Source organism: Metabacillus crassostreae (genome assembly GCF_016908395.1).
Classification (GTDB): Bacteria; Bacillota; Bacilli; order Bacillales; family Bacillaceae; genus Metabacillus; species Metabacillus crassostreae.
On record NZ_JAFBDU010000001.1, the window covers coordinates 1,037,552 to 1,095,222 of the forward strand.

The 57,671-nt window shown below is 32.8% G+C and carries 55 protein-coding genes (2 of these 55 running past the window's edge); 15 read left to right on the forward strand and 40 right to left on the reverse strand.

Annotated features, from left to right (window positions below; genetic code table 11):
• The 8 genes from JOC75_RS05565 to JOC75_RS05600 all read right to left on the reverse strand — a co-directional run.
• Positions 1–672 carry the 5' portion of a hypothetical protein gene (locus JOC75_RS05565; protein ID WP_204953079.1) on the reverse strand. The gene continues 468 nt to the left of window position 1, outside the view, so the window shows 672 of its 1,140 coding nt (coding positions 1–672); its start codon is at positions 670–672; its stop codon lies off the left edge, out of view.
• A complete protein-coding gene (locus JOC75_RS05570; RefSeq protein WP_204953080.1) occupies positions 656–1,996 on the reverse strand; it encodes a F390 synthetase-related protein in 1,341 nt (446 codons plus the stop codon). The genes JOC75_RS05565 and JOC75_RS05570 overlap by 17 nt, the downstream gene beginning before the upstream one ends.
• On the reverse strand, positions 1,989–2,840 hold the full coding sequence (locus JOC75_RS05575; RefSeq protein ID WP_204953081.1) for an MBL fold metallo-hydrolase: 852 nt from the start codon (positions 2,838–2,840) through the stop codon (positions 1,989–1,991). Before JOC75_RS05575 ends, JOC75_RS05570 begins: the two co-directional genes overlap by 8 nt.
• Positions 2,830–3,822, reverse strand: a complete 993-nt coding sequence (locus JOC75_RS05580) for an NAD-dependent epimerase/dehydratase family protein (protein WP_204953082.1) — start codon at positions 3,820–3,822, stop codon at positions 2,830–2,832. Before JOC75_RS05580 ends, JOC75_RS05575 begins: the two co-directional genes overlap by 11 nt.
• Positions 3,819–4,985: an ATP-grasp domain-containing protein gene (locus JOC75_RS05585; RefSeq protein WP_239589293.1), complete on the reverse strand. Its 1,167-nt coding sequence runs from the start codon at positions 4,983–4,985 to the stop codon at positions 3,819–3,821. Before JOC75_RS05585 ends, JOC75_RS05580 begins: the two co-directional genes overlap by 4 nt.
• Positions 4,975–5,964, reverse strand: a complete 990-nt coding sequence (locus JOC75_RS05590; protein ID WP_204953083.1) for a beta-ketoacyl-ACP synthase III — start codon at positions 5,962–5,964, stop codon at positions 4,975–4,977. The genes JOC75_RS05585 and JOC75_RS05590 overlap by 11 nt, the downstream gene beginning before the upstream one ends.
• A gap of 227 nt (positions 5,965–6,191) precedes the next feature.
• Positions 6,192–7,388, reverse strand: a complete 1,197-nt coding sequence (locus JOC75_RS05595) for an EAL-associated domain-containing protein (RefSeq protein ID WP_204953084.1) — start codon at positions 7,386–7,388, stop codon at positions 6,192–6,194.
• An 87-nt stretch (positions 7,389–7,475) separates the two neighbouring features.
• A complete protein-coding gene (locus JOC75_RS05600) occupies positions 7,476–8,720 on the reverse strand; it encodes an MFS transporter (RefSeq protein ID WP_204953085.1) in 1,245 nt (414 codons plus the stop codon).
• Positions 8,721–8,943: 223 nt separating this feature from the next.
• On the opposite strand from JOC75_RS05600, the gene JOC75_RS05605 reads away from it, so the two are divergent.
• The gene (locus tag JOC75_RS05605; RefSeq protein WP_204953086.1) at positions 8,944–10,713 is read left to right on the forward strand and encodes an ABC transporter substrate-binding protein; all 1,770 of its coding nucleotides are present in this window, start codon (positions 8,944–8,946) and stop codon (positions 10,711–10,713) included.
• 516 nt (positions 10,714–11,229) lie between these two features.
• Here JOC75_RS05605 and JOC75_RS05610 read toward each other — a convergent pair.
• Together JOC75_RS05610 and JOC75_RS05615 are read right to left on the reverse strand one after the other, a co-directional pair.
• Entirely contained in the window at positions 11,230–11,400 is a 171-nt protein-coding gene (locus JOC75_RS05610; protein WP_204953087.1) for a hypothetical protein, read from the reverse strand.
• Positions 11,401–11,414: 14 nt separating this feature from the next.
• Entirely contained in the window at positions 11,415–12,596 is a 1,182-nt protein-coding gene (locus tag JOC75_RS05615; RefSeq protein WP_204953088.1) for a DUF418 domain-containing protein, read from the reverse strand.
• Between the two features lie 149 nt (positions 12,597–12,745).
• On the opposite strand from JOC75_RS05615, the gene JOC75_RS05620 reads away from it, so the two are divergent.
• Positions 12,746–13,450, forward strand: a complete 705-nt coding sequence (locus JOC75_RS05620) for a response regulator transcription factor (protein WP_204953089.1) — start codon at positions 12,746–12,748, stop codon at positions 13,448–13,450.
• On the forward strand, positions 13,450–15,195 hold the full coding sequence (locus tag JOC75_RS05625) for a sensor histidine kinase (RefSeq protein ID WP_204953090.1): 1,746 nt from the start codon (positions 13,450–13,452) through the stop codon (positions 15,193–15,195). The genes JOC75_RS05620 and JOC75_RS05625 overlap by 1 nt, the downstream gene beginning before the upstream one ends.
• A 72-nt stretch (positions 15,196–15,267) precedes the next feature.
• Here JOC75_RS05625 and JOC75_RS05630 read toward each other — a convergent pair whose 3' ends face one another.
• Positions 15,268–16,032: a DUF3891 family protein gene (locus tag JOC75_RS05630; protein ID WP_204953091.1), complete on the reverse strand. Its 765-nt coding sequence runs from the start codon at positions 16,030–16,032 to the stop codon at positions 15,268–15,270.
• Positions 16,033–16,217: 185 nt separating this feature from the next.
• On the opposite strand from JOC75_RS05630, the gene JOC75_RS05635 reads away from it, so the two are divergent.
• The 3 genes from JOC75_RS05635 to JOC75_RS05645 all read left to right on the forward strand — a co-directional run bounded on the left by JOC75_RS05635 (position 16,218) and on the right by JOC75_RS05645 (position 17,953).
• Complete coding sequence (locus tag JOC75_RS05635; protein WP_204953092.1) at positions 16,218–16,868, forward strand: spore coat protein; 651 nt, start codon at positions 16,218–16,220, stop codon at positions 16,866–16,868.
• 333 nt (positions 16,869–17,201) lie between these two features.
• Positions 17,202–17,408 (forward strand): hypothetical protein, encoded by a 207-nt coding sequence (locus JOC75_RS05640; RefSeq protein WP_146946590.1) that lies wholly within the window; start codon positions 17,202–17,204, stop codon positions 17,406–17,408.
• Positions 17,409–17,527: 119 nt separating this feature from the next.
• Entirely contained in the window at positions 17,528–17,953 is a 426-nt protein-coding gene (locus JOC75_RS05645) for a DUF2621 domain-containing protein (RefSeq protein ID WP_146946591.1), read from the forward strand.
• 77 nt (positions 17,954–18,030) lie between these two features.
• Here the strand turns inward: JOC75_RS05645 and JOC75_RS05650 are convergent, their stop codons facing one another.
• From JOC75_RS05650 to JOC75_RS05660, 3 genes are all read right to left on the reverse strand, one after another.
• Positions 18,031–18,516 (reverse strand): CcdC family protein, encoded by a 486-nt coding sequence (locus JOC75_RS05650; RefSeq protein ID WP_204953093.1) that lies wholly within the window; start codon positions 18,514–18,516, stop codon positions 18,031–18,033.
• Between the two features lie 212 nt (positions 18,517–18,728).
• Entirely contained in the window at positions 18,729–19,088 is a 360-nt protein-coding gene (locus JOC75_RS05655; RefSeq protein ID WP_204953094.1) for a response regulator, read from the reverse strand.
• 201 nt (positions 19,089–19,289) lie between these two features.
• Positions 19,290–19,997, reverse strand: coding sequence for a cytochrome c biogenesis protein CcdA (locus JOC75_RS05660; RefSeq protein ID WP_204953095.1), 708 nt, complete (start codon positions 19,995–19,997; stop codon positions 19,290–19,292).
• Positions 19,998–20,234: 237 nt separating this feature from the next.
• On the opposite strand from JOC75_RS05660, the gene JOC75_RS05665 reads away from it, so the two are divergent.
• Complete coding sequence (locus JOC75_RS05665) at positions 20,235–20,417, forward strand: Spo0E family sporulation regulatory protein-aspartic acid phosphatase (RefSeq protein ID WP_204953096.1); 183 nt, start codon at positions 20,235–20,237, stop codon at positions 20,415–20,417.
• A 103-nt stretch (positions 20,418–20,520) separates the two neighbouring features.
• Here JOC75_RS05665 and JOC75_RS05670 read toward each other — a convergent pair whose 3' ends face one another.
• The 5 genes from JOC75_RS05670 to yneA form a co-directional block, all read right to left on the reverse strand.
• The gene (locus JOC75_RS05670; protein ID WP_146946596.1) at positions 20,521–20,739 is read right to left on the reverse strand and encodes a YneF family protein; all 219 of its coding nucleotides are present in this window, start codon (positions 20,737–20,739) and stop codon (positions 20,521–20,523) included.
• Between the two features lie 85 nt (positions 20,740–20,824).
• Positions 20,825–21,274 carry a sporulation inhibitor of replication protein SirA gene (sirA, locus tag JOC75_RS05675; RefSeq protein WP_204953097.1) on the reverse strand — a complete coding sequence of 150 codons (450 nt, stop codon included), beginning with the start codon at positions 21,272–21,274 and terminating at the stop codon, positions 20,825–20,827.
• 349 nt (positions 21,275–21,623) lie between these two features.
• Positions 21,624–21,854, reverse strand: coding sequence for a DUF896 domain-containing protein (locus JOC75_RS05680; RefSeq protein ID WP_204953098.1), 231 nt, complete (start codon positions 21,852–21,854; stop codon positions 21,624–21,626).
• A gap of 312 nt (positions 21,855–22,166) precedes the next feature.
• Positions 22,167–22,832: a YneB family resolvase-like protein gene (locus JOC75_RS05685; RefSeq protein ID WP_204953099.1), complete on the reverse strand. Its 666-nt coding sequence runs from the start codon at positions 22,830–22,832 to the stop codon at positions 22,167–22,169.
• A gap of 52 nt (positions 22,833–22,884) precedes the next feature.
• Positions 22,885–23,196: a cell division suppressor protein YneA gene (gene yneA, locus JOC75_RS05690; protein WP_204953100.1), complete on the reverse strand. Its 312-nt coding sequence runs from the start codon at positions 23,194–23,196 to the stop codon at positions 22,885–22,887.
• Between the two features lie 157 nt (positions 23,197–23,353).
• Here yneA and lexA point away from each other — a divergent pair, with 157 nt between their 5' ends.
• Positions 23,354–23,974 carry a transcriptional repressor LexA gene (gene lexA, locus JOC75_RS05695; RefSeq protein WP_146946601.1) on the forward strand — a complete coding sequence of 207 codons (621 nt, stop codon included), beginning with the start codon at positions 23,354–23,356 and terminating at the stop codon, positions 23,972–23,974.
• A 193-nt stretch (positions 23,975–24,167) separates the two neighbouring features.
• Here lexA and glnA read toward each other — a convergent pair whose 3' ends face one another.
• From glnA to hflX, 4 genes are all read right to left on the reverse strand, one after another.
• Complete coding sequence (gene glnA / locus JOC75_RS05700) at positions 24,168–25,502, reverse strand: type I glutamate--ammonia ligase (protein ID WP_204953101.1); 1,335 nt, start codon at positions 25,500–25,502, stop codon at positions 24,168–24,170.
• A 57-nt stretch (positions 25,503–25,559) separates the two neighbouring features.
• Positions 25,560–25,964, reverse strand: coding sequence for a MerR family transcriptional regulator (locus JOC75_RS05705; RefSeq protein ID WP_204953102.1), 405 nt, complete (start codon positions 25,962–25,964; stop codon positions 25,560–25,562).
• 106 nt (positions 25,965–26,070) lie between these two features.
• Entirely contained in the window at positions 26,071–27,345 is a 1,275-nt protein-coding gene (locus JOC75_RS05710) for a methionine gamma-lyase family protein (protein WP_204953103.1), read from the reverse strand.
• The gene (gene hflX, locus JOC75_RS05715; RefSeq protein ID WP_275580253.1) at positions 27,338–28,621 is read right to left on the reverse strand and encodes a GTPase HflX; all 1,284 of its coding nucleotides are present in this window, start codon (positions 28,619–28,621) and stop codon (positions 27,338–27,340) included. Before hflX ends, JOC75_RS05710 begins: the two co-directional genes overlap by 8 nt.
• A 210-nt stretch (positions 28,622–28,831) precedes the next feature.
• On the opposite strand from hflX, the gene JOC75_RS05720 reads away from it, so the two are divergent.
• Entirely contained in the window at positions 28,832–29,470 is a 639-nt protein-coding gene (locus JOC75_RS05720; protein ID WP_204953104.1) for a trimeric intracellular cation channel family protein, read from the forward strand.
• Positions 29,471–29,507: 37 nt separating this feature from the next.
• Here the strand turns inward: JOC75_RS05720 and JOC75_RS05725 are convergent, their stop codons facing one another.
• Complete coding sequence (locus tag JOC75_RS05725; RefSeq protein WP_146946607.1) at positions 29,508–29,846, reverse strand: hypothetical protein; 339 nt, start codon at positions 29,844–29,846, stop codon at positions 29,508–29,510.
• A gap of 400 nt (positions 29,847–30,246) precedes the next feature.
• Here JOC75_RS05725 and JOC75_RS05730 point away from each other — a divergent pair, with 400 nt between their 5' ends.
• The gene (locus tag JOC75_RS05730; protein ID WP_204953105.1) at positions 30,247–30,630 is read left to right on the forward strand and encodes a hypothetical protein; all 384 of its coding nucleotides are present in this window, start codon (positions 30,247–30,249) and stop codon (positions 30,628–30,630) included.
• 284 nt (positions 30,631–30,914) lie between these two features.
• On the opposite strand, the gene JOC75_RS05735 is transcribed toward JOC75_RS05730, so the two are convergent.
• The 5 genes from JOC75_RS05735 to JOC75_RS05755 all read right to left on the reverse strand — a co-directional run bounded on the left by JOC75_RS05735 (position 30,915) and on the right by JOC75_RS05755 (position 34,658).
• On the reverse strand, positions 30,915–31,247 hold the full coding sequence (locus JOC75_RS05735) for a hypothetical protein (RefSeq protein ID WP_204953106.1): 333 nt from the start codon (positions 31,245–31,247) through the stop codon (positions 30,915–30,917).
• 225 nt (positions 31,248–31,472) lie between these two features.
• Positions 31,473–32,435, reverse strand: coding sequence for a stage V sporulation protein K (spoVK, locus tag JOC75_RS05740; protein WP_146946609.1), 963 nt, complete (start codon positions 32,433–32,435; stop codon positions 31,473–31,475).
• Positions 32,436–32,857: 422 nt separating this feature from the next.
• On the reverse strand, positions 32,858–33,082 hold the full coding sequence (hfq, locus tag JOC75_RS05745; RefSeq protein ID WP_146946610.1) for an RNA chaperone Hfq: 225 nt from the start codon (positions 33,080–33,082) through the stop codon (positions 32,858–32,860).
• A 38-nt stretch (positions 33,083–33,120) separates the two neighbouring features.
• Complete coding sequence (miaA, locus tag JOC75_RS05750; RefSeq protein ID WP_204953107.1) at positions 33,121–34,059, reverse strand: tRNA (adenosine(37)-N6)-dimethylallyltransferase MiaA; 939 nt, start codon at positions 34,057–34,059, stop codon at positions 33,121–33,123.
• A 227-nt stretch (positions 34,060–34,286) separates the two neighbouring features.
• The gene (locus tag JOC75_RS05755; protein WP_204953108.1) at positions 34,287–34,658 is read right to left on the reverse strand and encodes a Na-translocating system protein MpsC family protein; all 372 of its coding nucleotides are present in this window, start codon (positions 34,656–34,658) and stop codon (positions 34,287–34,289) included.
• 206 nt (positions 34,659–34,864) lie between these two features.
• On the opposite strand from JOC75_RS05755, the gene JOC75_RS05760 reads away from it, so the two are divergent.
• From JOC75_RS05760 to JOC75_RS05770, 3 genes are all read left to right on the forward strand, one after another.
• On the forward strand, positions 34,865–35,635 hold the full coding sequence (locus tag JOC75_RS05760; protein ID WP_204953109.1) for a TerC family protein: 771 nt from the start codon (positions 34,865–34,867) through the stop codon (positions 35,633–35,635).
• A 1,697-nt stretch (positions 35,636–37,332) separates the two neighbouring features.
• Positions 37,333–37,500: a site-specific integrase gene (locus JOC75_RS24475; RefSeq protein ID WP_204953110.1), complete on the forward strand. Its 168-nt coding sequence runs from the start codon at positions 37,333–37,335 to the stop codon at positions 37,498–37,500.
• A gap of 56 nt (positions 37,501–37,556) precedes the next feature.
• Entirely contained in the window at positions 37,557–37,862 is a 306-nt protein-coding gene (locus JOC75_RS05770; protein WP_204953111.1) for a tyrosine-type recombinase/integrase, read from the forward strand.
• Positions 37,863–37,938: 76 nt separating this feature from the next.
• Here the strand turns inward: JOC75_RS05770 and mutL are convergent, their stop codons facing one another.
• Entirely contained in the window at positions 37,939–39,882 is a 1,944-nt protein-coding gene (gene mutL / locus JOC75_RS05775; RefSeq protein ID WP_204953112.1) for a DNA mismatch repair endonuclease MutL, read from the reverse strand.
• A 46-nt stretch (positions 39,883–39,928) separates the two neighbouring features.
• Positions 39,929–42,523 carry a DNA mismatch repair protein MutS gene (gene mutS / locus JOC75_RS05780; RefSeq protein ID WP_204953113.1) on the reverse strand — a complete coding sequence of 865 codons (2,595 nt, stop codon included), beginning with the start codon at positions 42,521–42,523 and terminating at the stop codon, positions 39,929–39,931.
• A gap of 196 nt (positions 42,524–42,719) precedes the next feature.
• On the opposite strand from mutS, the gene JOC75_RS05785 reads away from it, so the two are divergent.
• Positions 42,720–43,478: a MerR family transcriptional regulator gene (locus JOC75_RS05785; RefSeq protein WP_204953114.1), complete on the forward strand. Its 759-nt coding sequence runs from the start codon at positions 42,720–42,722 to the stop codon at positions 43,476–43,478.
• On the forward strand, positions 43,468–45,207 hold the full coding sequence (locus JOC75_RS05790) for an ABC transporter ATP-binding protein (protein ID WP_204953115.1): 1,740 nt from the start codon (positions 43,468–43,470) through the stop codon (positions 45,205–45,207). The genes JOC75_RS05785 and JOC75_RS05790 overlap by 11 nt, the downstream gene beginning before the upstream one ends.
• 115 nt (positions 45,208–45,322) lie before the next feature.
• On the opposite strand, the gene cotE is transcribed toward JOC75_RS05790, so the two are convergent.
• The 9 genes from cotE to JOC75_RS05835 all read right to left on the reverse strand — a co-directional run.
• Positions 45,323–45,865 (reverse strand): outer spore coat protein CotE, encoded by a 543-nt coding sequence (cotE, locus tag JOC75_RS05795; protein WP_204953116.1) that lies wholly within the window; start codon positions 45,863–45,865, stop codon positions 45,323–45,325.
• A gap of 491 nt (positions 45,866–46,356) precedes the next feature.
• Positions 46,357–46,791, reverse strand: coding sequence for a regulatory iron-sulfur-containing complex subunit RicA (gene ricA, locus JOC75_RS05800; RefSeq protein ID WP_204953117.1), 435 nt, complete (start codon positions 46,789–46,791; stop codon positions 46,357–46,359).
• 1 nt (position 46,792) lies between these two features.
• Positions 46,793–48,319, reverse strand: coding sequence for a tRNA (N6-isopentenyl adenosine(37)-C2)-methylthiotransferase MiaB (gene miaB / locus JOC75_RS05805; protein ID WP_204953118.1), 1,527 nt, complete (start codon positions 48,317–48,319; stop codon positions 46,793–46,795).
• A gap of 213 nt (positions 48,320–48,532) precedes the next feature.
• Positions 48,533–50,692: a DNA topoisomerase III gene (locus JOC75_RS05810; RefSeq protein WP_204953119.1), complete on the reverse strand. Its 2,160-nt coding sequence runs from the start codon at positions 50,690–50,692 to the stop codon at positions 48,533–48,535.
• A gap of 192 nt (positions 50,693–50,884) precedes the next feature.
• Positions 50,885–52,018 carry a zinc-dependent alcohol dehydrogenase gene (locus tag JOC75_RS05815; protein ID WP_204953120.1) on the reverse strand — a complete coding sequence of 378 codons (1,134 nt, stop codon included), beginning with the start codon at positions 52,016–52,018 and terminating at the stop codon, positions 50,885–50,887.
• 522 nt (positions 52,019–52,540) lie between these two features.
• Positions 52,541–53,716: a glycine C-acetyltransferase gene (locus tag JOC75_RS05820; RefSeq protein ID WP_204953121.1), complete on the reverse strand. Its 1,176-nt coding sequence runs from the start codon at positions 53,714–53,716 to the stop codon at positions 52,541–52,543.
• Between the two features lie 22 nt (positions 53,717–53,738).
• Entirely contained in the window at positions 53,739–54,779 is a 1,041-nt protein-coding gene (gene tdh, locus JOC75_RS05825) for an L-threonine 3-dehydrogenase (protein WP_204953122.1), read from the reverse strand.
• 324 nt (positions 54,780–55,103) lie between these two features.
• On the reverse strand, positions 55,104–55,973 hold the full coding sequence (locus tag JOC75_RS05830) for a 2-oxoacid:ferredoxin oxidoreductase subunit beta (protein WP_204953123.1): 870 nt from the start codon (positions 55,971–55,973) through the stop codon (positions 55,104–55,106).
• Position 55,974: 1 nt separating this feature from the next.
• A protein-coding gene (locus tag JOC75_RS05835) for a 2-oxoacid:acceptor oxidoreductase subunit alpha (protein ID WP_204953124.1) crosses the window boundary here: on the reverse strand, positions 55,975–57,671 show its 3' portion. 40 nt of this gene lie beyond the right edge of the window; only the last 1,697 of its 1,737 coding nucleotides appear in the window; the start codon falls outside the window, past its right edge; it ends in the stop codon at positions 55,975–55,977.

A 57,671-nucleotide genomic window follows, 5' to 3' on the forward strand; every position in this document is an offset into this window, starting at 1 on the left:
CACTTCTGCTACTTGTTTCACTTGATAGTCTTTATTTAAAATTAACTTTTCATCTTGTTTGAGTAGTTTTTTTTGTTTAGCAGAAAGCTGGTTTTCTTGATTTTGATTAAATAAATAGATGGAGCGTGACATTACATTTTGATAACCTATTTCTTGCAGAAACTTACTTATGTTTTGGTGTAAGCTATTGTTTATAGAACGAAAAAGAATTGTATGTTGTTTAAATTTCTCCGTTAAAAAGAGCGTTAACCTCTGCAATTGATCAAAGGAAAGAGAAGGTTCTAATAAATTTGTTGATAAAAACCAATTATTCACAACAACTACTTTATTGATATTACTTTTTTGTAAAACAAAACCCAAAATATCAATAATAGCTCCTAAGAGTCTTTCGAGGGGTTTATTATAAAGCTCCCATAACTCTTCCTTTGCATAGCTTATATAATGAGTAAAAGGTGACGCTACATATGAATTGGTAAACTCAGTGTCATTAACTGAAAGTGGAAGGATAAAATCATCTATCTCAACTAAGTAAAGATCAGCTTTAACATTTTCAATGAATTTAGATATCCCATTTTTCATTAACGGCTCGAAATATTGTTTGATCAAGCTACCATCTTTTTTACTTTCCCAATCAATTTCATCCATTGTGAGCTCATCATACATTTTGATCATGATGATTTTCCTTTATAAGACTTTCAATCCGCTTTAATTTCTTATCTGAAGGTTTTAGATCATATGTAAGAAAAGAAAAAGAGGGTATAATTAATTCATATGATTTCCAAAGCTTGACCATTTCTGCCCTCACATCCTCTTTCACTTCCTCTAGTTGTCCATTCACTTTTAATTGAATATTGATGTTCAGCATATCAACTTGTATTACTTTATATTCAACAATCTTATCTGAAGCAAACATTATAGCTCTTCTAATAAAATCTGGAAAAAGAGTACATATATCAGAACTTGTATTTTTTAACCCCCAAAAAAGATCATCACAACGACCATCAATTCTTTCCAAAGCCAGATAAGGAGATCCGCATGGACATGATGTTTTGCTTTCAATTAAAATATCATTTAAGCGATATCTAATAATAGGCTGTGTCGTTCTGGTAAAATCAGATATTATCGGTACAAATATTCCTTTTGCTTCATCTAAATATTCTTTATGTATCATGACAATATCTTCATTCATATGAAGAGTTCCATGTGAACAAGTAGCCGCTAAAAATCCTTCTGTACTTTGATAAACTTGATGAAGCTTTTGATTATATATATTTTCAATATAATATTTATCTAAATCCTCTAACACTTCTGCAACTGAAACAATTTTACTAGGAGTTACATTAATTATTTTTTGCTCCTGCCACTCTGCGAGTAATCTTAAAAAAGAAGGAGGACCTATGATTATTGTAGGTTGAAGATCATTTAGCTTTTCTTGATGTGATGCAAATTCATCTAGTAAATCAAAATAGTGAAATGTTATTCTTCCATTCTCTGTTGATGAGTACAAATTATTATTTGCTCTTAAAAAAAAGGCTATTTTATGCCGCTCAAATAAATGTCCTGGAAGTAATTTTGCTAATACCGTTCCAACCCACTTTGCTGATTCTTTATCACTGATAAGAAATATCCCCCTGTTTCCACTAGTACCTGATGAAAGACCAATTGAAATTCCGTTAAGCTTTGGCGAAAAATCCCTTGTCTTTTCAGCTTCTAATGCAAGCTGATAGGCTTGATCTTTATTCATATTAGCTGTATTTAATGTATTGAAATTTTCCATCATTTCACGTTTGGAAATAATCGGAAGATGCTCCAGGTTACCATCAAAATGCGTTATTTTAGCTTGATAAAACTCCCTATAAAAAGCTGAATGCTTAAAAACAAACTCCATATGCTTTTTCATTTGTATTTTTTGGTAATGCTCTAATTGTTTACGCGTCTTAAATTTTCTAAGATATTTTGTTTTAAAATAATGCTTCATTATTTCTATTTTATTCATAAATATATCCTTCTTTTGCAAGATTCGCAGTTTTTTTGCAATGAGTAGGTAAGATATCAATTTCTGGTGCTTGTTTTGACAATTCATGAAGCTTCAATACATTATTTTTATAAGAATTTACATCTTCAATTAATAAATGTGCAATTCTATGAGGAAAAATAGCATTTTCATATGCTTCACTTACCCAAATAGCATCAGCACAAAGTAATACTCTTTTACCACTATGAAGCTGAACAAAAAGTCCACATTGTCCAATTGCATGTCCAGTTAAATCAATTGCAATCACAGAGCAGTCACCAAAAAGATCTCTTCCCTCATAAAAAGGTCCATAGCTATGGTCTAACTTAATTAAATCACAATCATTAATGTACTTTATTCGTTTTTCAATATCCTTTGGTAATGTCTCTAATAAACAGCCCTTCATCAGAGCCTGTAGGTTTGTTAATCCGCTGATATTTGTATACGCTTCTTTAAATGTTAGGATATTTGCCTTAGGAAAATCCTTTAAGCCAGCTGTATGATCGCCATGAAAATGCGACAAGATAACCGTTGAAATTTCGTCAGCACTTATCCCATCTGACTCCAATTGGTTTTTTAACGACTGTTGCTCCCCAAAGTATACAGGTGTTAATTTCGAATATATGGAATAAGGAAATTTTTTTGTTTCTTGAAAAAAATATGAAGCATATCCTGTATCAAACAATATATATCCTTTTTCTGGATGTTTTAATAATGCAGCAGTAGCTGAAAATGTGATTGTTTTGAGAGATTTTTTCGGATTTACGACTTTCTCTGGATGAGTACAATATCCGCACTCATATATTTTCAATGAATTAATTGGCATATTGTTTCCACCATTCGGTAAATTCCTGTGTGCCTTCTTCTATTGTTACTGCTGGTTTATAGCCTAATTCTTCTTTTGCTTTTTGAATGTCTAGTGTTTGCGATTGGGAAAGCACACTAACTGTATATCTTGTGAGAATTGGTTCTTTTCCACCTAGGAAAATCTTTGAGCTATATTCTAGCAATTGCGCAATAAGAAGCGCCTTTTTGTAGGAAATCTCTTTATATGTAAATTCCTTATCTAGTTGTTTCATTACATCTTCTAAAATTGTATATAAATTGACTCGTTCTCCATTTGTTATATTGTATTTTTGTCCTATTGTTTCATTACTCGAATTCATACATAAAAGTAATGCATCGACAACATTTTCAACATACGTTAAATCAATCTCTACATTGCCACTACCGATCCTTGGAAACATACCTTTTTCGCAAACCTTAATTAACCTTGGTAATATTGCGTTATCACCAGGTCCAAAGATTGCCCGAGGTCGAATGATAATTGTTGGAAGTCCTTCTTGAAATGCTTTGTCAATTTCAATTTCTGCAAGATATTTTGTTTTTGCATAATGATTCACAAACCTCTCTGGCAAGGAATCAGTTTCCTTCACATTTACTCTTTCATCATAATAAAATGAAATACTTGGTGTTGAGACATGAATAAGTCGTTTTACATTTGCCTGTTTACAACCTTCAATCACATTTTTGGTTCCCTCAACATTCGCTAAATAAAAATCTCTATATCTTCCCCAAGGTGATGAAAGAGCACCACAGTGGAAAACAATTTGTTGGTTCTGGCATAGCTGAAGAATCTGTTCTTTATTTTCTAAGGCTGCCTTTTTAAAATGTATGCCCTTAGTTGATAGAAATCTACCAATATCAGAATTACGACCAACTCCTGTAACATGATAGCCTAATGATACAAGTCGAAGTGCTAATTTTTGACCTAGAAAACCGGTAGCACCTGTTACTAAAACGTTCAAAGAATTTCACCATCCCAGTTCATATCACTTGTTGATTGTGTAAGCATGTTTTGTTTATTTCTTCTACTTTCTGTCCACAGTCGGAAAATACTAACGAATTGATAAAAAAAAGGAATTTTATCATAACTTCGAAACGTGATATCTTTGTAGAAAATCAAAATATACATCCAGCGTTTAAATGTTTTTAGAGATTTTATTTGTTTTGTTCCGTATAGAAGTAAGCCCAGTTTTATTGCTTCCTTACTATCCTTTTTGGGATATATCAATTGTTTGTTTTCGTTTGTAATAACATCAGTTAATTCATAATCTAATAAGTGTAAACCACTAGTTGCTCTTGGATTACATTCTATTGGAATTGCACGGTTAAATTCATCAATAATAAAATCAAATGATATCTGCCCAGTAAAATGGAGCTTTTTTACAATAGAAGCAACTAACAATTCAATATCATTTCTATCATGGTGTTCAAAAGAAAGTGTTGCACCTATACCAGCAGAAAATTCAGTTTTATAAACTGTATGTGCTACAAGTGTCCCTTGCTTTGCTATTGAATAAGAACAATATTGCTCTCCCTTTATCTTTTCTTGAAGAAGCCATGTTGAATGAAAAGAAACATCGTCTGGTAATTCGTTAATAGAATTTATAAATAAAACAGAATCACCAAACCTTGAAAAAACCCTTTTTGCAACTAATTCTCCATTTACTTTATTTTCCAAATCTTTCAATTTCGTTTTATTTGTTAGTAACCATGTTTCAGGAACCTTGTATCCTAGGTTCTTGAGCAAACTGATACACTTATATTTATTATGTAGCACTAGTAGCTTTTGAATATCATCAACAAAAACTTCACAATATTTACTTAGCTCCTTTCGATATTGCGCTATATAAAAAATTTCCTCACATGTTGGTAGCAGTAGATCAATATTGTTTTGTTTAATAATTTTCTTCAATGCTTTAATAAATTCTAACGTTTTATATTTAGGTGACGGTAAAAGGTAGAATTCAAAAATACTATTCGACTTTTTCGATATTGCATATGAAACACTATCTGCTGCATATACTTCATATCCTGCTTTCTTGAACATTCTGCATAAATGAAGACTTACTGGAGCTCTCACACCTGTAATTAATACCTTTTTTGTCTTTGATAATTCAATACTCAAGAATTATTCCTCCAATAGATAAACCAGCAGACGTTCCTAGTAATAAGATATAATCTCCTCTTTTAATTTTATCTTGCTTTACCGCTTCATATAAAGCCATCGGAATTGACGCTGCAATCATGTTCCCATAGTTCTTAATAATATTCATAAATCGATCTTCTGGAACTTCTAGTTTTTTTCGAATGATCTTCATTGCGGATGCACTCGCTTGATGAGGAATAACAAGGTTTATATCAGACATTGATAAACTTGTATTTTTAAATAAACGCTCTAAAAAAGCTGGTAAATATTTATATGACAATTTAAAGATCTCTCTGCCATTCATATCAAAAAGAAAATCCCCAGCTGTATTTTCATCATAAAGTCTCGGATGGATTTTAGTTCCTCCTCCTCTTATTTCTGACAAATGTGCTCCTTCACTATACGTTTCCATATGTGAACTAATTATTCCAGATTGAGTAGTGGATTTCGTTAATACAACAGCAACTGCACCATCCCCAAACAAAATACTACTTTCCTGTTGTGACCAATCCAAACCAACAGAAGATATTTCAGAAGAGATTAGTAATACATTTTTATATTGTTCTGCTTCAATTGGGAATGAGATTAAATCCATGGCAGTTACAAAGCTTAAGCAAGTGGAGTTTACATCAAAACAAGGAATACCAGATTGCTCAAGACCTAGCTGTTTTTGTATTAATGATGCAGTACAAGGAATTGCCTGTTCAACCGTCCCACTCGCACTGATTATACAATCAATATCAGATAATGTTAGACCTGCCTGATCTAATGCATTAATTGCTGCATGAGCCCCCATATATGAAGCTGTTTCTTCTTCTATAAAATACCGTTTCTTTACACCTGACTTTTTTTCGGACCAACCATTAGGAGCAGATATTTTGCGATCTATCTCGTCGGAATGGACTGTTCTCTTTGGTACATACGTACCAATACCAATTATTTTTATATGACGTTTCATTACTAGCACCTCAGAAATATTTCTTATTCTATTATTAAATTAGCTTTTTTGAACCTGTAAGATAAATCCTTTAATAACCCCTGATCTTAAGCTATCTAACAGTGAAAAGGTAATAGGAAGATATTCATATGTTATTTTACCTCTTATTTCTTATTTGGAAAATACTATCTTTTAGCTATAATAAAATAAAAATCCTAGAGTTAACTAAAACCCTAGGATGAAGAAATTTATTCATTTACAAGAATATCAATAAAAAGATAGGCATTTTCAGTTATTGGGTAAGAAAAGGTCTGAACAGCCTCACCTGATTCAATATCACTATACGTATCAGATAGAATACCTTTTGATTCTTCGTCCATTCGCACTAAGTTTTCAATAAAGAATGGTCTCCAACTCCAATTTCTTCCTTTATAATCATTGTTTAGAATCCAAACGTCATTATTTTTCGTTACATTTGAAGAAATTTGATAGCCATGATCATCTGTAATATATATTCTTAAACAAAAGGAATCTAATTTTCTAGCAACATTTATAGTCCAACTATCCAAATCAAATACATCTTCCATTGGTAATTCCTCAATTATTTTCTCTACTTCAAAGTTTAAATGATAAGCAAGACGATACTCAGATTGATATTTCTTCCTTTCTAACTGGATGAAGTTATAAATATCCTTTTTAAAGCGATCTTTAAAGGTTTTTTTCTCTAAAAACGAAGAATCTGGTTTTGCTAAGAAATATCCCTGGTAATAACGACCATTATTTTTCCAAGAATAGTGAAACTGCTCACGATCTTCTACTGCTTCAAACAGCAATTCAGCACCAATTTTACGGGATAATAATGCTAATGAATATAAAACACCATCATATGAGGTTGAATGTTCATGATTTTTAAGTGCCTGAATGTCAACTTTAAGAATATCTGGTTCAAGCAAAGCTATTCGATCGAGATTGCTAGCCCCAATCCCTACATCATCAATCGCAATTTTCACACCCAGCGATTTAAGCTTTTTACAAAGAGTTACAACCTTGTGCATAACCCCTTTAACATTATGCTCAGTCACTTCTATGACAATTTGAGAAAGATCTAAACCCTTTTTTTGATATGTGATCAATCTAGATAGGAGACTCTCATCTTGATCTATTAAAATATGATTAACATTAACATTAATAAATAATAGTGTTTTCTCATTGTGCTTTAAAAGATATTCTAACGCTACTGTTTGTATATATCCATCCACTTGCAAACTAAATTCTATAGGTACAGTTGGATCATGGAAAAATGCTCCAAGACTCTTTATTCCATTATTTGTTTCAATTCTTCCCAAAACTTCATAGCCTATAACCATATGACTGTCTGCACTAAAAATGGCCTGATAATAAGGCTTTACTTTACTCAAATCTGTTATGATATCTAATGCATTCACCTAATCATCTCCGACAAAATAATAAACTTATTCACATGTTAGTAATTATAACATAGAATGTCAACGTTAATGAATAGAATGCTATTTTCACCTATTATATGCAGGTTTTGCTTGGATCTTTTTCATAAAAGTACTTCTTGTGAACAACGGATACGTTATAGCTGTCAAAAGTAATATAGCACCAGATGCTTCCATTGTTAAAATGATATTTAATTTAGTACCAACTAACCCACCTATTAGTGTTCCTGTTAATAAATATAAATTAAAAAAGGAATAAAAGATTGCCGTTCCTCTCCCCCTAATCATCTCAGGTATATTCTGCAAGAAGATCGTGCTAGTCGGAATTATTAATAGTGCATTGGTAAGTCCAAGGAACAAGCACCAAACTATCAATATTCCAAAATATATTTGCAAATCTAAAAAGAAGACTTTCTCAACAACGAACACGAACATATTACATAGACCTAAAGCACCAATTGAAGCATATAAAAATTTATAATGAGTGTATTTTTTTATTAAAACAGAACTAACTATTGCCCCTACTACAGTTCCAAAAGCATATACACCCTCCATTAATCCAAACTCAATATTTGTAAGTTGAAATACTTGTAAAAGTACTGCTTTATAATTCGTTAAAAACATTCCTACTGAAATTAAAACTGGTAATAATAAAATCATCAAAAAGAGCAAAATTGGTACTCTGAACATTTCAGAAACACCTATGAGTAACTGTTTTCCATAAGAATGTTTATGAGTGGAAACTTCTTTCTTTCTAATAACAGTTAGGCTCAAGATTAATGTTGCTGAAACAATATAAGAGATAGCATCAAGAAATAAGACGATTGTTATAGATTGAAAAGCTAGTAGGACACCAGCAATAATTGGTCCTGCTAGCTTTATAACAGCTAATGTTGTTTGAAACAATGCAATGCCCTCAGGTATACGGTGAAATCCTACGATGGTAGGGATAGAAGCCATCCTTGCAGGTTCAAAGATAGCTGTACCGACTCCCTGCAGAAACACAAGAATAATCAATAAAGTTGGACTTTCAATAAAACCCATCATACAAAATACAATAAAACACCTGAAAATATCCGCATAGACCATCACCGATCCTCTTGAAAATTTATCAATGATCGGTCCAACAAAAGGTCCAAGAATAACACCGGGTAACAATTGCGCTACGAACACTAAGCTGATTAAAAATGGACTAGCTGTAGTTGTTCCAATTAAAAATAACACAGCAGTTAAAGTCATAGCATCTCCTAAGAAAGAAACGACAACCGCTAACCAATAGCGTATATAAACTTTATCCTTTAAAAGTGTTAGCATGAATTCACCTCCTTATTAGGAATTTATTAGCAAATAAACGTTCTGTTCCAATCATATTTCAGATATCACTCCTTCTTAGCAATGGGATCAACACCCTAATTAAAGATCTATAAAATCGTTTTAATACCAAAGAGCCGTTGTATTAAATGTAATACTGAAATAAAATGAGTAAAAGCGAAAAAAATTTATAGTTTTTGCACCTTTTATTTGAATGGAGAAAACCATGAAAAAAATAGAGTATTTATTGTTATTAAGAAATGAGTTTTTCTTGAAGGATAATAACGAAGAAATTAAGGTTACTTCTAAAGAACTATCAAGTATTTTATCTACTTCAGATAGAAATACAATTTACTTGATAAAACATTTTGTTTCCATGCATTATCTTGAATGGATTCCCGGAAAAGGTAGAGGAAATCGGTCTTCACTTACATTTTTTCTTGCCTTTACAGATATTGCTAGCTTGTATGTAAAGGAAATGGTAACAGAAAATAAAGTAATCGATGTCATTAATTTTGCCAATTCATATTTATCAGAAAACGGACTACATGAGATTTACCGTCTCCTACATCAATCACTAGGACCACAAATAGAAAGAAATGATTCAGAGCTTACTACCAGAATAAAACTATTGATTCCACAAGAAATATCAACGTTGGATCCCATAAATGTGCAATTGTACTCAGAGGCACATCTAATAAGTCAAATATACAATACCCTTGTTATATTCGATGAAAAGCAAGAAAAACTGTTGCCTTCACTGGCTTATGATTGGCAACCAAAGGAAGGTGGAAGGAAGTGGACTTTCCTTTTAAGAAAGTCAGTGCAGTTTCATAGTGGTGATTTTCTTACATCAAAGGATATAGCTTTTACTTTTAATAAACTACTTAATGCTCCCTGTTCAACTATTCATTCCTTAATAAAAGATATAAAGGAAGTAGAAATCGTAACTGACCATATTATTAGTTTTCATCTAACAGAAGTAAATCACTTTTTCCCAAGAGTCATTTCGTCTTTTCAATGTTCTATTTTACACCACCTTTATGATGATAAAGATAATCCAAATGGCACAGGTCCTTTTTTTGTAAAAAAGCATGATCAGCTATTTATTCAATTAGAAGCGTTTCAGCATTATTTCCAAGAAAGAGCACTCATTGATCAAGTAGACATTTGGATGGATAAATTTTCACAACAGATACCTAATAATATCTCACAATTACAAACATCAGCTATTGAATCTAAGATAGAAGACATAACACATCACCAACAACTATTAGGTAGTAGATTTTTGATTTTTAATTCTGTGAAGAAAGGTCCAGTTCTAGATAAAAATCTTCGTCTATCACTCATAAACTTAGTCAATCCTACAACAATGATACAAGAACTAGGTGGCAATCGTATCTCAATAGCGAATAGTTTTCTACCAAGGATTAGTGAAAATAGTAAAACGAAGAACTTCTCTATAGAAAGAGCTAAGAATTTTTTAAAGGAAAGTCATTATTCTGGTGAAACCCTACAACTATTTTATTTTCATTTAAACGAAGGTCATGAAACAGCTTCATGGATAAAAAAACAAGCAAATTACATTGGTTTATCAATCAATATTAATCCCATTTCACCTAAAGCAATTCCTAAGCTTCAGTTAAATAGTCATGCTGATATTATCCTTTTTTCATCTATATTAAGTAAAGACACTGAGTTAAGCTTATTAATGCTTTTCGAAAGTGAGTTCTCTTTTATCAGACCTTTTTTACCAAAAGAAATAAAGAAATATATTGACAACCAATTAGTATTTTTTAAGCTAAGTGAAGATACAAACGAAAGATATCGAGCATTACTGAAAATCGAAGGTTATTTAAAGGAAAACTTAGTTCTTCATTTTTTGTACCATTCAACTAATACACTAAATTATCAATCTCATGTAAAAGGAATGGAATTTAATTCATATGGTTTAATAGATTTCAAAAAAATTTGGATTCAACCTGATTTTTTGTGATATATATTTTTGCGAAACATTTAGATATTAAACTTCATTGATTCGAAGAAGGATTAGATTAAAAGCAAAAATGTATTTTAAGACACAACGCGTAGAACAATATTATTTGATTTTTAGAAAAGAAGAGGCTGGGTCATAGTAGACAAAATCAAAAAATCTATTGAAGATGACAAATAAAAACCCGAACTATTAGGCGAATGAAATTGCACCTAATAATTCGGGTTTATTATTAGCTTAAATACCTATTTTTAAGAACTAGTGGAATGGAGCGGAAGACACTAGGGCCCTACTTAGAATAGAGGAAGTGCTAAGACCTAGGCAGGAGGTGTAGCTGAAGGAGGCTTAGCTTTCTCCCCGGCGAAAGCGAGTGTCTGCAGTGCAATGGAACGAACTTGTTTCTTTCAGCTTAACTGGATTTAGATTTATTCGTCTTTTTGTATGACTTCTTTAATTATGTACCTGCCTCCTCTTTTCATTTATTACTGGCAATTTACCTAATCATAACGAAGAAAAATGTTATTTTCTTGATTTATAATCAGGAGCAATTAATATTCCAATCAGCACAAGTCCATAGCCACTCATACGATAGATCCGATTATCATCTAAATCAGATGTTATATACAAACCCAAAATAGTGATAAACATCCCAATTAATGCGACCATGATGCCTACTATCATTCTTTTCATTTAATACCATCCCTTTATAATTGAACAGAATTTTCGTGATTATGATTTTTTTTTCGATTTAAGGTAATATTAGTACCAAACCTTAACACTTTTTCCACAGGACCCATTTGAAAGTGTTTAAGATACCATGAACTGACATACAGTTGGAGCGCAAATACCCCTAGAGCTATCAAACTAGCATTTATTAGTCCAAGCTTTCCAAATTGTCCAAGTCCATAGCCATAGAAAATAAATGTACAGATTATTGTTTGAAGTAGATAATTACTTAGTGAGAGTACCCCAATATCTTCAAACTTCTTAACTAACTTGTAGTTTTGAGTAATGGTATATAATAATGCAAACAAACAGATATATCCTAAAGCTAAGAGATTTCCTCCAAGCATCCCCATTACCCCACTCCATGAACCGTCTGGAACAAACAAATAAACACTTTTGAAAATAATGCCAATAGGCAACAAAACAGAGGCTCCAACACAATAATAGATCTTCTCCCTTTCTAAATTCATGAACCAGTTTCTTTTAGCAGCATACATACCAATTAGAAATAATGATGCGGAGAATATAGGCATAAGTAAAACAATAATGAAAAATAACTCATCTGAAAGATCAAGTGGCATTTCAGTTATTCGATGATGCTTAATCTCTGAATAGCTGCCGTTTCCATAAACATCAATTGTTTGAAGAACATACTCTTTCATTTGATTTTTTTCTGAAGGAGTTTCTTCAATAACACCTCCATAACCTATTAATGAAGTGAGAAAAAGTAATAACATCCCCCAAATTAATAAGGTTTTCGGCTTTCTATTTAAAAACATTAAAAGAAAGATCATCATACAGCCATAAAAAAGTAATATATCACCTTCCCATAAAAACTCTGAATGAAGGAAACCAAGAACCACTAAAATGATTGCTCTTTTTATAAAGGTCCTTTTTATTTTCATTCCTTTCATTTGTAAGCTCTCATACATCTTTATCATGGAATAACCAAAAAGAAATGTGAAAATTGGCATAAAGCTACTTTCAACAAAAATTTTTATAACATAATAAAACACTTTATCGTTGGGTGAAACAGAATAATATTGAAGCTCATCTTTTCCCCATATTCCATATTGAAAGATCAGCATATTTGCCAGCAAAATACCTAATAAACTAAAACCTCTCATAGCATCTATTGCTTTAACTCTTGAAGTTTTCATTTTCAACCCTCTCCTCACATTGATACATTTACTTTACTTTCTCAAGCTTTCGTAAAAGAAACCACTATATTACGAACGGTTAAATTTTTACAATTTTGTTTAACTTCTGGTAAGGTTCGTATGCTAGGATTGTTGTGAGGTGACACAAGATGGAAGATAAAAGAATACTAATTGTTGATGATGAAAAAGCCATCGTAAAAATGTTGGAAACAGTATTGCGAAAGGAAGGTTTTCAACTAATAAATAAAGCTTTTTGTATAAAAGATGCATTACAAATTTTACAGAATCATTCTGTTGACATTATTATTTTAGATGTCATGCTACCAGATCAAAGCGGATTCGATGCTTTACCAAAAATAAGACAACTATCACAAGCTTATGTGTTGTTTTTAACTGCAAAAACCTCTGATTTAGATGTATTAACTGGTTTCGCGATCGGTGGTGATGATTATGTAACAAAGCCATTTAATCCGTTAGAAATTGTAGCTAGATTAAAAGCTTTCTTAAGAAGAACAACAAAAACGACTCAGTTACAAGAATATGCTACTACTAAATATGATTTTGGTCGTTTCATTCTTTATTCCGAATCAGGAGAATTATTTGTTAAGAATCAACCTGTCTCTTGTCCTGCACAAGTGTATATGTTGTTATTATATTTTTGTAAACATCCTAATAAAATCTTATCAAAATCAGAATTACTAGAAGCTGTTTGGGGATTTGATCATTATGGTGATGATAATACAGTGGCCGTGCACATTCGCAGAATTAGAGAAAGAATTGAGGAAGATCCTAGTAACCCAAAACTCCTCATCACAGTAAGGGGATTAGGTTATAAGTTAGTGAGGACTTCCTGATGAAATCACTTAGAAATAGATTAATCTTTCACTTTTCATTACAATTCATTTGTATTTCTATTGCTATTGCGTTAATTGTCGTTATTTTATTTATGTTACTTTTGACACATATTGTAAATGAAGAGTTAAAAATGAATCTTACTGAAGGCTCACTCGAAGGAATCATAACTGAGACAGAAATTAAAAATGATCAAGCTAATATTCCTGAAAATTGGAGAGGATTGCTTAAGAAGAAAAAGATGTGGGTTCAAATTATTAATAAAAACGGCCGTGTCATTGAAAGTTATAATACCCCCTCTGACATTCCAAAATATTATTCAATTAGTGAAATTCATACAATCAATCAAACAAAAATGGTAAATGAATATAGTACTGTTTCTGATCTTGATACTACATATGAGGAGCCTTATTACTTTATACTCGGTTTTGATGATTTACAAACAAAAAAACTAAAAAATCTTTTCTCTACCTATAGTGTTAATGGCAAAATTCCACAAAAGGATCTGCAAGAGATAGATAAAACATTACTAAAAAATAATGAAACAATTCATGTTATAAATGGTAATGGTGATATTATCCAATCTGTCGGGAACAAGGATGATCATATTGATCAATACCTACCTTTAGATTTATTAGTTAGAGAAAAAGTCCCTGGTCTTTATTTATCAGGAACTTCTTTTTATCACGATCCTATTTCAGATTTAATTTGGTTACACATAACTCCAAAAGAAAAAGAAGAACCGTCTAAGTTAACTACCTTAGAACAATTTGTTATTGCAACTGTTATAGTTGGCGCTACAGTTTTTATCCTTACAATCTCACTTTCTATATGGAACGGGTTTCGTTATGGACAGCCTTTATTAATTTTCACAAGCTGGCTAGAACGAATGGGTAACAGACAGTATGACGAAGTATTAACTGAAAAGGAACGCAAAAAAATATTCCGTAGAAATGGTAAAGTACGTGTAAGGTACCGTTTATATCGAGAAGTTATAAACGCATTTTATGAAATGACAGAAAGACTAACAGCTTCAGAAAAAGAAAAACAACAATTAGAAAAAACGAGAGAAGAATGGATAACCGGAATTTCACATGATTTAAGAACTCCTCTTTCTTCAATGAAAGGTTATGGACATATACTAGAAAGTGGCCATTATGATTGGTCCAGAGAGGAATTAATTGAGATCGGAAATACCATTATTGAAAAAAGTGACTATATGCATACTCTTGTAGAAGATTTTATGCTAACATTTCAGTTGAAAAATAAAGCACTTCCCCTCACAATCGAGCTTACTAACATAAATTGTATAACAAATAATATTGTAACTAAATTTCAGAAAGATAGAACTATTACCAATACATCTTTTCTTTTTCAGCAAAGCTGTGAAGCATCCTATGTAGCAATTGATAAGAAATGGTTTGAAAGAATGGTGGATAACTTAATATTTAATAGTATTAAACACAACCCTCCAGGAGTTCTTATTACAGTAGCCGTAAAATATGAACCTACTACAAACTATACAATTTTATCTATAGAGGATAATGGAATAGGAATGGATAATAACACACGTGAACAATTATTTAGTCGCTATCATAGAGGAACTAGTACAGAAGAAAAAGTCGATGGTACTGGCTTGGGAATGAACATCGCTAAAGGAATTGCTGAATTACATCAAGCCACAATTGATGTGGAAACAGAATTAAATAAAGGAACAATTGTTAAAATCAGTTTCCCTCCTTCTTAAATAAAGGACATTTGATTACATACGTGTTGGAACTAGTTATTTACCTTGTTCCAACACGTAAATACATCAAAACTATTGCTGATCAAGAACTCGAACTTGGCGAATGCTTAAAGGTGTTTTAGCAAAGGCTTCAATAATTCCGAGGTCTTGTATATGTTTTTTAAGTACAAATCTCATTGGAATTCCAACAAGGAAATTCTTTTTAAACGGAAAAGGTTTTACACTTACTTCATTTTGATTATTCCAAACAACCTGAAATTTATTCTCTGGTAAAAAAGAAAATGGTTGTGAGATCCCCTGCTGAAACCACTTATGAACTTTATTTCCTGTTGCACCAGCTTCCTGCAAACATACAAATAACGAAAGAGAATCACATAATTTTAATAAATCATAATGAAATTTTATTCCTTTATCATCACATTGAATTGTTGATTTAATATTCTTCTGTCTTTTGTGTTCATGATTAAGAAAGTTCGTTATCCTCATATCTGATTCTAAGTCATTGAAAAAATTCACGTAATGTATACTACAAATTAACGCAGCATATAAACTGCTATTTTGAATTTCATTCAAACCTTTTGTATAAAATGATAATTTTATTGATTCAGGAAAATCAATAAAGCTATATGGTTGTGAAGATTTGTCATTCCATACTGGTGACTCATCCAAATCAATCCATGACCTATCATGTTGTGCAATAGCAAAAAGTGCATCTTCTTTTCTCTCGTTGTTAATAAATAAATCACCTTTCCAATGCTTTGCAAATGTTTCAGATAAAAGTGCATGCTCATGTTGCTCAGTCATTACAAAAGTTGTTGCTGTTTCATATACGATCATCTCTTTAAAGCTCCCTCTTTTATATTTGTAAAATAAAGATTTAGATCTCTAATCAATAAAATTTGTGAAACTAACTTTCAATAAATGGTAATTTCTCCTTTTTATATTCATTTGAAGTGTACATGATTTTATTATATAAGGCGCACTATATTTATGTACCAAATAACCCAATGGAGGGATTTTTAATGGAAAATCAAATGAACCAACAAAATATGCAACAAGGAATGAAGGAATCACCTACTATGCAACCACAAATGAATCATGGTGGTCATGAAATGTTTGAAGCACATGAAGTGCTTTCAGGTATGATTGGTTTTTTAGATCAATATAAAATGTATGATCAAAATATTCAAGATCAAGAATTAAAAGGAATTTTACAACGTCAGCATACGTTTATGAATGACTGTTACAATGTGATGGTAGAAGCATTTACTACTGGAAATGATCCTTCACATCCAACCCAAAGCTATAAAATGCAACAAAGCAATGATATTATCTATGGCTTAAAGCCTTCACAAGCAAAAAAACCGGTCCAAGCTGTTAATGAACTTACAGAACAATGTATTTCAGGTTTTATGCTTTGTCAATGTAAGTCAATGTCAGGATCATTAACTATGGCAGCATGTGAAATTACTAACCCTGTATTACGTCGTGTAGTTGCTGATAGTGTACCTAACTTTATTGAAATGGCTTACGAAATATTCTTATATCAAAACAAACACAACTACTACCAAGTTCCACAATTACAACAACAAGATATGAACCAAATGTTAAATGCATATACAACATCATCAACTAGTGGTGCAATGAATCAACAACCTAAATATATGCAATAGACTAAAACATTAAAAATTCCATTATTTAGTCTTGACTATTACTTTACAAAGAGATTTCTACATGTTAAGATTTAAAAAATTATCCTCTTCGAAACATTCGCTTGTTGCGGGACACTTAACCATGTACGGGTCGAAGGGGATAATAAGTGACTACACGTTAAGTGTAGTCACTTTTTTATTTGAATATTTTTTAAGATACGATGATAGATTTAGTTTTTTCTCCTAAAATAATAGTGATATTACACTTTTTCTGATATTATAAAATTATGTATGAATTATATTATTGAGTTTTGAAATGACGACGATTAATGGTGTATTCTAGGAGGAGCTACTATGTTACATACAAATGAATTTTTGTATTTACCAACAGACGTCGGTACCATTCGTGTAGATATTTATTACAAGCACGCTATTTTCCATGTTCAGGCCGAGTTGAATGGTTTAATGTCGTCTTCATACGATCGAAAGAAAGTTGAAGCTGTAAAGAAATCCTTACTCCTTTTAGCTAAAGAACATCATGCTTTCGGGCATCACGAATAAACATTAATTAGATTTAAAACATTTACTCATTACAACAGTAATCATTATGCTATTAATATAAATATGTTTTACTGTCCATAACGATTTATTAAACTGTTTTTGTTTGAGGTGATATAAAAATGTTAGATGGTTGGTTTATGTGGTTTATATTATTTTGGGTTGTATTCCTAATTTCAATGTTTGCTATAGGTGGGTTTTTCATGTTCCGAAAATTTTTACAAAGACTACCTAAAGAAGATGGGAAATCAGATCTAGACTGGCAAGACTATTATCTAGAAAAAACGAAACATTTATGGAAGCAACAAGAGAAAGATTTATTAGAGGATTTAGTAGAACCAGTTCCAGAGTTATTCCGAGATGTGGCTCGTGCAAAAATAGCAGGCAGAATTGGACAGCTTGCATTGAAAGAAAACTCATCAACAATTACATTAGACTTAATTATCCGCGGATATATAATGGCTACCCCTAAGAGAGATCATAAATTCTTAATGAAAAGATTAAAGGAAAAACAAATTGATTACTCTCCTTACAAAGCCCTATTTTGATTACGGCTATAGTATCTATTCTAGTTAAACGATAATAAAAATCCGAAACATTAAATATGTTTCGGATTTTTATTATTTCATGTAAGAACATTATTATTTGATCCATTCAGCTTATGTTGAACCTTCTGAAATGAGCGATACATGGAAATTCGCCATGGAACAATCATACCAAAAGCTAGAATCCAAAACATCCCACTCAATTCTCCAATATCAATATGACTACTTAAAAATGATTTCATAATAATACGAACAATTAATAATCCTATTAAAATAAATACGAACGCTTTAGAACGTTTTAGATAAATTTTATCATCCCTAACTTCGAAGGAAGATGTTTTAATTAAAAATATTGAAAAAAACATACCAACTAGCAAAGCTTCAATAATTTGAAAGCCTGAAACTCGAAAAAATGGATGAATAAACATAAGTGCGCCAGTACTCATAAAAATAGGAGGAAGTATAATTTTTTTTGCGGTCGCAGGCTTTTTAGCTGACCTCATTCTAATAAATAAGACAAACAAGGCCATCAAAACTGCAAAAATAGATGTAATAACTGTGATCAAATATATCAATCCTTTACTAGACAGCTAATAGTCTTAGTATAAACGAAAATTACTAAATTACCTATAATCTTTTTAAGCATTTTCACTATGTAGTTCAATAATATTAAGTAAAACGTCAACTAAAAGAATTTACTAATCTCAATCAACATAGCTTCAAAACTAATAAAAATAAAAAACCATTTAAGGTATGACTTAAATGGTTTGCTCTATTATTAACCTAGAACACGAGTAATAGCTTCTATTACACGATTCTCATCAAAAGGTTTTACAATAAAATCCTTTGCACCTGACTCAATCGCTTCAACAACCATTTTTTGCTGACCCATTGCTGAACACATTATAATTTTCGCATCTGGGTATTGACTTTTTATTTCCCTCAGTGCTTCGATACCATTCTGCTCAGGCATCGTAATATCCATAGTAACTAAGTCAGGTTTCTCTTTTTCAAACAGCTCAACAGCTTGCAAACCGTTTTCTGCCTCTCCGACGACCTCATGATTCGCCTTTATTAATATATTTGATAAAGTCATTCTCATAAACTTGGCATCATCAACAATTAATATTCTAGCCACGCCTAGTTCCTCCTCAAACATGATAAAGGAAGCCTGATGATAATAGTCAAACTTCTTCTTGTGAAAGCGATTGATCGTTGCAAGTTAAGCAAAAGCCTAACAAGCAATATCTATCACGTATACTTATATTATAACAAATATATTCCCTTGGTATAGTAAATATGGCATAAAATTGTTTTTTATAATATTTTTATCTAAGGACTAAAATCCTGTAAAACCACCAAAAATTCGGGTTAAGAATATGATGATCGAGGTCATTATATCGAAAAATAGGAGAATTCCCATAATGATCATAATGTATCCTCCAACTTTCATTATTTTTAAATTATGCTTTTTAATCCACCCAAGTTTGCCAATAAAAAACGATAAGACAAGGAATGGAACAGCAAAACCTAAAATATAAGCAATCATATAAATCATTGCAGAATTTGGATTTGAAGCTGCCATCCAAATAACAGCAGATAATATCGGTCCAGTACATGGTGTCCAACCAGCAGCAAATGCCATTCCAATTAATGATGAACCAAGATATCCAGCTGGACGATTCTTAAATTCAAATCGACGTTCTTTCATTAAAAAACTTGGTGTGAAAATTCCAATAGTCATTAAACCAAAAACGACAATTAGTATTGCTCCTATTTGTCTTATAAGGTCCTGATAATTTTGAAAAATCTCCCCAATGAATGATGTACCAAAACCTAAGGCGATAAAAATTGCAGAAAAACCTATCAAGAAAAAGATAGTATGTAGCAAACTCCTTTTTTGCAAGAGAGCATTTTCTGATTTTATTTCAGTAACAGAAACTCCTGTTATATACGATAGGAAAGCAGGATATAGTGGTAAGCAACACGGAGAAATAAAAGATAAAAATCCAGCTCCGAAAGCTAAAAAAATATTTACATCAGCCATGGTATTCCTCCTATAGAGAATGTCTTCTCTATTCTAGCAAATTAACCGTTAAATCAATAATTAAAAGTTGTGACACTTTTATGTCAATTTAATAACAACTTATATATTCTCTTTTCATTCATACTAAATAGGCATTATAATAGATTCATTGTTGTTACATTATCTTCCTTTGAACCAATTCCAAATAAAGGGTATAATTAATGTACAATAAATTATTTACAGAAAGGACAAGTTCTCGTGTCTAAACAAGAATTACTTCAAATAATTGAAAAGAAACGAGCTGAGCTAATTGACATTGTCCTAAAAAATGGGCTAAATTCAACTATATCATTAAAATATAGTCAAGAACTTGATAAACTATTAACACAATACATTAGAGATGACCATGACTCGAAAAATAACAAACAAGCTTGTTCCTAAAAAGTAAAAGCACGCAATAATCGCGTGCTTTTACTATGCATTTATTTTTCGATACCCGATCTATCTCTCGTATATCAAAAATAAAAGCCCGTAAAACGGGATTTTATTTCATTTGACCATTCATAGATTTTAGCATTTGATTGATCTTCTTTTGAGATGGCTTCATACCCATTTGCATCATCATCATTTTTAACATTTGCTCGTTAATTGGTGGATTTTTCTTTAGATAAGTCATCATATATTTACGCGCGATGAAAAATCCTAGTGCAACACCAGCAAGTAATGCTAGGATGCCTACTAGAATAACAACCCATAATTCCATTATATTTCCTCCTTCATGTTGTCTATCTTACAGTGTACTAAACCCTATGACATTATACAACATTTGCAGTATAATTTCCTCATTTTTAAACAAAATTTCTTTCTTTAATAGGATTTAACCATCCATACCGTTCACCTTGTAAATCCATCGCTAAAAAACAAGGATCAAATTTTCTTAATACTTCAAAGAAAATAGTTTCTGCCTCATAACTACCATCAGAAGAAAGCTCTAAATGCGAGTCTTTAACAATTAATGTTGCATTACCTCTATTACCACGAATTTCAATTTTATGTATATGATGTAAATTCTGATAGTCTAGCCTAGCCGATAAATGTGTACTAAGTAATTGATGAATAAATAATGTTGGTATTGGTTTTGTTATATAATTTACTTGTTTTTCAAGTGTATCTACATGATTAGATCGAACTGTTGTCCAGTGAAAGTCCTGAAACAGATGGTAGATTTTTGATTCTCGACCAAAGTAGTGACTTGCAAATTCTTCTTCTATTAGATAAATATAATAGTGCCTCACCATTTCTCTCACCTCATCCATTCTATTACAATTATTATAAAAGAAAGTGAAAGCAATAATTGTCTGAAAGCGGAGAAAGAAGCCACTAGTTTTGTCGAAATAATATAACTAGTAAACTAGTATCAAAATATTATATTATTTTGGTTTAACATAGAATTTTTGTTTGTGTTTTTCGATATAGTCTTTTGGTCTTCAGTATAAGCTTTTCCGAAGTATCAATAGTATGCAAAAATTAAGAAATATTGAAGACAGCAAATAAAGACCCGAACTGTTAGGAGAAGAATTAATAGAACGATTACCTAATAATTAATTCGAGTCTATCATTAGCCCTAATACTTAAATTCCATCCTCTTTAATGTAAGTTTTGATTTCTCTCATTTTTCAACTTCTGAGGAGTCACATCATTTCCATTCGGATCTACAACAGTTACACCTTTTAATGTGTTTTTCATAGAAGAGCGAAATACTTGTAAATATTCTTCTCGAAGTGATTTCTGCTCTACCTTTTCCTCTTCAGATAATCCACTTGCTTTTGCCTTTTTGGATAACTCATTTATACGATCAATTTTTAATTTAGGTAACATCAATTTGTCTCTCCCTTCTTACTTTGGCTCTGTTAAACTATTCTGTTGATTTGACACACTTCTCTAAGCAGGAGTCTCATGCCTTTCACTCCAAACAAAAAAGTGCTAAAAAATCAACATTATGCTTTAACATAGCCATAACTTTTAAATTAAAAGTATAAAGTAATACTTTCTTGTATTATCACTTCTGCTAGTAGATGGAACCTTAAAGATTATTAAAGTTAGCTTATTACTAGAACATACAAGTCATAATACTAAATGAAGAGAAAAAAAACAACTTATTGATATAAGCTAAACTGCAATCATATAATTTCAATTAAATTCTTCATTACTCAAGACCTGACTTTCAGTATACTCCTTATACCTTCTATGTACCGTGGCTTTACTAACATCATAGCCTACACCTCTTAATGTTGCTGCAATCTCATGAAATGTAAGCTTTTTATTACGAAGGTTTATAATTTCTTCAATTGGTACTTGTATCTTCTCTTTTCCGCCACCATGTCCCAAATTACCTAAATTTCTTTGTGGTTTATATCCATTCTTAATTGCACGATTCATTCCACGACTAATTTTATAGTTAACTAATTTACGTTGAAATTCCTCAACAGTAGAAAGGATACTTAATATCATAACATCAGTTTCAGAAAGCTCAGGTTCACCCTTTTCGTTAAGAGTTAATACTTTTGCATTAAGCTTCCTGATTTCATGTAATAATGCAATTTTAGCATGACCACGACCTAATCTTGTATCATCTTGAACAAGAAGGATTTCTGCTTTCTTGTCTTTAAGTATTGATAGTGCTTCTATTATTCCGTCTCGATCGACATCATACCCGCTATGATATTCCTCTATTATTTTAATAACCTCAATATTATGTAATAATGCTAGATTCTTTAATTCTTCTTTTTGTCTTTCTATTGAGGATTCTTGAGCTTCTTTATTAGTACTTACTCTGCAATACACAACAGCTTTCATTATCTTCACTTCCAAACTATTCAAACTTTATTTCTAAGTTATTGCTTTACATTTATTCACTTGCAATTTGCTCAATATGATATAAATCAGTTTTTTCAATTGGAACAACAACCAAATCTCCTGGTTTAATTAATGTAGAATGAATATTATTTTTTTCCTGTACCCATTTTACAAAATCCTGTTTTGAAATTTCCGTCTTTTTCTGAAATTCATCTGCTATACTCCATAGACTATCGCCTTCTTTAATTTCAACTTTATGATAGTTTTCCAGACTGTCTGCTTTTCCCGTATATGAAACAATTAAAGTAATTGCTAGGATTGATACAATAAAAGTTAGGATATAACATATTGATAATTTATTCATTATAATCACCTCATAGAATATTTGTTCGCCTTTTGATACTTTCAGTATAATAGGAACAAACGTTCTAGTCAAGACTTTTCTCGAACTTATGTTTGTACTCATAGGTAAATGATGCTATAATACACATATATTACATGGATCCGAGGTGTCACAAAGGATGACGAAACTATCAAAAAGACAACAAGATATATTAACATTTATAAAAGATGAAGTTCAGAAAAAAGGCTATCCACCATCCGTTCGTGAAATTGGGGAAGCAGTAGGACTAGCTTCAAGTTCAACTGTTCATGGTCATTTAGCTAGACTAGAGTCCAAGGGTCTAATTAGAAGAGATCCAACAAAACCGCGTGCAATTGAAATACTAGAAGAAGATAAACATATAATTCCTAAGAGCAATGTTATTAACGTTCCGATAATTGGAAAAGTAACAGCTGGTTTACCTATAACAGCTATCGAAAATGTTGAAGAATATTTCCCTCTCCCAGATCGATATGTAACACCAGAAGAACAGATATTTATGCTCGAGATCATGGGTGAAAGTATGATTGAAGCAGGTATTCTTGATGGAGATCTAGTAATTGTTAAACAACAACAAACAGCTAATAATGGAGATATTGTTGTAGCAATGACAGAGGATGATGAAGCAACCTGCAAACGATTTTTTAAAGAAAAGGATTATATTCGACTTCAACCTGAAAACTCTACAATGGAACCTATTATTCTACGTAATATAAGCATACTAGGTAAAGTTATTGGAGTTTATCGCTCAATACACTAAAAAGCTTACCCAAAAGGGTAAGCTTTTTTAGTGGCTAAATTATAAACATTTTGAACTCTATATTATCCATCTTTTTATTGTCTATCGACCATTTAAAGATATAATATTTATGCTATTTTACAACTATTAAAGCTTGTAACAACTTTACTGACAAAAAAAGACCTTCCGTTGATAAACGAAAGGTCTTTTCTTTTTAATACATTGATAAATATTGTTCTCTTTCCCATGGGTGAACTTGAGTACGGAACATATCCCACTCAATTTCTTTAGCTTCAATGAAATGCTCAAATAAATGTTCTCCAAGTGCATTCTTCATTGTGCTATCAGCTTTTAATAAATCTAATGCTTGAGCAAGTGTTGCTGGTAAATCAACAATACCATTTTCAACGCGCTCTTCTTTAGACATTACATAAATGTTGCGATCTATTGGTTTAGGTGCTTCTAGATTATTTTTAATTCCATCAAGACCAGCTGCTAAAAGAACACTCATTGCTAAGTATGGGTTCGCTGCAGGATCAACACTACGTACTTCAACACGTGTACTTAACCCACGAGATGCCGGAATACGAATAAGCGGACTTCTGTTTTGTGCAGACCAAGCAACATAACATGGTGCTTCATAGCCTGGTACTAAACGTTTGTATGAGTTAACAGTTGGATTTGTAACCGCAGTAAATGCTGGTGCATGTTTAATGATACCTGCAATAAATTGTCTAGCAGTATCACTTAATTGAAGGTCAGCATTTGTATCTAAGAATGCATTTTCACCTTTACGGAATAAAGATAAATTCATATGCATACCTGAACCATTTACACCAAACAATGGTTTTGGCATGAATGTTGCATGTAAACCATGTTTACGTGCAATTGTTTTAACAACTAGTTTAAATGTTTGAATATCATCGCAAGCTCTGATCGCACCCGCATATTTGAAATCAATTTCATGCTGACCTGGTGCAACCTCGTGATGAGATGCTTCTATTTCAAAGCCCATTTCTTCTAGCTCTAAAACGATATCACGGCGACAGTTCTCTCCTAAATCAGTAGGTGCTAAGTCAAAATAACCACCATTATCGTTAAGTTCTAATGTAGGTTCGCCTTTTTCATCTAATTTGAATAAGAAGAATTCTGGCTCAGGCCCTAAGTTGAAATCAGTGAATCCTAACTCTTCCATCTCAGCTAAAAGACGACGTAAATTATTACGTGGATCTCCAGCAAACGGAGTTCCGTCTGGATTATAGATATCACAAATGAAACGTGCTACTTTTCCTTTTTCAGCAGTCCAAGGGAAAATAACAAAAGTGTTAATATCTGGATATAAGTACATATCAGATTCCTCGATACGAACGAAACCTTCAATTGAAGATCCGTCAAACATCATCTTGTTGTCTAGTGCTTTATCTAGCTGACTAACTGGGATTTCAACGTTTTTAATTGTACCAAGAATATCAGTGAATTGAAGTCGAATGTATTTTACGTTGTTTTCTTTTACTAAGCTTACAATATCTTCTCTTGTGTATTTAGCCATTGTAAATCTCCTCTCCTAATCAGGTAAAAATTTTATTTTAATTTGGGTTGCTCATAATTAATGGAAAAACCTTGACATATCGCCCTGTCTCAGAGTCGGACGGTTAAATCGTCCAGCCTGCATGAGCTCAGACTTTAATAGTTTACGCAATTCCGCATCACTTAAGTCCGGCTTTTCAACAGTTTTAGGTTCTTCATGTTTTCCTTCAGCATGTGCGTGTTCTGCTCGTGAGAAAATCTGTTTAATACCAGCTAGATTCACACCTTGTTCGATAAGTGACCTTATCTCTAATAACTTATCAACATCGTTAAAGGAAAATAGTCTTCTGTTACTTTCTGTTCTAGCAGGAAAAATCAATTCATTTTCTTCATAATATCGAATTTGCCTAGCAGATAAATCTGTGAGCTGCATAACAATTCCAATTGGGAATAAATGCATTGAGCGGCGAATATTATCACTCATGTTATTTGCTCCTTTTGTTTAACTAACTAATTTTATTATAATTAACGTCACATAATATGTCAACACCATGTTAGAATTATTAACATCTAAAATACAAGTTTTTTCCCTATTTTTCTAGTGAAAGTAATTGCTTTTCAATCAATGAATCTATTGCAAGACATACTGCAATTTTCACATGAGAATAGGTAAGTCCACCTTGAACATAAGCAACAAAAGGTGCCCTTAATGGTCCATCAGCTGTAAGCTCTATACTTGCTCCTTGAATAAACGTACCAGCAGCCATAATAACATCATCTTCATAACCAGGCATATAATTAGGATATGGTGTTACGTGTGAGTTAATTGGTGATGCATATTGAATAGCCTGACAAAATGCTACCATTTTTTTGGGGTCATTAAACTGAACTGATTGAATAAGGTCCGTTCTTTTACTATCCCATTGAGGTGATGTATCCATTCCAATTTCTTGGAGAAGTGCTGAAGTAAAAACAGCCCCTTTTAAAGCTTCTCCTACAACATGTGGTGCTAAAAAGAAGCCCTGATACATCTCCTGTAAACTATATAAGGAGGCTCCAGCTTCAGCACCTATACCTGGCGATGTCATACGATAAGAACACGCCTCAACTAAGTGTTTTTTTCCTACTATGTATCCTCCTGTTTTAGCGATTCCACCACCAGGATTTTTAATTAAAGAACCAGCAATTAAATCTGCCCCTATATGACATGGTTCAAATTCTTCAACAAATTCACCATAGCAATTATCAACAAAAACCACTACATCTTCTTTGATTGATTTAACAATATCAATCATTTCATGAATTTCCTCGATTGTAAAGGATGGTCTATTAGCATATCCCTTTGATCGTTGAATACCAATCATTTTAGTTTTTGAACTTATGACTCTTTTGACAGAATCAAAGTCGACGCGACCATTTTCCAATAAGTCAACAGTCTGATAATCGATATTATATTCTTTTAAGGAACCTACTCCATTGCCTCTTATCCCTACAATTTCCTCTAGTGTGTCATATGGCTTTCCTGTTATGTATATTAACTCATTTCCAGGTCTCAAAACACCAAATAATGCTATTGATATCGCATGTGTTCCAGAAATGATTTGTGGACGAACTAAGCCCGCTTCCCCACCAAATACATCTGCATATATTTCCTCTAGTGTGTCTCTACCAGCATCATCATAACCATATCCTGTTGTAGGAATAAAGTGAGAATCACTGACACGATGTTTTTGAAAGCTTTGTAGAACCCTAAATTGATTGGACTCACTTCTTTTATCAATCATATCGTGAACATTACTAATTTTATTTTCAATTTTTGAAACCAGTGGTGCGAGCTGAGCACCACTTTTTAAATGATTAAACATGTTCTTGTCCCTCTCCATTGTACATCTCTAGTTGACCATTAATCGAATGTGACGGAAGTACATATCCTTCTACATTATACCTTTCATCTTCTTCAGAAAAATGAAATGAAGTAATAAGTGTTTCTGATTTTAATTGAGAAAGTACCCTTCCTTCATTTGCAGGTATTTCAACTGCATAATGATTCATACCACCCTTTGCTAGCTCCTCAACTTTTTTCATTAGCTTTTCCAAGTCTTCTTCCGAAAAAGCTGAGATTGTCACATAATCTTCCGTAGGCGATGGTACAAATGATGCTGGTGTTAAATCTTTCTTATTATAAACTGTTAATATTGGTATTTCTGAGACATCAAGCTGATCTAATAATTTATATACTGTCTTCTCATGATTAGCATAATCCTCATTTGAACTATCTACTATATGTAAGATTAAATTAGCTTCTTTCACTTCTTCAAGTGTTGAACGGAATGCTGCAACAAGAGTAGTTGGTAAATCCTGAATAAATCCTACCGTATCAGTAATTAACGCTTGATACGAAGAAGGTAACAAAACTTTCCGTGTCATTGGATCTAAGGTTGCAAATAACAAATCCTCTTCAAAACTTCCCGCTGTTGTTAACCGATTAAAGATTGTAGATTTACCAGCATTTGTATAACCTACAAGAGCTAATTGAAATGCTTGATTTTTTTGACGTCGCTCTCTATATCGATTTCTGTGGCGAACAACGGTAGAAAGCTGCTGTTTAATTTCATTTATTCTATTACGAATATGTCTTCTGTCAGTCTCAAGCTGAGTTTCTCCAGGTCCTCTTGTACCAATTCCTCCACCTTGACGAGATAAGGAAATACCTTGTCCAACTAGCCTAGGTAATAAATATTGAAGCTGTGCTAATTCAACCTGTAGCTTACCTTCTTTAGATTTAGCACGCTGGGCAAAAATGTCCAAAATCAATTGAGTGCGATCGATAATTCGAACATTTAAAATTGTCGATAAATTCCTTAGTTGACTAGGTGACAATTCATCGTTAAAGATGACTATATCTGGTTCGAGTTCTTCAACTACATTTAAAACTTCATCAACCTTTCCCTTTCCTATATAGGTAGCAGGATGGGGACGTTCTCTTTTTTGGGTAATGATTGTAAGTACTTCTCCATTTGCAGTCTTTGTTAAAGATCCTAGTTCTTCCAATGAGTAATCAAAATGTTCATCATTCATTGTTTGGAGTTGACACCCAACTAAGATAACTTTTTCTTTTAAAACATCAAGTGTATTATTCAATGAGAAAACCTATCCTTTCACCATTTTTAGCTCTATAATCATAACAAACATTTTACCATTTCTCTAATTATTTCTTTAGTATAGTCAAAAACATGAATCTTCATTTATAATTTAATTTTATCATAGTTAAAAAATCAATTGACCTTTATTCATAACATACTATAAAATCAAATTTCGTGTTACACCTTAAGAAGAACATGGGGGATATAAATGACGTGGGAAGTTTTAAGTATAATTGGTACAATCGCTTTTGCCATTAGCGGTGCAATCGTTGCTATGGAAGAAGAATACGACATTTTAGGTATTTATATTTTAGGTATAGTTACTGCATTCGGCGGAGGAGCCATTCGAAATTTATTAATAGGGGTACCAGTTTCAGCACTATGGGAGCAAGGACTTCTCTTTCAAGTAGCTTTATTTTCAATGACCATTGTATTCCTGTTTCCGAATAAACTTCTTAAGCATTGGCATAAGTGGGGGAATTTAACTGATGCAATTGGACTTTCAGCTTTTGCCATTCAAGGAGCACTTTATGCTGTTGAAATGGGGCATCCTATTAGTGCTGTTGTTGTAGCAGCTGTTTTGACAGGTAGTGGTGGTGGAATAGTCCGTGACCTTTTAGCAGGTCGAAAACCACTTGTACTTCGGGCTGAAATTTATGCATTTTGGGCAATACTTACAGGTTTATTAATTGGATTTAACATAGTATCTGAGCCAATTGGGCTATATACATTGTTTATTTTAATTGTTATCCTTCGAGCATTTTCATACACTTATAAATGGAAACTTCCAAATAGAAGCTTACATAATGCCACGTCATCGTCTGGAAATAAAGACCTTTCTCAATAAAAAACCTGGAACATAAATTCCAGGTTTTTTATATGCTTTAACTAATTTTTTTCAGCATTTTATCAGTTTGACTTACTTTACATTTTATATACGTCTGTGTCGTATCGAATAAATCAGCAACAAATAATGTAGCACCATAATATGTTTTATCATTTAACATTTCGGTGTTTACAATATAATCATATATCACAGACTCTATATCATTTAAGAATGGTAATAATGTTCTATAATTAACTAAAATTTGATGAATCTGTATAATTAAAAATGGATTTTTATTAAATCTTTCTTCTAACTGATCAATCACATATTCATTAAGTGACAATTCATTTTCAACAAGGTATTTTAACTCTTCTAAAAATAGTTTGTTATCACTCATTCTGATCACTCCCTCTTATAGTTCATATCTTACCATTCTAAGGGATGTTATGAAAGCGTTCCCAACGTTATTTTCTATAGTTATTTTCGATTGAAATATTGGTTTTCCATCACATTTGAGCATTAGTCACATATTTATACAATTACCCTTTCATTCAACTCACCATTATATTTTATTTTAATAAGATTCTAGCGTTATATACCTTACAATTAACAATGAAAAACATCTGTTATAACCAAGCCCTAATATAAATGAAATTCTTTATTTATACACTCATTTCTATTTGAAGTTTTCCTCATTTTGATTAACTTGTTAAGCATACTTAGAATCTTTCTTTTCACCGATATAAATTAACGGAATAAGTTATAATATCTTAACGGTGAAAGGTGTGTTTATTACCTTGAAGTGGAAAAATTACGGACTATGGGTGTCTATTGCATCTGTTATGTATATGATATTGAAAGATCTTGGATTACAAATTGACCTAACTCAATGGGAAACATATGTTACATCAATACTAGGGATTCTCGTGACATTAGGGATCATTTCAAATCCTGAAAGTGGCAAAGGATTCTTTAATGCTAAAACCAAGTCTACAGAGAATGATTCTTCAACTAATAGCACTAACAAAGTAAAACAATCCGCTAATGTTATTGGAAATTCTGGTTCAGTAGTTGAAAACAAAAATATTCAAACACATCAAACTGAAGTAACGGATACTCAAGAAATACCTCTCGATGAAGAACTTATGCCAGATAGAAAATATGCGCCATATGAAAAATAAATTGAACCAATTTTTCAACTAAATCCATACTTTAAATACTTATGATGTCCTTTTCTATAGAACATTGCCTCTTACATGGTTTAATTTCTAATCACAATAACAAAGCTTAAGTAATGAGTACTTGCAAATAGAAATAAAAGACTGGGACATAAGTACTTGAGCTAATGATAAACCCGAATTATAGGTGATAGATCAATTAAATCTTCACCTAATAGTTCGGGTCTTTGTTTGCTCTCATTCAGAAAAGTGCTTAAATTACAATATATACATTTCTATTAACCAACTTATCTTTTAAGTTTTTCAACCTTTACAAGACCACCTACATGATTTTCTTGTTCTACATATGCAATGATTTTATCATTTATTTTTATATGATCTTGAATAGGATGTTTCATTTTTTCACTATCAAAGTAAATTTTTGTTTTCCCATCAATCGATTGTCCGTAATACTCAGTTCCCTTAATTTCTGTAATTAAATAAGTGAATGTTTTGTATTTCTCTATTTCCTCTACTTTATTTACTTCGTGTTTTTTATTTTCAATTGGTTTTACAAAGTAAATTGCTAAAGCTACCAAAAAGCTAGATAACACGAGCAGAATAATCAGTTTAATTTTCATTTTTTCCTCCAAAATTTAAAATCTATATGATGTATGCTAATAGCAGGAAAAAAAGAACGGCTTAAACCAAGTTATTTCATATTTGTATAATTTGCTATTTTAAGATTTGTTGTTAATCTCTATTACAGACATTTGATTTCCCAAAATAATATATATTCTTAAACATTAAAAAGCTAACTCCGTAGAGTCAGCCTTTCTAGTATCATTTAAGTATTCTAAAAAATGTTAAGTAGGTTTTTCATTCGATAACACTAAATCTTGACTTTTTATTGTTAAAAGATCTTCACGATGATAGGAATCTGTTAACAATAGCCTCATCGCTTGTGCTCTTATTGATTTTTCTATAATATTTCTTACATAACGTCCATTACTGAATTTTGCAGGATGTGTCATTGTTTTAACATCCATAAGGTGTTCTTTAAATTTTATCATCGCATCTTGATTAAAGCGATACTCCCGCTCAGTAATCATCCTGTTTGAAATTTCCATTAAATCATCTACAGAGTAATCTGGAAAATCAACAACAAGAGGAAATCTTGATAATAAACCAGGATTTAATGATAAGAAATTATCCATTTCTTTTGGATAGCCAGCAAGTATTAGAACAAAATCATGTTGTTTATCTTCCATATGCTTTACTAACGTGTCAATCGCTTCCTTACCAAAATCCTTTTCTCCACCTCTTGCAAGTGAATACGCCTCATCAATAAACAAGATACCTCCAAGAGCCTTTTTTATTAAATCACGTGTTTTTTGTGCTGTATGACCTATATACTCTCCCACCAGGTCTGCCCTCTCTGCCTCAATAAGGTGACCTTTTGATAACACATTCATTTGAAAAAATAATTTACCTACTAATCTAGCAACAGTTGTTTTTCCTGTCCCTGGATTTCCCTTATACATCATATGAAGTGCTTGCTTTCCTGCCTTTAACCCCTGTTCCTCACGTTTTTTATTAATAAAAATCCAAGCATATATCTCTTTAATCATTTTCTTCATCTCATTCATACCAACTAGAGAGCTCATCTCTTCTTCAATCTCTCTAAGTATCGCATGCTTCACTTCAGCTTTTGGAATTTTAAGATCATAAGAAGATGAACTGGTTTCAGCATTTTCTTTTGATTGGTTATTCAATATTATGTTAATCTGTCCATTTGTCTTATACGTGACTGCTCGATCATATTCCATGAAAGTTCACCTCACAATCTGTTACTTATTATACGTGGGCTCAATTTTTTTGTGACATTAATCTAAATGAATATGTTTATATCTATTGTATGAACGGTTGCGAATTCAGAAGAAATCTGTTGGTTTTTGCGGTTTCCCAAGAAATATTCATTCCTTTATTTATATTCATATAAATATCTTTTACAACCTATGCTATGATTTTTTAATAAAGATTGATTTTTTTACTTGGAATTTTCGAAGTATTTCCTCGTTGTTCCATACTTTCTTAACTTAAAATTCGTCAGACAGACAAAAAATGAAATAGCTTTTAAACAGATTCCTTGTAAAAAAAGTTCCATACAAATCTAACTCAAAGTAAAATAATGACAAATAAAAAAAGAACCGATAAGAGCTACTTATCAGTTCTTTGCTATGTATATCTTCTACTCAAGTTCTAGTTGGATATTTTTTTGTGGTGAAAAAGTTGATATCGCATGTTTATAAATTAATTGTTGCTTTCCTTCTGACTCTAACAAAACAGTAAAGTTATCAAAACCCTTTACTAAGCCTCTTAATTGAAAGCCATTTAATAAAAACACAGTTACAAATGTACCATCCTTACGAAGTTGGTTAAGAAATTGATCTTGAATATTAATTGATTGTTTCATGTTTCGTCCTCCTCTTTTCTCTATACCATTAAATTCGATTAAAGTTCCAGCTTTCCTGCTATGTATGAAAAAATTTCATCTACCTTTTGATCATGGTGAAAAGGTGGTGTCATATCAAACCATCTTACATCCATTTTATTGCGGAACCAGGTAAGTTGTCGCTTAGCATACCTTCTAGAATTCTGTTTAAGTTGGAGAATTGCCTCTTCTAGTGTACAGCTACCATCTAAATAATCAAAAAATTCTTTGTACCCTATAGCTTTAGCTGCCTGACTATCTCTGAGACCATTGTAAAATAATTCCTTAGCTTCTGTTAATACACCATGCTCTACCATAATGTCCACTCGATGATTAATTCGGCTATATAATACATCACGATCCATCGACAATCCTATAAGAGCAACATCATAAAGAAGGTGTTTTTCTTGGTCATTTATGTATTCAGACATTGGTTTTTTTGTGCACTCATATACTTCTAGTGCTCGTATAACTCTTCTTGAATTATTAGGGTGAATATTTTTTGCAGAAACTGGATCGATTAACTCGAGCTGTTCATGTAATACTTTTTGCCCTTTTTCTTCAAGCAATTTATACATTCTTTCACGGAAGACTGGGTCTGATGGTGATTCAGTGAATTGATAATCATATAAAACAGATTGAATGTATAAGCCTGTACCACCAACTATTATTGGCATTTTATTACGTGAAGTAATGTTATTAATTAATGGTCGAACAGTTTCTTGAAATTCTGCAACAGAGTAATCTTCATTAGGGCTTTTTATGTCGATAAGATGATGTGGAATATTTTCCATTTCATCCTGTCTAATTTTCGCTGTACCAACATCCATCCCCTTATAAATTTGCATTGAATCACCACTTATAATTTCACCGTTCATACGCTGTGCTAAATCAATGCTAAGTTTTGTTTTACCAACTGCTGTTGGTCCGATGATGACGACAAGTTTCTCTCTATCCAATAACAATCACTCTTTCACATAGAATAGATTCTACGTTCATCATCTTATCATGTGTTTGATGTGAACACCAGATTATTGTAACCTTTTTAATATAAATGTAAACATTTGAAAGAATAATTACTAACCCATAAATAAGTATTATGTTAATTGTATTATCAGTTTACATAATATTATTATGATCTATTTTATATTCATGACTATTGAATATTTATTTTGACTGATAATGGTCAGGAACTGAATTTTTTCTCATAATTATTTTTTAATTTAAACACCATAATTCTTTCACCAGTACTTGTACTAATATCTGTATGAAAGATTTTCACTTGTTCACCAGTTAAGTTTAATATAATATCCTTTAAATCTTCAACACCAGATTCAACACATGCAGTTCTTGTTCGCTTAATTGATAACAAACCATCTTTTGTTTCAGAAACTACATATTCAGCTGGTGTTAAAATTCCTTTGAGATTTATGATAATCATATCTCGTAAGATATCTGATTTAACTGTAATTGATCCTCTTCCAAGGAAATCTTTTTCCCATTGTGTAATAGCTTTACTAATTTCAGCCTCTATTGTGCCTTTAGATGTTGTTGTCATATTATCCTCCTACTACAAAAAGCAATCCTTTATATGAATGTACAACACATATTTTACTTAAATCGCTTAAAAGATATCCATTATGCTATCAACCAATCTTCTTACTATTTAATCAGTATTGTATTACCAATAATCACCTCTCATACACAAATCTTTATAGTACAAAATAGTTTTATGAAAATCTCTAGAACTGGAGATGAATGATAATGGATATTGGGTTATTGTTAGAATATCTATGGGTACTAATTGTACTTATAGGTCTAGAAGGGATTTTGGCTGCGGATAATGCTTTGGTTATTGCCATAATGGTCAAGCATTTACCAGAAGATCAACGTAAAAAGGCCTTATTCTATGGTCTTGCTGGTGCGTTTGTTTTCCGTTTTGGGTCACTATTTATTATTTCATTTCTTGTAGACGTTTGGCAGGTACAAGCAATTGGAGCCATTTATTTACTATTCATTTCCCTTAATCACCTGTTCAAAAAGTTTGTTCTCCGTAAAGGAGAAAATAAAAAAATAGGTGAAGAAAAACAAGGATCAAGTTTTTGGGTTACTGTTTTAAAGGTGGAGCTAGCAGACATAGCATTTGCTGTCGATGCTATCTTAGCTGCTGTAGCGTTTGCCATTGCACTTCCAGAAACACCGTTACCACAAATAGGAGGATTAGATGGTGGGCAATTTTTAGTAATCTTTCTAGGTGGGTTAATTGGTTTAATTATTATGAGGTTTGCTGCAGGAGTATTTGTAGGAATACTTCATAGAAAGCCTGGTTTAGAAACTGCTGCATTCTTAATTGTAGGTTGGGTTGGTGTGAAACTAGCCATTTATACGCTAGCACATCCCGATTTAGGATTCCTTCCAAAAGAATTCCCAAAATCATTAACATGGAAAATTTCATTTTGGACTGTTTTATTCCTAATAGGGATTTGTGGTTGGTTTCTTTCTAAAGATAAAAGCAAAGAAGAAGGTATTGAATAAGAATGATTCTAAAAGACAAAGAAATATGAATGAGGCTCGGACATAAGTGTTTAAGCTAATGATAAACCCGAATTATTAGATGATATTTCAGTTATCATTCGCCTAATAGTTCGGGTTTTTATTTACTGTCTAGATTTTGCATACTATTTTTAAGAACTAGTGGAATGGAGCGCAAGACACTTGGGCACCTACTTAGAATAGAGGAAAGACTGAGACCTAAGCAGTCGTAGCTCTAAGGAGGCTCTGCTTCCTCCCCGTGGAACACGAGTGTCTGCAGTGCAATGGAACGAACTTGTTTATCAGGTTAACTGAATTTAGATTAGTTCGTCTTTTTGTATGATATCTTTAATTATGTCCTAGCCAAATTATATTACATTACACGTTTAATTATCCATTTCCACTAACATTCGTTCTGTTTCATAGTAAGTATTTTCTCTACCTATAAATAAGAAATTCTAAAAATAGCTTCAACTTATAACCTAGAAATAACATCCTTTTTCTTAGCCCTTTTATCTATACAAGATCTTATGTCATGATAATAGAACTATACAAAAAGCGTATCTACATAATTGTAGATACGCTTTTATTAAAGGTAAATCAGTGGTGTTTTACTATATCATCGTCTAATAATAATAAATAAAACTAGCAATAATATAGTATACATAAAATATATAACTAATTGTGACTAGGGAAATTGAAAAGATATTTAATAATATTGAATATCCTACCTTCTTAACACGGAGGTACAATAGTAAGAAAAGACCTAGAACTATCAATTGTATAATAAATGTTATATAGATATATGCATGAAAAGAGCTTCCTCCTCCGATGTATATACCTATACCTGCTACCATTATCCCTACTAAACCAAATATCCCAGAAAGATTTTTTAGTCTGCTACTCTCAAATTTTATTGTTTGAACTGGAAAAAGTGATATTCCTAGCAACATGAAACTTATCAAAATATGAAATAATAATACCATTATATCCCCTATCTTCTCTTAATGGCATCTGATGATCTATATAGTTTAGCTTTCAGAGAGTTTTTTCTAGCTTTTGTAATTCCTTCAAATCTTTTTATAGGTGTTTTTTTCAAATGTTTCTTAGGATTATTTATTAATCATTTAGCGTGCCTTCCATATCGCTTTAAATTTTTGCCGAATTTTCCTGATTGCTTTACCCTCATTGCTGCCTTTCCTTTAGAAATAAAACCTAAAGCTCTCACCTGCTCCGGTCCACATCAAACCAGAAACTGCACCGTTTAAAGCAGCTTTACCAGCACCTTTCCAAGTAGATTTTTTTCCTTGCATCTTATTTATAACATAATATTTCGCGACACCTGAAGCTGCGCCTTAACCAGCACCTACAGCGTACTGCCAAAGATGTCCGTCTGGATCTACCTTCATTGTTGGATTATTCCCCACAAAATGATCTCGAAGTCCTACAAGGAGTTACTTGATGGAGGACTAACTGAAGAGTATGTCAACTATATACATTCAATACTAAGAAAAGCAGCTCAAACAGGTGTTGATTGAAGATAACTCAAAAGTAATTTTCTGATTAATTTGGAGGCTCCTAAACGAGTAAAGAAAAATGTTGAAACCTGGTCACTCGATGAATGTAACTTATTTCTCAATAGAATACGAGAACAAATGGATCATATTTTTATGTTGTATTGTTGATCGATATATACTTGTATGCGCCGCGGAGAAATTTTTGGCCTAAGGTGGAAAGACATTGATTTTGAAAGAAAAAGAATTTATGTAGAACATTCCCTTTATTACATTGCTGGTGAAGTAATCGTGTTACAACAAATAAAAACACGAGTGGGAAAGGGAACATCTCCATTACAGAAGAAGATGTAATAGAAGAATTAAAGTCTTATGGAATTAAAAAACAAGCACAGTTGTTAAAAGCTGGAATGAAGTTAACCGATGAGCATTTTATTGTTTCTGCGTATGGTGGTGAACCAGTAAATCCAAATACAATTCACAAACAATTTTTTTATGATATTAAATTGGCCGGTGTTAAAAGGATTAGATTTAGACATTTACATGCAACTATCATGTTAGAGATCGGAGAAAGTCCGAAAGCTGCATCTGAACGATTGGCTCATTCAAATGTTTCAATTACTTTAGATAAGTATAGTCATGTTACTCCAATTTTACAGACTGAATCAGCTGGAAATTTTGCAAAAGCTCTTAGAAAAAGTAGCCCCGAGCAATAATTGTGGTCGTTTTGTGGTCATTACATCTTAAACAAGGTAAAACCTTTATATACCAAAGGATTTACCTTGTTAAAAATCACATCACACGTTTAAACATTTTCTCCATCTCATACGTCGAATAATGAACAATGATAGGTCTACCATGTGGACATGTAAACGGATCAGAGGAATGTCTTAATGTTTCTAACAAAGCAAATATCTCATCATTTCGTAAATGATGATTCGCTTTAATTGAAGCTTTGCAGCTCATCATAATAGCTGCTTCTTCTCTTAGCTTTTTTAAATTAATTTTTTTATCATCTAATACCTGCTGGATGATTTCTTCTATTGTTGTTACTTCATCTCCCTTTGGAAACCATTGTGGATGTGATCTTACAATATAACTATTGCGACCAAAGGATTCGAGGAAAATTCCAACCTGAGCAAGTGTATCAAGATGCTCCTCAATAATCATCACTTCATCATTGGAGTATTCAAATGTAATAGGAACTAAAAGCTCCTGTACCTCTGACTGAATTTCTCCAACCTTTTCTCGATAAAATTCATATTTAATTCTCTCTTGTGCTGCATGTTGATCAATGATAAAAAGACCTTGATCATTTTGAGCTAAAATATATGTCCCATGCATCTGACCTATTGGATATAAAGGTGGAATACGGTCTATTTTTTCATTAATGTCAACTGTTTCCTCTATATCTTCTGAGAATTCATTTTGAGAAATAATATCTTCAAACTGACTAAATGGGCTTTCGATCGGTTCATCATTTCCATTTTCTATGACATTCTGTTGTTCATCAAAAGATCTATTTTCTTTATCTTGTTCATATGTTTCTATTTTGATTGAATTCGGAATTGATGGCTTCACATCATCTAAAAATGGACTTTCTTTTATTAAAGGTGTGGTAGTGCCATGATTAGCCAATTTTTGGTTATGATGCCGATCTACCTCCGTTCCATGATTAAATGTAAATTGTTGTTGTTCATCAATTGATTTTGCTTTTTTGATTTTTGGTGTTTCAACAGAGGGTATTAGCTGTTGTTTTTTAAAAATATCTCTTATCCCACTTGTTATTAACTCATTTAATTCAGCTTCTTTGCTTAATCTTACCTCGAGCTTTGAAGGATGTACGTTCACATCAACGAGTATAGGGTCCATCTTTATTTCTAAAAAGACAATTGGAAACCGACCAATTGGAAGTAAAGTGTGATAACCTTGCTGAATAGCTTTGACAAGAGAATAGTTTTTAATAAAACGTCCGTTAATTATCGTTGATATATAGTTTCTTGATGCTCTAGTGATCTCCGGTAGTGCTATATAGCCATTCACATGGAAATCTAATGACTCGAGTGAGAGCTTTTTCATTTTTTTCGCAATAGTAAGACCATAAATTGCAGCTAAAACTTGGCGAACATCTCCACTTCCATTTGTGTGTAAAAGCTTTTTCCCGTTATGAACAAGACGAATGGAAACCTCTGGATGTGCTAAAGCAATTCGATTAACAATATCGGTTATATTTCCTAATTCTGTATGAATCGTTTTCATATATTTCAAGCGTGCCGGTGTATTGAAAAATAAGTTTCTAACTGTAATATCAGTGCCTTTTCGACTAGCTGTAGATACATGCTTTTCAATTTTCCCACCAGATAAAATGATGTTTGTTCCTGCACCCTCGCCAGTGCTTGTTTTCATATCAAGAAGTGAAACAGAAGCAATACTTGGTAAAGCTTCCCCCCTAAAGCCAAGAGTACGAATACGAAATAAATCATTTTCATCTTTAATTTTACTTGTTGCATGACGATGAAACGCATTTATACAATCATCCTGTTCAATACCGTCACCATTATCAACAATTCGCATTTTGCTTAAGCCCGCTTCTTCAATATCAATTTCAACAACAGTGCTATTAGCATCAATTGCATTTTCTAACAATTCTTTTACAACAGAAGCTGGTCGTTCAACAACTTCACCTGCAGCAATTTTATTAGATAGTGAATCATCAAGGCGTATTATCTTTCCCAAAAGTATCACCACCCTTTTTAATTTAAAGGAGTTTGAATCCTTTTCTTTAAGACTTTACTTTTTTCTGGAGCTGATAAAGTTCGTTCATAGCATCTAATGGAGTCATTTCTAAAAGATTTAATGATTTTAAGAGTTCGATTGCTGCTTGTTCTTTTTTAGGTATTCGCTGCCCTTTATTTGAAGCTTGTTTTTCAACTGGAAATAATGAGAGCTGAGAATCTGAAAAAGTCTCTTCTTTCACAACATCTTTTGACTTCACTGGTATTGCTTCTGTTTTTTCTTTTTCTAACTCAGTTAGAATTTCTTTCGCTCTTTTTATTAGTGAACTTGGAAGATCAGCAAGTTCTGCAACATGGATACCGTAACTCTTATCTGCTGCACCTTCTTCAATTTTGTGTAAAAAAACTACACGACCGTTCTCTTCAATAGCTTTCACATGGATATTGTTTAATGAGTGTAATTGTTCTTCAAGAACCGTTAATTCATGATAATGCGTCGAGAATAATGTTTTTGCTCCAATAAATTCATGAATATGTTCGATTATTGCTTGTGCTAAAGCCATCCCATCATAGGTAGAAGTACCTCTTCCAATTTCATCAAACAAAACTAAGCTTTGTGATGTTGCGTGAGCAATCGCATTTTTAGCCTCTAACATCTCTACCATAAATGTACTTTGTCCTGAAATCAGGTCGTCAGCTGCACCAATTCTGGTGAAAATTTGATCAAATATAGGTAGAACCGCTTTTGTAGCTGGTACATAACAACCAATTTGAGCCATAATAGAAGTTAAAGCAACTTGTCTCATATACGTACTTTTACCAGACATATTTGGACCAGTAATAAGCAACATGCCACGATCTTTATTAAACGAACAATCATTTGGTACATATTCCTGAGAATCCATCACCTTTTCCACTACAGGATGACGTCCATCTTTAATCGATAACTCACCACTGCTTGAAAATTCCGGCTTACAATAGTGACGATTTTCACTAACAGTTGCAAAGCATTGTAAAGCATCTAACTGACTTAAATGCTTCGCTAAACCTTGTAACCTAGGAATATAGTTTTTAACCTTTTCCCTTATCTCAACAAATAACTGATATTCTAATTCAACGATCTTTTCCTCGGCTTCTAATATTAATGATTCTTTTTCTTTTAGATCAGGCGTTATAAAGCGTTCTGCATTTGATAGAGTTTGTTTTCGCTCATAAACTCCTTCCTCTAATAAATGAAGATTTGCCCTTGATACTTCAATAAAGTAACCAAATATTTTGTTATAGCCGATTTTTAATGATTTAATACCAGTTTTCTGTCTTTCCTGTTGCTCAAGCTGCGCAATCCATGTTTTCCCATTACGACTCGCATCTCGGTATTGATCTAATTGACTATGATAACCGTCCTTAATTATGCTTCCCTCTTTTATTGATAAAGGAGGATTTTCAATAATGGATGCCTCTAATAACATCGTTAAATCATCACAAGCATCAAGGTGTTGTGAAAAGTATCCTTCTTTTTGCAATGTGAGACATAATTTTTCGATCTCTGGAACTTGCTGTAACGATTTTTTTAATTGAATCAAGTCTCTAGCATTTACATTTCCAAAAGCAACTCGACCTGCTAAACGCTCTAAATCATAAACTTCTTTTAAAAGCTGCCTTAAATCCTCTCGTTCAAAATAGTTCGCTATTAATGTTTCAACCATCATTAAGCGTTCTTCTATTTTTGAGCGATCAACTAGGGGCTTGTCCACCCATTGCTTTAGAAGACGAGCGCCCATGGCAGTCTTTGTTTCATATAATAGCCATAGAAGTGATCCTTTTTTTCCTTTTGAACGAATCGTTTCTGTTAGTTCTAAATTCCTTTTTGAATATAAATCTATTTTCATTGCATCTTGTAAATAATACACCTTAACTTGTTGAAGATGATCAAGACTTCTCTTTTGAGTACGTTCAAGATATGTTAGTAATCGTTCGAACGTTATAACAAGACGCTCATCCTGAACTTGATTTAGTATAGATTCAAATTTAGAGGCAGCATTGCTATCAGGTTGATATGACAGTGTCGCCTGACATCGATCAATTAGTTGTTTTTTCAATGATTCAGGAAATTCATTTGAAATAACAACTTCCTTGGCTCCAACAGAATAAACCTCATTTAAAAGCTCATCAAAGCTTGCACAAATAGCAACCAAATTTTCTCCTGTTGTTAAATCACTTAAAGCAAGACCAAATTGAGAGTCAAAAACTGTTACAGAAGCAATGTAGTTATTTTCTTTGTCTTGTATCGCTTTCCCATCCATAACAGTTCCAGGTGTAATTAGCTGTACTACCTCTCGTCTAACAACACCTTTTGCTTGCTTTGGATCTTCTGTTTGCTCACAGATAGCGACTTTATAGCCTTTTGTAATAAGCTGCTCAATATAGTTAGGTGCAGAATGATGCGGAACTCCACACATTGGAATTCGATCCTCTCCACCACCATCACGACTTGTTAATGTAATTTCAAGTTCCTGTGATGCATGGATGGCATCATCAAAAAACATTTCATAAAAATCACCTAATCGAAAAAATAAAAAGGCATCTTGATAATTTGCCTTAATCTTTAAATATTGTTGTATCATCGGCGTATATGTTGCCATTTTTATCCCCCAATATCACCTAAACGTTCTATAAAAATTACATTTTATTATACCATAGATCGACAAATTCTTGGTGTTTATGCATAAGGGAAACAGAGGAATGTAAAAAAAAACAAAAAAACGTTGCATCTAACGTAACGTTAGATTTTACAATAGGTTTATAGATAAAAAAGATATCTATTAAAAGGAGAGAGCCATGAATACAACATATCCGATTGGAGAATTCGCAAAAAAGACTATGACCACTGTTCGTACTTTGCATTATTATGATGAAATTGGGATCTTACATCCCTCTCAAGTTTCTGATAAAGGTAGAAGATATTACACTGATGAAGATATTATTACTTTGCAAAAGATCATTTCGCTAAAATTTTTAGGCTTCTCTTTAGATGAAATAAAGGAATTAATGAACTCAAGTAATTGGGATCTAAAAGAGTCTTTACACTATCAAAAGCAGAAAATGATTGAAAAACAATCACAAATAAAACAAATGATTAAGACACTAGATCATGCAATACATCTTGTTGATGACAATAAAAAAGTTGATTCCTCCATCTTTGTTTTTCTAATTCACATGATTCAAAAAGAAGATGAACAAAAAGAATGGCTCAAAACAATTTTTGACGAAGAAAAAGTACAAAAAATGTATCTTCATAGTGATGAAAAGCAAAAACAGATTGAAAAATCTTTTTTAGAGTTTTCTTCTACACTTAAAAGTTTATATGGTAAAGATCCGGGATGCTATGAAATACAACAACTAATATATGAATATATACAGCTTACTGAAGAGGTTTCAGGTATGAATATCACCACATTTTTAGAAGATATCCCGGAAAATATCGATGAAGATCCTTGGTTATTTCCTTCACCATTTACAAAGGAGGAAGAAGAATGGTTAGCTAAAGCCTTCGATATTTATTTAACAAAAATAGGAGTGAACTTAAATGGAAGATAAACAAATTAAAGGAGAAACAGTAAAAGCTTTTTGGAATATGTTAAAGAGTTCAAAGCCCCCAAAAGGGATCTTAATCGTCGCTCTTTTATTAAGCATCGTTGAAACAGGTTCAGGTCTTATCGTACCGCTTCTCACTAAAGATTTAGTTGATCAGTTAGCTTCATCTTCATTAGAGATATCTATCATTCTCATATTGGCTTTAGCATTTGTATTGCAAGCTGTTACATCTGGATTCGCTTATTATTTAATGACATATATAGGTGAAAAGGTGGTCTCATCCATTCGTGAGAGATTATGGGCCCACATCCTCAAACTTCCGATACCTTTTTTTGATACATTTGAATCTGGTGAAACAATGAGCAGAGTCACTCAGGATACAAATACAGTAAAAACATTGATCACCCAGCATATGATTTCTTTTGTTACAGGATTGATCTCCATTTTTGCAACGATCATTATTCTTTGTATGATCGACTGGAAAATGACTCTATTTATGTTATTAGCAATCCCTATTTCTTTAGCAGTTTTCATTCCACTTGGCAGAAAAATATTCACAATATCAAAGTTAATGCAAGATGAAATGGCGAGTTTTTCTGGTAATCTAGGAAGAGTATTATCTGAAATCCGATTGGTTAAAGCTTATCATGCTGAGAAAATAGAGTTAGAGAAAGGGAAAAAAGGGATATCTCATTTATTTGAGTTTGGTCTAAAAGAAGCAAAAATCCAAGCAATTATTTCACCGTTTATGACATTTATCATGATGCTTATGTTGATTATGTTAATTGGTTATGGAGGGGTACGTGTTTCAACTGGTGAACTTTCAGCGGGCTCATTAGTAGCAATCATAATCTATATGTTTCAGATCATTATTCCTTTTAGCACAATGGCAACTGCTTTTACAGCCTTTCAAAAGGCAATGGGTGCAACTGAGAGAATCAAAGAAATATTAGCAATTGAAGTTGAAAATCCTTCAAATAAAGAAATTGTATCAAACCCATCACAACCAATTGTATTTAATAAAGTATCTTTTTCCTACAATAAAGATATTATCTTGAAAAACATCACTCTAGCTATACCTCCTGGTAAAACAACAGCTTTTGTTGGTCCAAGCGGAAGTGGTAAAACAACGTTATTTTCGCTTTTAGAACGTTTCTATGAAATTGATCATGGCGAAGTTTTCTTAGGCGAAAACAATATAATTGATTTCGATTTAGAATCTTGGAGAAATGAAATTGGTTATGTTTCACAGGAAAGCCCCATTATGTCAGGAAGCATAATGGAAAACATAACGTATGGATTAATGAGAGATGTTTCAATTGAAGAAGTGGAGCAAGCGGCTACACAAGCAAATGCGATGGAGTTTATTTCACGTTTGCCTCAGGGGTTAAAAACTGAAGTTGGTGAAAGAGGTATAAAATTATCAGGAGGCCAACGACAAAGAATTGCTATAGCAAGAGCATTGATTAGAAACCCAAAAATACTTTTACTTGATGAAGCCACCTCAAATCTTGATAGTTCTTCTGAAAAACTTGTTCAAAAAGCTTTAGAAAACTTAATGATCGGAAGAACAACATTAGTTATTGCACATCGTCTAGCTACTGTTGTTGAGGCAGATCAAATTGTAGTACTGGAAAACGGTGAAATTACAGGTCTTGGAACACATAAGCAATTATTTGAAAGTCATCCATTGTATAAAGAACTAGCAGAACAGCAATTGCAAACAGCTTGAAAGAAAAAAACGATCCATTATAATAGTTCTAATTTTTAAAAAAGCCTCTAAAAAAAGAGGTTTTTTTAATTCCTTTTGAAAACTAAGAAAAAACTAGGAGGTAATATCCTCCTAGTTACTCCTCTACATCTCCAACTAAAAACTCTGGATTTAAATCTTCAAATTCGTCATCTAATTCTTCTTCCCAATCTTCATCATCGTCGCAGCCTTCTGGATTAACATGAACACAAACTTTAGTTTCACCAATAACTTCTGCAAGATGTTCTCTTTCGGCTTGAACAATGATTTTATTGCCATTTGGTGAAATTGTAACCTCAAGGCAATTTGGCTGTTGAAGTGCTTTACAGATAACTTCGTGTTCGTCATCAATGAAATTGTCATCTTTATAACGAAGCTTTATTACGTCGACATATGTTACACGTTCAGTCACAACTTCTGTTTTTGTGTTTTCGTTGTAAGAATACCAAACGTTAATGTCATAAGTACCTTCTACTTCAACTGTTTTCCCATTCTTATGAGCATCATAATTATGGTTAATAATCCAGCCACCTAAAATGCTCGCAGGTTTTTGCGATGGTGAAATCGTATGTGTACACTGTGTAAACTTGCGGCCTTTCGCAACAACTGCTTTTGTGATAATCTCTCTGTATTCAGACATTCGAGCATACCCTCCTCAATAAATCTTCATTAAATCCTATGTTAGGCTAGTAACATATGTGCTAAATAATAAAATGAATTGATGACATGAGTATCCAATTCATGAAACTTTATAGTTCATTGTATGCTGCATTGATGCAATATGTGCCTAAAAAACAAAAAAGGTGCATGTTCTTAAAAAAAGTGAAAGCCTATCTTTACTACAACAAAATAATTGCAAAGAAACCAAAGTGATTTTTAACTTGAATTTCTTCTAGTGTTTCAAAGAAATTTATGTCCAAATAACGCCAAATATGCATAATTAATAAAATTTTTATTGCTATTCTAAGAGTTATAAAAAATTTTAGAATAGCTTTCATTTTTTATTATACCTTCACATCATAAGTCTAAAGAACACCTTCCAAAAGATTAGAACAATGGCAAAGGGTACCACTCAATTTCAAAAACATAAAAAAATAGGCATGCGTTATTTCGCATGCCTATTTCTTAAATTTATGAACAGCTACCACCAGTAGAGCTACGGACCTTCGAACCTGTTTCACCAGCTAAAAGGTCTCCACCAGTAGAAGAGATTACTTCATTAGTCACTTTATTTGAAATTGTATGTGACACAAGCTGAAGTAAATCATTCACTTCAACTTGAGAATCTTGAAATTCCTGAATGATTGGAATTTCATCTAGTTGGTTTTGAATTTTTTCAATTTTTTCTTCTACCTGTTTTAAAGCTTCGTGTTTTCCATAATGTTGGAAGTTAACAGCTTGCTTTTGTAAGCTTTTAATACTTGAAATCATTTCACGAATTTTTTGATTTTCATTAATTTGTGCTTCAGCACGTTTGAAGAAATCAACCTCGTTAGACTCAGAAATCATTTGTGCCAATTCACGTGCTTTTGCTACGATATCTTCTTTTGAATATAATGTTGTCATCTTAGTTCACCTCAACCGCTTCTTCTACCATTTCTCCATTAAGCGTCCATGTTTTTGCTTTCGTTATTTTAACTTTTACAATTTGCCCAATGGAAGATTTTGGTGCCTTAAAGTTTACTAGCTTACTTTTCTCAGTATAACCTGCGAGAACATCAGGGTTATTTTTACTTTCACCTTCAACAAGAACATCAACAGTTTTACCTTCATATTCTTTTAGCTTTTTAGCTGATGTTTCATTCACCAAAGCATTTAAGCGTTGAAGACGTTCTTTTTTCACTTCCATCGGTACATTATCCTCCATTTTAGCAGCAGGTGTACCTTCACGAGGTGAGTAAATAAAGGTATAAGCACTATCAAACTCTACTTCTCGATATAATGAAAGTGTTTCTTCAAATTGTTCTTCTGTTTCGTTAGGGAATCCAACAATAATATCTGTTGTTAGAGATGCATTAGGCATTGCTTCTTTAATTTTACGCACAAGATCTAAATAATGCTCACGACTGTATTTACGAGCCATAATCTTTAGGATGTCCGTACTACCTGATTGAACTGGTAAATGAATATGATCTAAAAGATTTCCACCTTTTGCTAATACTTCGATTAAATGATCATCAAAATCTCTTGGATGACTTGTAGTAAAACGAAGTCTTGGAATATCAATTTTTGAGATTTCATCCATCAAGTGTGCTAAACCATACTCAATATCTTCAAAATCCTTACCATATGCATTAACATTTTGACCAAGAAGTGTAATTTCTTTGTAGCCCTGTGAAGCTAAATGACGAACTTCTTGAATGATTTCCTCTGGACGTCTGCTACGCTCTTTACCACGTGTGTAAGGAACAATACAATACGTACAGAACTTATCACAGCCATACATAATGTTTACCCATGCCTTAATATTGCCTTTACGGACTTTCGGAAGGTTTTCAATAACATCTCCTTCTTTAGACCATACTTCTACAACCATTTCTTTAGACATATAAGCTTCATGAAGAATGCTAGGTAGTCTGTGTATATTATGTGTACCAAAGATCATATCAACAAATGGGTGAACCTTTAGTATACGATTAACAACAGACTCTTCCTGTGACATACATCCACAAACACCTAATAATAAGTCAGGTCTTCTTTTCTTTAAAGTCTTTAAATGACCAAGCTCCCCAAACACTTTGTTTTCTGCATTTTCACGAATTGCACAAGTATTTAGTAGAATTACATTGGCATCTTCAACACCATCAGTTGGCTCATAACCCAGTGCCATGAAAATACCAGCCATAACCTCTGTGTCATGTTCATTCATTTGACACCCATATGTGCGGATGTAAAACTTCTTACCTTGTCCCATTGCTCTATATTCTTCAGGAATCGAAAAACCGTCGTATTTCACTTCTTCTTTACCACGTTTTTTTGCATCCTTTAGAGAAGGAGGCATGTACACGGCTTGGAAATACTGGCTGTAGTCCTTATCGGATTTTTTGTCCGAAGGATTTACTTGAGTACTTTCCTTACGCTGTTGTTCATTCATTCTGTCATTCTCCTTTCAAACTACCTTTTACCTTTTTCTACAACAATCATATCGTCTTAGCAAAGCTAAAAACTTTAATGGTCAGTTTTTATAAAATCTATAAAAAATTTATTAAAACATACAACTAAATAGTATATCGCTTATATTGTGAGAAGACAATCTTTAATAGAATCTGTAAGGAAATTGTACACGTTTTTCACTAAAAATGCTAATCTAGTTTTTGGTATGTGCTGACTCAAAAATAAATTGAATTTTTCCTTCTTTCCAATCTAACTTTGCATCAAATGTTTTATCACCTTTTTTAAATCCTTTTATTAAATTTGTTTGATCTCCCTTTAATAGCTTCTGAATATTAGTTTGTGAAATTTTCTTGCTAAGAATTTTCTTTGATATTGTAAAATTGCATTTTGTTTGTTTATAGTTCGTACAACCGTAGAATTCACCTTTATCAACTATATCACCATCACACAATTTACATTTACCTACATTTTTCCCTATCGAGTAGCGCGAAGTAGTCCGTTGTATGGACTCAACATTAAGTCCTTCAAAATTCCATGTTGCTGCAATAGAAATAGCATCTGACACGATTTTAGTTGATAGTTTTTTAGTTTGCTCCATAAATAAAGCTGGTGAGGCTTGTCCTTCACCTATTTCTGATAAACGCTGCTCCCATTTAGCAGTCATCTCTGGAGAAGCTAAAACATGATCACCTACAGCTTCTATAAGAACTTTTCCCTTATCTGTTGCAAATACTTGATTCTTCTTTACTTCGATATACTTACGATCTTGTAGCATTGTAATAATCCCAGCTCGTGTTGCTTCTGTTCCCAAACCTTCAACCTTACTTAATATTTTTTCTAATTCATCGTTATCTAAATATTTTCCAGCCGTTTTCATTAAAGTGATTAACTGACCCTCTGTATACCGTTTAGGTGGCTGTGTTTTACCTTCCTTTGTTTCAATCTTGTCTACATGCCCAGTGTCACCTTTTTGGACATTTGGAAGTAATTCATCTTTTTCTTTATCGTCTTGAAAAATTACTTTACGCCATCCTTCTTGGATCTGTTGTTTACCCTTTGTAATAAATTCTGCACGTCCATCTACCAAAGTAGATAAAGTTGAATAATCAAAAATCGCCTTTTCATAATGTGCTGCTATTAATCTTCGTACTATCATGTCATACATTTTTTGTTCATCACCAGACATACGTTTTGGATCTCTTACTTGTTCCGTTGGAATAATGGCATAGTGATCTGTTACCTTTTTTTCATTAACATACCTTGTATTGTTTATTATTGATTGTTTAGGTAAGGGAAAAAGATCTTTATATTCTTCAAATTTGCTAAGCTTTGTTAATATATCCGGAAATTGTTCAGCTTCTCCTTTGGTAACATAAGTCGAATCACTACGCGGATAAGATACTATACCTTTTTGATAAAGTGATTGAACAATATCTAATGTTTTCTTAGGTGAAAATTTAAATGCTTTATTCGCTGTTGCTTGTAAGGATGATAAATTAAATAATAACGGTGGTTGATATTCCTTTCGCTCAGTAATTAGCTCTTTTATTTCTGCTGGCTTATTCTGACAGAATGAGGCTATCTTCTGTGCAAGTTCTTCTTCCAACACACGCGTTTGGTTATCTTTTTGCCATTTCCCTTTATATTTCTTTCCATTTACTTTAAACGTTGCAACAATTTCCCAAAAGGGCTCAGGCTTAAAATGCTCAATCTCTTTTTCTCTTTTCACAATTAAAGCAAGCGTAGGTGTTTGTACACGACCTGCTGAAAAAACATCATTCATACCTTTTTGCTTTAACAGAAGCGAATATACTCTAGAAGCATTCATTCCTACTAACCAGTCTGCACAAGCACGTGAATAGGCTTCATAATAGAGATTTTTCGTTCTTTCATCATCGAGTAATTGCCGAAAGCCTTCGAGAATAGAAGCAGGAGTTAATGATGATATCCACAATCTTTTCAAAGGTTTTTTCACACCAGATAAGCTGATGATGTTGCGAATAATTAGTTCCCCTTCTCGCCCAGCATCACCCGCATGGATGATTTCATTAACAGATGGATTTTTAAGAAGCTTATTAACGACATTGAATTGTTTTGTTTTTGATTTTGTCACTTCATATTGAAATTTCTCTGGAATAATTGGCAGCATGGAAAGCGACCATTTTTTCCACTCTGCTTTATAAGCTTCCGGTGCACTTAATTGAGTTAAATGTCCTATAGCCCACGTACAATAAGCACCTTTTGGAAACAGATCATTAGGCTTTATTTCAAAATAACCATCTCTTTTAACTCTTTGAAATTGAGCGCATAGTGTAGCAGCTTGATCTGGTTTTTCTGCTATGATTACTTTCATCTATTATCACCTTAAATTATTAATCTACGAATCATTTATCTACTTTTACTAGTTTACTTTATTTTTGTTAAGATTAAAAATGTAGGAAAATTCATTTTATAAGGTTTTTCTTAGTATAAATTTTAAAATAATAAAAAAAGACCAACATAGTAAGGTCTTACAGCCTAATCTATGTCAGCCTTATTGATTTACTTATGGTTTTAAAACAACCTTTATACATTGGTCATCATGACCGTTAAAGATTTTATATGCATGTTCTGCATCATCTAATGAAGTTTTATGAGTAATAATCTCTTGTGGATCAATTTCTTTACTCGTAATCATATCATATAGCTTTGGCATGATTGGGATAATTGGAGCCTGACCCATTTTAAGTGAAATGTTTCTTGCAAAAAAGGCTCCTAATGGAAAGTTATTGTAATTAGCTCCATATACACCTGTAAGCTGGACTGTTCCACATTTTCTTACTGCTTTTGTTGCAATTTGTATGGCTCCTATTGTTCCACCTTGCAGCTTTAACTTTTGCTCTATATATTCTAAAGGAGATTTTTTACCATCCATACCAACACAGTCTATCACAACATCTGCTCCACCATGTGTGATTTCTTTCAAGTGTTCTCCCATATCCGGAAATTCTGTAAAGTTGAACGTTTCAACTTTGTTCTTCTCTTTTGCATGATTTAAGCGGTATGTTTCATAATCAACAGCAATAACTCGTTTTGCCCCCTTCATCCAAGCAAACTTTTGAGCCATTAATCCTACAGGACCACTACCTAGTACGATAACTGTATCATCTTTTTTGACTCCCGCATGCTCAACACTCCAGTAAGCAGTTGGTAGTACATCTGATAAAAATAGAAGTGACTCGTCTTCTAATTCACAAGACTCTGGAATTAAAAAAGGTGTGTAATTACCAAAGGGAACCTTTAAATATTCAGCCTGTCCACCTGGATGATTACCGAATTTTTCGGTATATCCAAATAATCCACCAGAATCATAATGAGGATTTGAATTATCGCATTGACTTGTTAAATCACTTTGACAATAAACACATTCTCCACAGGATACATTAAACGGAATGACAACTCTGTCACCTTTTTTCACTTTTGTTACATCTGGACCCACTTCTTCTACAATGCCCATAGGTTCATGACCAATAATATACCCTTCTGGTAATGGCATATTACCTTGGTATAAATGTAGGTCAGAACCACAAATTGCTGTTGACGTTATTTTAACAATAATATCATCTTTTTTCTCAAGCTTTGCATCTGGCACTTCTTTGACAGCAACATTATTTGGACTTTGATAAGTTACAGCTTTCATCATAACACTCCAATCTATATCAATTCATCTAGTTAAGTATGCCCAGAATATGTATATAGATTTATTAAAATTACAGTAAAATTGATTTTGTATTAACTTAAACTCCATATGCCTAGAATTTACCTGAAATAACTTTATGGCTCTTTAGCTTAAATATTGAAAGGGTCTGGGACATTAGTATTTAAGCTAATGATAAACCCGAAATATAAGGAAGATATTTCAGTTTATTATTAGCCTAATATTTCGGGTTTTTATTTGCTGTCTTTAAAAGATTTTTTAATTTTGCATACTATTTTTAAGAACTAGTGGAATGGAGCGGAAAACATTTGACTCCTGCGGGTGCAGAGGAAAGGCTGAGACCCCACAGGCGCTTGCGCCGAGGAGGCTTAGCTTCCTCCCCGCGGAAAGCAAATGTTTGCAGCGCAATGGAACGAACTTATTTCTTTCAACTTAACTGAATTTAGATTTATTCGTCTTTTTGTATGACATCTTTAATTATGTCCCAGTCACTTTATAGTGTTTTTAAATGATTTCAAGCTCTTTTCCTGCTTTTTCAAAAATATTCAATGCTTCTTGAAGTTCTTGTTTTGTATGCTCAGCAGTTACAATTGTTCTAACACGTGCTTGACCCTTTGCAACTGTTGGAAAGGCAATTCCTTGCGCAAAAACACCATATTCAAGTAATTTATCTGAAAATTGATGCGAAATCGCCTCATCTCCAACCATGACAGGTGTAATTGGAGTATCACTATTTCCAGTATTAAAGCCTAATTTGTTAAGCCCTTCTTTAAAAAACTTTGTATTGTCCCACAGTTTTTCAATTAATTCTGGTTCTTCCAATAATACGTCAATCGCCTCAATACAAGCTGCGGTAACTGCAGGTGGATGTGATGTACTAAATAAAAATGGTCTTCCTTTATGAATTAAGTAATCAACAAGAGTTTTAGTGCTTGCTACATAACCTCCTAATACACCAACTGCTTTACTTAAGGTACCTACCTGAATATGAACACGTCCATCTAAACCAAAATGATTAACTGTTCCACGACCATTTTCACCTAAAACACCAGACGCGTGTGCATCATCTACCATAACTAAAGCATCATATTTCTCAGCTAAATTAACAATTTCAGGAAGTGGTGCTATATTACCATCCATTGAGAAAACACCATCAGTTACTATTACTCTTACTCTAAAATCCATTGACTCCTTTAAAGCTTTCTCAAGGTCAGTCATGTCGATGTGTTTATATACTTTTCTTGCTGCTTTTGTTAATCGAATACCATCAATAATAGATGCATGATTTAATGAATCTGAAATAACTACATCATCTTTTGTTAAAATTGAAGAAAGGACACCTTGATTCGTCGTAAAACCCGATTGAAAAACCAAAGCTGCTTCAGTATGTTTGAAGGTTGCTAATTTTTCTTCTAGCTTTTGATGCATAGTTAATGTGCCTGCAATTGTACGAACTGAACCAGTACCTGCTCCATATGTTTTTACTGCTTCTATTGCTGCTTTACATAACCGTGGGTGACTCGTTAAGCCTAAATAATTATTTGAGGAAAGCTGTATGACTTCTTTACCATTTATAACAACCTTTGCACCTTGATCACTTTCTAAAGGAACTAAGTTTCTGAAAGTTCCTTCTTTTTTCATATTATCTAGTTCGGTTTTTAAGTATTCAAAGCCTTTCATATTTATCTCCTCCTATTTCCTTTTAAGGATGTAGCACAACTTTGCCACAATTACCTTCAATCATAAGGTCAAAACCTTTTTCAAACTCTTCTAAAGAAAAGTGATGAGTGATCATCGGTTTTACATCCACTTGACCTGAGTGGATTAAGCTTGAAACCTGTTGCCATGTTTCAAACATTTTCCTACCTGTTATACCTTTTACCGTTACCCCTTTGAAAACGATATCATTTGTAACATCAAATTCAATTGGGCGAACCGGTAAGCTTAAGATCGAAACTCTCCCACCATTTGTGACCATTTTAAAACCTTGATTCATAGCTATTGGGTGACCTGACATTTCACAGACAACATCCACACCGTTTCCTGCTGTCAGTTTTTGTACAACATGAAGTGGATCATCAATTTTGGAATTAACAATAGTAGTTGCTCCCATCATTTTTGCTAATGTAAGTCGATAGTCATTTAGATCAAAAGCTATCACTTGTGCTGCACCTGCTGCCTTAGCAACACCAACAGCCATAATGCCAATAGGTCCACAACCAATAATTGCTACTGTTTTCCCCACAACATCTCCTGAAAGAACAGTATGAACCGCATTACCCATTGGTTCTTGAATTGCCGCAACATCAAAAGGCATTTCTTTTGGATTTACCCAAATATTACCCGAAGGTATTGCAACATACTCAGCAAAACATCCTTGTGTGTCCACACCAATAATTTTTGTGTTTTTACATATATGTGCACTTCCAGTTAAACATTGTGAACATTTCCCGCAGACTAAATGTGTTTCAGCTGAAACGGAATCACCAATTGAAATATTTGTCACTTTAGAGCCTATTTCTACTACTTCTCCTGAAAATTCATGACCAAAAACATATGGTGGATTTACACGACTTTCAGACCATTCATCCCATTTATAGATATGAACATCAGTTCCACATATTGAAGTGGCCTTTACCTTAATTAACACTTCATCCTCGGCTATGCTTGGAATATCAACCATCTGCAATTTTGCCCCATAACCGTGGTGATGCTTTACAACCGCTTTCATTTTTCCACCCAAGAAAAACACCCCTTAAAGTTAAAACCTTTATATATCTATATTTTAACATAATTATTTGCTTTGTAAATATATGTGTCTCTTTATAGTGGACAAATGATTGTATATAAAATAAAATTTAAAATTTATATCTATACACCTATAATTACGAATGCAAACTATTTTAGTTTACATAATATTATTATGATTTAATTAAATTTACTGTTTTCACAGAAGTCATGTATTTTTACTCTCTATTAAAATGATAGCTAATGAAAAGGTTACAAGAACTTTATGAAAAAGGGCATAAAAAAAAGATTGATGAATAATCATCAACCTTTTTAATCGTTACATAAATTCTGCAACTAATTTATTGAACACTTCTTCATCAATCTCTAAATCAGCTTGTGATAATGGCTTTTCGCTGTAGCCAGTTAAAAGTTCTTGATAAGATTTTTGCTCAGTGTTTTGATAGATCAGTCCTGTTACTAATCCTTTATGCTTCATAAGTGTTTGCATGGCCGTTTCTTTGCTATGTGGATCATAGCCTTCCACATCTGCAAGTTTAGTTAAATTTTCTTTAAACCAATCATAAGTATTTACCTTGTTATAAGTAACACAAGGACTAAACACATTGATAAGTGAAAATCCTTTATGATTAATTCCAGCTTCTATTAAGGCAGTTAAGTCTTTCAAATCAGTTGAAAAGCTTTGAGCAACAAATGTTGCACCAGCTGTTAATGCCATTTCCATAACAGATAAAGCAGATTCAATTGAACCTTCTGGCGTACTTTTCGTTACAAAACCAGCATCACTACGTGGAGATGTTTGTCCTTTAGTTAATCCGTAAATTTGATTATCCATAACAATATACGTAATATCTATGTTACGTCGAATTGCATGAATTGTATGTCCCATTCCGATTGCAAAGCCGTCACCATCACCACCTGACGCAATAACAGTTAAATCTTTATTGGCCATTTTTACACCTTGAGCTATTGGTAAAGATCGACCATGAATTCCATGGAAGCCATAAGAGTTAATGTATCCGGAAATACGACCTGAACAGCCAATTCCAGATACAACAGCTAAGTCCTCTGGTGTTAAGCCTACATTTGCAGAGGCTCGCTGTATTGCAGCTTGAACAGAAAAATCCCCACAGCCAGGACACCAGTTTGGTTTTACATTATTTCGAAAATCTTTAAAAGTTGTCGCCATTTTATAACAACTCCTTACTTCTCGTATGAATTTCATGAGGAAGGAATGGATTACCGTCATATTTTAATAATGATGAAATTTTCTTTGCATTCCCAACATTCATTTTTAATAAACTTGCTAATTGACCAGTAGCATTATTTTCAACAACAATAACTTTTTTAGCAGCTTCTACTAAGGGCTCCAATTCTTCAGTTGGAAAAGGATGGATTAAACGTATTTGTGCATGATTCACCTTAATCCCATCCTCTTCTAAACGAGTTATAGCTTCCTCTATTGTACCTCTAGTTGAAATATACCCAACAAGTAAAACGTCCGGATTTTCATGTTGAAGATTTTTATAAACAGGATTTTTAAACGCAAGACCATCTAGTTTTCTAAGTCGCTTATCCATTTGTGCTACACGGTTGCTAGCTGATTCTGATGGCTTACCAGTTTCTTCATGCTCAACACCTGTTACATGGTGAATACCATTTTTCATTCCTGGAATAACTCGTGGTGAAACACCATCTTCTGTTACTTCAAAACGCTTGAAGTATGCTTTATTCTCTGATTCAGGTAAATCTTCCGTTAATAGCTTTCCGCGACGAATATTTATTTCACTATAATCTAATGGCTCCACAGTTTGTTTTCCTAAAGATAATTGAAGATCAGTTAAAAGAATAACAGGTACTTGATATTCCTCAGCTATATTAAATGCTTCTATTGTGTCATAAAATGCCTCTTGAACTGTACTTGGAGCCATGACAACTTTAGGAATTTCACCATGTGTGCCATATATCATGGCCATTAAATCCGATTGCTCCTGCTTTGTCGGTAATCCTGTACTTGGACCACCTCTTTGAGTATCAATAATAACAAGAGGTTGTTCTGTCATTCCTGAAAGTCCAATAGCTTCCATCATTAGTGATAATCCAGGACCAGCAGATGCTGTAAATGTGCGTGCACCAGCATAATTAGCACCGATTGCCATTGTACATGCGGCAATTTCATCCTCTGTTTGAATAACAGCCCCACCGAATTTCGGCATTTTTTCTATTAAGTATTCCATAATTTCAGAAGCAGGTGTTATAGGATAAGCTGCCATAAAGCGAGACCCACCAGCAATTGCACCTAAAGCTATTGCATCGTTACCAATCATAAACATCCGCTTATGACCATCTGCTTTTTCAAGAAACATATCTTGTCGGTTAAAACCAAGCTCTTCTTTTAAATACGCGGCACCCTTTGAGATTGCTTCCATATTTTTTTCAACAATCTTTTCACCTTTTTTACCATATGTATCATTTACCACTTCATGATACTGATTAGGTTCAATATCTAAAATGGCACTTGTTGCACCAATTGCTACCATGTTTTTCATCAATGAAGTGCCTAATTCAGTAGCAATTTCAGTAAAAGGAACAGAATATAATGTTACATTGTCACTTTCTGGTATACTTGGCTTAAATTTAGCATCTGCAAGGACAATTCCACCATCTCTTAGCTCATGGAAATTCACATCAATTGTCTCTTGATCAAAAGCTACTAATATATCAAGATTATCAGAAATAGATCGAACCTGTTTTGTACTCACACGAATTTTGTTATTTGTATGTCCACCTTTAATACGTGAAGAAAAGTGGCGGTATCCGTATAAAAAATAACCTAGTCGGTTTAATGCAATAGAGAAAACTTCACCAGTACTTTCAATACCTTCTC

Coding starts and splice junctions, on each gene's coding strand:
- JOC75_RS05640 (WP_146946590.1), top strand. CDS start 17,202: ATGTTACATACAAATGAATTTTTGTATTTACCAACAGACGTCGGTACC.
- JOC75_RS05770 (WP_204953111.1), top strand. CDS start 37,557: ATGAAGTTAACCGATGAGCATTTTATTGTTTCTGCGTATGGTGGTGAA.
- JOC75_RS05620 (WP_204953089.1), top strand. CDS start 12,746: ATGGAAGATAAAAGAATACTAATTGTTGATGATGAAAAAGCCATCGTA.
- JOC75_RS05590 (WP_204953083.1), bottom strand. CDS start 5,964: ATGAAACGTCATATAAAAATAATTGGTATTGGTACGTATGTACCAAAG.
- JOC75_RS05810 (WP_204953119.1), bottom strand. CDS start 50,692: ATGAAAGTAATCATAGCAGAAAAACCAGATCAAGCTGCTACACTATGC.
- JOC75_RS05615 (WP_204953088.1), bottom strand. CDS start 12,596: ATGAAAACTTCAAGAGTTAAAGCAATAGATGCTATGAGAGGTTTTAGT.
- JOC75_RS05725 (WP_146946607.1), bottom strand. CDS start 29,846: ATGAGTGATAACAAACTATTTTTAGAAGAGTTAAAATACCTTGTTGAA.
- JOC75_RS05570 (WP_204953080.1), bottom strand. CDS start 1,996: ATGAATAAAATAGAAATAATGAAGCATTATTTTAAAACAAAATATCTT.
- JOC75_RS05815 (WP_204953120.1), bottom strand. CDS start 52,018: ATGAAAGCTGTAACTTATCAAAGTCCAAATAATGTTGCTGTCAAAGAA.
- JOC75_RS05790 (WP_204953115.1), top strand. CDS start 43,468: ATGGAAGATAAACAAATTAAAGGAGAAACAGTAAAAGCTTTTTGGAAT.
- JOC75_RS05680 (WP_204953098.1), bottom strand. CDS start 21,854: ATGTTACCTAAATTAAAAATTGATCGTATAAATGAGTTATCCAAAAAG.
- JOC75_RS05610 (WP_204953087.1), bottom strand. CDS start 11,400: ATGAAAAGAATGATAGTAGGCATCATGGTCGCATTAATTGGGATGTTT.
- cotE (WP_204953116.1), bottom strand. CDS start 45,865: ATGTCTGAATACAGAGAGATTATCACAAAAGCAGTTGTTGCGAAAGGC.
- JOC75_RS05735 (WP_204953106.1), bottom strand. CDS start 31,247: ATGAAAATTAAACTGATTATTCTGCTCGTGTTATCTAGCTTTTTGGTA.
- JOC75_RS05785 (WP_204953114.1), top strand. CDS start 42,720: ATGAATACAACATATCCGATTGGAGAATTCGCAAAAAAGACTATGACC.
- miaB (WP_204953118.1), bottom strand. CDS start 48,319: ATGAATGAACAACAGCGTAAGGAAAGTACTCAAGTAAATCCTTCGGAC.
- JOC75_RS05820 (WP_204953121.1), bottom strand. CDS start 53,716: ATGAAAGGCTTTGAATACTTAAAAACCGAACTAGATAATATGAAAAAA.
- ricA (WP_204953117.1), bottom strand. CDS start 46,791: ATGACAACATTATATTCAAAAGAAGATATCGTAGCAAAAGCACGTGAA.
- JOC75_RS05575 (WP_204953081.1), bottom strand. CDS start 2,840: ATGCCAATTAATTCATTGAAAATATATGAGTGCGGATATTGTACTCAT.
- JOC75_RS05600 (WP_204953085.1), bottom strand. CDS start 8,720: ATGCTAACACTTTTAAAGGATAAAGTTTATATACGCTATTGGTTAGCG.
- JOC75_RS05755 (WP_204953108.1), bottom strand. CDS start 34,658: ATGACAACAACATCTAAAGGCACAATAGAGGCTGAAATTAGTAAAGCT.
- glnA (WP_204953101.1), bottom strand. CDS start 25,502: ATGGCTAAATACACAAGAGAAGATATTGTAAGCTTAGTAAAAGAAAAC.
- sirA (WP_204953097.1), bottom strand. CDS start 21,274: ATGGTGAGGCACTATTATATTTATCTAATAGAAGAAGAATTTGCAAGT.
- JOC75_RS05685 (WP_204953099.1), bottom strand. CDS start 22,832: ATGAAAGCTGTTGTGTATTGCAGAGTAAGTACTAATAAAGAAGCTCAA.
- JOC75_RS05630 (WP_204953091.1), bottom strand. CDS start 16,032: ATGATCGTATATGAAACAGCAACAACTTTTGTAATGACTGAGCAACAT.
- JOC75_RS05670 (WP_146946596.1), bottom strand. CDS start 20,739: ATGGAATTATGGGTTGTTATTCTAGTAGGCATCCTAGCATTACTTGCT.
- JOC75_RS05635 (WP_204953092.1), top strand. CDS start 16,218: ATGGAAAATCAAATGAACCAACAAAATATGCAACAAGGAATGAAGGAA.
- JOC75_RS05625 (WP_204953090.1), top strand. CDS start 13,450: ATGAAATCACTTAGAAATAGATTAATCTTTCACTTTTCATTACAATTC.
- hfq (WP_146946610.1), bottom strand. CDS start 33,082: ATGAAACAATCAATTAATATTCAAGATCAATTTCTTAACCAACTTCGT.
- mutS (WP_204953113.1), bottom strand. CDS start 42,523: ATGGCAACATATACGCCGATGATACAACAATATTTAAAGATTAAGGCA.
- JOC75_RS05710 (WP_204953103.1), bottom strand. CDS start 27,345: ATGTTTAATCATTTAAAAAGTGGTGCTCAGCTCGCACCACTGGTTTCA.
- JOC75_RS05645 (WP_146946591.1), top strand. CDS start 17,528: ATGTTAGATGGTTGGTTTATGTGGTTTATATTATTTTGGGTTGTATTC.
- JOC75_RS24475 (WP_204953110.1), top strand. CDS start 37,333: ATGCGCCGCGGAGAAATTTTTGGCCTAAGGTGGAAAGACATTGATTTT.
- spoVK (WP_146946609.1), bottom strand. CDS start 32,435: ATGGAATATGATCGAGCAGTCACGTATAAGACAAATGGACAGATTAAC.
- JOC75_RS05605 (WP_204953086.1), top strand. CDS start 8,944: ATGAAAAAAATAGAGTATTTATTGTTATTAAGAAATGAGTTTTTCTTG.
- JOC75_RS05660 (WP_204953095.1), bottom strand. CDS start 19,997: ATGGCTGATGTAAATATTTTTTTAGCTTTCGGAGCTGGATTTTTATCT.
- lexA (WP_146946601.1), top strand. CDS start 23,354: ATGACGAAACTATCAAAAAGACAACAAGATATATTAACATTTATAAAA.
- JOC75_RS05830 (WP_204953123.1), bottom strand. CDS start 55,973: ATGGCGACAACTTTTAAAGATTTTCGAAATAATGTAAAACCAAACTGG.
- JOC75_RS05760 (WP_204953109.1), top strand. CDS start 34,865: ATGGATATTGGGTTATTGTTAGAATATCTATGGGTACTAATTGTACTT.
- JOC75_RS05720 (WP_204953104.1), top strand. CDS start 28,832: ATGACGTGGGAAGTTTTAAGTATAATTGGTACAATCGCTTTTGCCATT.
- yneA (WP_204953100.1), bottom strand. CDS start 23,196: ATGAATAAATTATCAATATGTTATATCCTAACTTTTATTGTATCAATC.
- JOC75_RS05705 (WP_204953102.1), bottom strand. CDS start 25,964: ATGAGTGATAATATTCGCCGCTCAATGCATTTATTCCCAATTGGAATT.